Annotated in this window: 42 protein-coding genes and 1 pseudogene; 25 read left to right on the top strand and 18 right to left on the bottom strand. The window is 58.9% G+C overall.

Translation table 11 applies throughout. The features are described from left to right. Positions 1-580: 580 nt before the first annotated feature. Positions 581-997 (top strand): hypothetical protein, encoded by a 417-nt coding sequence (locus F3J24_RS24485; protein ID WP_167011452.1) that lies wholly within the window; start codon positions 581-583, stop codon positions 995-997. Positions 998-1,061: 64 nt separating this feature from the next. Here the strand turns inward: F3J24_RS24485 and F3J24_RS24480 are convergent, their stop codons facing one another. Beyond that, positions 1,062-1,424: a hypothetical protein gene (locus tag F3J24_RS24480; RefSeq protein WP_167011451.1), complete on the bottom strand. Its 363-nt coding sequence runs from the start codon at positions 1,422-1,424 to the stop codon at positions 1,062-1,064. Between the two features lie 991 nt (positions 1,425-2,415). Between F3J24_RS24480 and fdnG the strand changes: the two genes are divergently transcribed. The 4 genes from fdnG to fdhE are packed head-to-tail and all read left to right on the top strand — an operon-like array spanning position 2,416 to position 7,998. After that, positions 2,416-5,466: a formate dehydrogenase-N subunit alpha gene (gene fdnG / locus F3J24_RS24475; protein WP_167011450.1), complete on the top strand. Its 3,051-nt coding sequence runs from the start codon at positions 2,416-2,418 to the stop codon at positions 5,464-5,466. Between the two features lie 11 nt (positions 5,467-5,477). After that, positions 5,478-6,383 carry a formate dehydrogenase subunit beta gene (gene fdxH / locus F3J24_RS24470; RefSeq protein ID WP_167011448.1) on the top strand — a complete coding sequence of 302 codons (906 nt, stop codon included), beginning with the start codon at positions 5,478-5,480 and terminating at the stop codon, positions 6,381-6,383. Next, positions 6,380-7,042, top strand: a complete 663-nt coding sequence (locus F3J24_RS24465; RefSeq protein WP_167011446.1) for a formate dehydrogenase subunit gamma — start codon at positions 6,380-6,382, stop codon at positions 7,040-7,042. The genes fdxH and F3J24_RS24465 overlap by 4 nt, the downstream gene beginning before the upstream one ends. Beyond that, positions 7,039-7,998, top strand: a complete 960-nt coding sequence (gene fdhE, locus F3J24_RS24460) for a formate dehydrogenase accessory protein FdhE (RefSeq protein WP_167011444.1) — start codon at positions 7,039-7,041, stop codon at positions 7,996-7,998. Before F3J24_RS24465 ends, fdhE begins: the two co-directional genes overlap by 4 nt. Positions 7,999-9,960: 1,962 nt before the next feature. On the opposite strand, the gene F3J24_RS24450 is transcribed toward fdhE, so the two are convergent. Beyond that, positions 9,961-10,449, bottom strand: a complete 489-nt coding sequence (locus tag F3J24_RS24450) for a hypothetical protein (protein WP_205244954.1) — start codon at positions 10,447-10,449, stop codon at positions 9,961-9,963. A gap of 266 nt (positions 10,450-10,715) precedes the next feature. Here F3J24_RS24450 and F3J24_RS24445 point away from each other — a divergent pair, with 266 nt between their 5' ends. Genes F3J24_RS24445 through F3J24_RS24430 form a run of 4 tightly spaced genes read left to right on the top strand, consistent with a single transcriptional unit; the run spans position 10,716 to position 19,819 of the window. Continuing rightward, complete coding sequence (locus F3J24_RS24445) at positions 10,716-11,939, top strand: efflux RND transporter periplasmic adaptor subunit (RefSeq protein ID WP_167011440.1); 1,224 nt, start codon at positions 10,716-10,718, stop codon at positions 11,937-11,939. Positions 11,940-11,976: 37 nt separating this feature from the next. Then, positions 11,977-15,105 (top strand): efflux RND transporter permease subunit, encoded by a 3,129-nt coding sequence (locus F3J24_RS24440; protein WP_167011463.1) that lies wholly within the window; start codon positions 11,977-11,979, stop codon positions 15,103-15,105. Continuing rightward, positions 15,102-18,407: an efflux RND transporter permease subunit gene (locus F3J24_RS24435; protein ID WP_167011438.1), complete on the top strand. Its 3,306-nt coding sequence runs from the start codon at positions 15,102-15,104 to the stop codon at positions 18,405-18,407. Before F3J24_RS24440 ends, F3J24_RS24435 begins: the two co-directional genes overlap by 4 nt. Then, complete coding sequence (locus F3J24_RS24430) at positions 18,404-19,819, top strand: efflux transporter outer membrane subunit (protein ID WP_167011436.1); 1,416 nt, start codon at positions 18,404-18,406, stop codon at positions 19,817-19,819. Before F3J24_RS24435 ends, F3J24_RS24430 begins: the two co-directional genes overlap by 4 nt. Before the next feature lie 385 nt (positions 19,820-20,204). On the opposite strand, the gene F3J24_RS24425 is transcribed toward F3J24_RS24430, so the two are convergent. After that, positions 20,205-20,594: a hypothetical protein gene (locus F3J24_RS24425; protein ID WP_167011434.1), complete on the bottom strand. Its 390-nt coding sequence runs from the start codon at positions 20,592-20,594 to the stop codon at positions 20,205-20,207. A 356-nt stretch (positions 20,595-20,950) separates the two neighbouring features. Continuing rightward, entirely contained in the window at positions 20,951-22,387 is a 1,437-nt protein-coding gene (locus tag F3J24_RS24420) for a short-chain fatty acyl-CoA regulator family protein (protein ID WP_167011461.1), read from the bottom strand. A 183-nt stretch (positions 22,388-22,570) separates the two neighbouring features. On the opposite strand from F3J24_RS24420, the gene prpC reads away from it, so the two are divergent. From prpC to F3J24_RS24385, 7 genes are all read left to right on the top strand, one after another. Continuing rightward, entirely contained in the window at positions 22,571-23,755 is a 1,185-nt protein-coding gene (prpC, locus tag F3J24_RS24415; RefSeq protein ID WP_167011432.1) for a 2-methylcitrate synthase, read from the top strand. Between the two features lie 9 nt (positions 23,756-23,764). After that, positions 23,765-24,277 carry a GntR family transcriptional regulator gene (locus F3J24_RS24410; protein ID WP_240154467.1) on the top strand — a complete coding sequence of 171 codons (513 nt, stop codon included), beginning with the start codon at positions 23,765-23,767 and terminating at the stop codon, positions 24,275-24,277. Between the two features lie 49 nt (positions 24,278-24,326). Further along, positions 24,327-25,304, top strand: a complete 978-nt coding sequence (locus tag F3J24_RS24405) for a tripartite tricarboxylate transporter substrate binding protein (protein WP_167011430.1) — start codon at positions 24,327-24,329, stop codon at positions 25,302-25,304. 40 nt (positions 25,305-25,344) lie between these two features. Beyond that, positions 25,345-27,984 (top strand): Fe/S-dependent 2-methylisocitrate dehydratase AcnD, encoded by a 2,640-nt coding sequence (gene acnD, locus F3J24_RS24400; RefSeq protein WP_167011428.1) that lies wholly within the window; start codon positions 25,345-25,347, stop codon positions 27,982-27,984. A 65-nt stretch (positions 27,985-28,049) separates the two neighbouring features. After that, positions 28,050-29,255: a 2-methylaconitate cis-trans isomerase PrpF gene (gene prpF / locus F3J24_RS24395; protein WP_167011426.1), complete on the top strand. Its 1,206-nt coding sequence runs from the start codon at positions 28,050-28,052 to the stop codon at positions 29,253-29,255. Between the two features lie 60 nt (positions 29,256-29,315). Continuing rightward, entirely contained in the window at positions 29,316-30,176 is an 861-nt protein-coding gene (locus F3J24_RS24390) for an oxaloacetate decarboxylase (protein ID WP_167011424.1), read from the top strand. A gap of 11 nt (positions 30,177-30,187) precedes the next feature. Next, positions 30,188-30,610, top strand: coding sequence for an acyl-CoA thioesterase (locus tag F3J24_RS24385; RefSeq protein ID WP_240154466.1), 423 nt, complete (start codon positions 30,188-30,190; stop codon positions 30,608-30,610). 58 nt (positions 30,611-30,668) lie between these two features. On the opposite strand, the gene F3J24_RS24380 is transcribed toward F3J24_RS24385, so the two are convergent. From F3J24_RS24380 to F3J24_RS24370, 3 genes are all read right to left on the bottom strand, one after another. Next, on the bottom strand, positions 30,669-32,114 hold the full coding sequence (locus F3J24_RS24380; RefSeq protein WP_167011422.1) for a methylenetetrahydrofolate reductase C-terminal domain-containing protein: 1,446 nt from the start codon (positions 32,112-32,114) through the stop codon (positions 30,669-30,671). 75 nt (positions 32,115-32,189) lie between these two features. Next, positions 32,190-32,843, bottom strand: a complete 654-nt coding sequence (locus F3J24_RS24375; protein ID WP_087082725.1) for an epoxyqueuosine reductase QueH — start codon at positions 32,841-32,843, stop codon at positions 32,190-32,192. Next, complete coding sequence (locus F3J24_RS24370) at positions 32,840-33,751, bottom strand: LysR family transcriptional regulator (RefSeq protein ID WP_167011420.1); 912 nt, start codon at positions 33,749-33,751, stop codon at positions 32,840-32,842. Before F3J24_RS24370 ends, F3J24_RS24375 begins: the two co-directional genes overlap by 4 nt. A 278-nt stretch (positions 33,752-34,029) precedes the next feature. Here F3J24_RS24370 and F3J24_RS24365 point away from each other — a divergent pair, with 278 nt between their 5' ends. The 4 genes from F3J24_RS24365 (at position 34,030) to F3J24_RS24350 (ending at position 37,007) form a co-directional block, all read left to right on the top strand. Further along, positions 34,030-34,284 carry a hypothetical protein gene (locus tag F3J24_RS24365; RefSeq protein WP_167011418.1) on the top strand — a complete coding sequence of 85 codons (255 nt, stop codon included), beginning with the start codon at positions 34,030-34,032 and terminating at the stop codon, positions 34,282-34,284. Between the two features lie 20 nt (positions 34,285-34,304). After that, on the top strand, positions 34,305-34,886 hold the full coding sequence (gene msuE, locus F3J24_RS24360) for an FMN reductase (protein ID WP_167011416.1): 582 nt from the start codon (positions 34,305-34,307) through the stop codon (positions 34,884-34,886). Positions 34,887-34,931: 45 nt separating this feature from the next. Then, a complete protein-coding gene (locus tag F3J24_RS24355) occupies positions 34,932-35,915 on the top strand; it encodes a DUF1852 domain-containing protein (RefSeq protein WP_167011414.1) in 984 nt (327 codons plus the stop codon). 66 nt (positions 35,916-35,981) lie between these two features. Beyond that, the gene (locus tag F3J24_RS24350; protein WP_167011412.1) at positions 35,982-37,007 is read left to right on the top strand and encodes a methionine synthase; all 1,026 of its coding nucleotides are present in this window, start codon (positions 35,982-35,984) and stop codon (positions 37,005-37,007) included. Positions 37,008-37,432: 425 nt separating this feature from the next. Here the strand turns inward: F3J24_RS24350 and F3J24_RS24345 are convergent, their stop codons facing one another. The 10 genes and pseudogenes from F3J24_RS24345 to F3J24_RS24300 all read right to left on the bottom strand — a co-directional run bounded on the left by F3J24_RS24345 (position 37,433) and on the right by F3J24_RS24300 (position 48,764). Next, complete coding sequence (locus F3J24_RS24345) at positions 37,433-37,600, bottom strand: hypothetical protein (RefSeq protein ID WP_167011410.1); 168 nt, start codon at positions 37,598-37,600, stop codon at positions 37,433-37,435. A gap of 140 nt (positions 37,601-37,740) precedes the next feature. Further along, positions 37,741-38,269 (bottom strand): annotated as a pseudogene (locus F3J24_RS24340) (molybdopterin-dependent oxidoreductase); the annotation flags it as partial. Then, positions 38,266-38,919 carry a cytochrome b/b6 domain-containing protein gene (locus tag F3J24_RS24335; protein ID WP_167011408.1) on the bottom strand — a complete coding sequence of 218 codons (654 nt, stop codon included), beginning with the start codon at positions 38,917-38,919 and terminating at the stop codon, positions 38,266-38,268. The gene F3J24_RS24335 and the pseudogene F3J24_RS24340, both read right to left, overlap by 4 nt. Before the next feature lie 393 nt (positions 38,920-39,312). Continuing rightward, positions 39,313-41,517 carry a TonB-dependent siderophore receptor gene (locus F3J24_RS24330; RefSeq protein ID WP_167011455.1) on the bottom strand — a complete coding sequence of 735 codons (2,205 nt, stop codon included), beginning with the start codon at positions 41,515-41,517 and terminating at the stop codon, positions 39,313-39,315. A 97-nt stretch (positions 41,518-41,614) separates the two neighbouring features. Next, positions 41,615-42,556, bottom strand: coding sequence for a siderophore ABC transporter substrate-binding protein (locus F3J24_RS24325; RefSeq protein WP_167011406.1), 942 nt, complete (start codon positions 42,554-42,556; stop codon positions 41,615-41,617). Continuing rightward, complete coding sequence (locus F3J24_RS24320; RefSeq protein ID WP_167011404.1) at positions 42,553-43,329, bottom strand: ABC transporter ATP-binding protein; 777 nt, start codon at positions 43,327-43,329, stop codon at positions 42,553-42,555. The genes F3J24_RS24325 and F3J24_RS24320 overlap by 4 nt, the downstream gene beginning before the upstream one ends. After that, a complete protein-coding gene (locus F3J24_RS24315) occupies positions 43,326-44,282 on the bottom strand; it encodes an iron chelate uptake ABC transporter family permease subunit (RefSeq protein WP_304515594.1) in 957 nt (318 codons plus the stop codon). The genes F3J24_RS24320 and F3J24_RS24315 overlap by 4 nt, the downstream gene beginning before the upstream one ends. Then, a complete protein-coding gene (locus tag F3J24_RS24310) occupies positions 44,282-45,223 on the bottom strand; it encodes an ABC transporter permease (RefSeq protein ID WP_167011402.1) in 942 nt (313 codons plus the stop codon). The genes F3J24_RS24315 and F3J24_RS24310 overlap by 1 nt, the downstream gene beginning before the upstream one ends. Next, positions 45,223-46,992, bottom strand: a complete 1,770-nt coding sequence (locus F3J24_RS24305; protein WP_167011400.1) for an ABC transporter ATP-binding protein — start codon at positions 46,990-46,992, stop codon at positions 45,223-45,225. Before F3J24_RS24305 ends, F3J24_RS24310 begins: the two co-directional genes overlap by 1 nt. Beyond that, positions 46,986-48,764, bottom strand: a complete 1,779-nt coding sequence (locus tag F3J24_RS24300; RefSeq protein ID WP_167011398.1) for an ABC transporter ATP-binding protein — start codon at positions 48,762-48,764, stop codon at positions 46,986-46,988. The genes F3J24_RS24305 and F3J24_RS24300 overlap by 7 nt, the downstream gene beginning before the upstream one ends. 157 nt (positions 48,765-48,921) lie before the next feature. Here F3J24_RS24300 and F3J24_RS24295 point away from each other — a divergent pair, with 157 nt between their 5' ends. The 4 genes from F3J24_RS24295 to F3J24_RS24280 all read left to right on the top strand — a co-directional run bounded on the left by F3J24_RS24295 (position 48,922) and on the right by F3J24_RS24280 (position 53,772). After that, a complete protein-coding gene (locus F3J24_RS24295; RefSeq protein ID WP_167011396.1) occupies positions 48,922-49,539 on the top strand; it encodes a TetR/AcrR family transcriptional regulator in 618 nt (205 codons plus the stop codon). Between the two features lie 389 nt (positions 49,540-49,928). Further along, the gene (locus F3J24_RS24290; RefSeq protein ID WP_167011394.1) at positions 49,929-51,155 is read left to right on the top strand and encodes a PQQ-dependent sugar dehydrogenase; all 1,227 of its coding nucleotides are present in this window, start codon (positions 49,929-49,931) and stop codon (positions 51,153-51,155) included. A gap of 485 nt (positions 51,156-51,640) precedes the next feature. Continuing rightward, positions 51,641-52,393, top strand: a complete 753-nt coding sequence (locus F3J24_RS24285; protein ID WP_167011392.1) for a response regulator — start codon at positions 51,641-51,643, stop codon at positions 52,391-52,393. Further along, complete coding sequence (locus F3J24_RS24280) at positions 52,390-53,772, top strand: ATP-binding protein (RefSeq protein WP_167011390.1); 1,383 nt, start codon at positions 52,390-52,392, stop codon at positions 53,770-53,772. Before F3J24_RS24285 ends, F3J24_RS24280 begins: the two co-directional genes overlap by 4 nt. Before the next feature lie 243 nt (positions 53,773-54,015). Here F3J24_RS24280 and F3J24_RS24275 read toward each other — a convergent pair whose 3' ends face one another. Then, complete coding sequence (locus tag F3J24_RS24275) at positions 54,016-56,256, bottom strand: TonB-dependent siderophore receptor (RefSeq protein WP_167011388.1); 2,241 nt, start codon at positions 56,254-56,256, stop codon at positions 54,016-54,018. Positions 56,257-56,374: 118 nt separating this feature from the next. Here F3J24_RS24275 and F3J24_RS25245 point away from each other — a divergent pair, with 118 nt between their 5' ends. Next, entirely contained in the window at positions 56,375-56,809 is a 435-nt protein-coding gene (locus tag F3J24_RS25245; protein ID WP_370527775.1) for a transcriptional repressor, read from the top strand. The last annotated feature ends 429 nt before the right edge of the window (positions 56,810-57,238 follow it).

The following is a 57,238-nucleotide window of genomic DNA, read 5'->3' as shown; positions in this document are numbered from 1 at the left end:
ATGCGCGAGACATAAGGTATCTCTGCACTGCAGGTAGTCTTATCCGATCTACGTCTTCAATTTCCTTTTGAGACTGACGGTAGCATAGTTGCAAAAGGATGAGCAGCCAATGGCTGCTCAGGGTCGAGAGCACCAGTTCGGCCCAGGTAAAAGCGGTCACTCCAAACTCATGTCAGTCCAGTGACTGCTTCGAGATTTGGAGCGGACCTTTGTGGAGGCCGCGCTCCAATGACTGCTGTGGACATTAGCAGTCATCAGCATCTTTGAATTGGGCGGCTGCAGACAGCTTAGACCAGCCGTTCACCGCAACGCTTCTGGCCTACTGGCGACGGGCTGTACTCGTTGAATGCCTATCCTAAACCGGACGCTCAAGGCGCTGCCCCGAAGGTCAGCTTTGCTGTACTGTACTCATCCGTAGCTTGGGCCGGTTTCGGCTGTGGATTCAACTGGTCAGATTTTTTGTGCAGCAGATTACTTCAGACTTTCTGCAATCGCCAAGGTTTTTGCTCTTTCAATAAACGGTATAAACGGTATATCCAGTTTTTAAGGGGTACACGTTTTGCCAGTCCGTAAACCGAAATTGACCAAGTCGAAGGCTGCCACGGCAACAGAGGCCACCAGCACAGCAACAGTGCCCAATGCTCCCAAAGTAGAAGCTCCGGCTCCAGCCCCCGTTGCTGTGGAAGCCCCCAAGGTTATCGATGCAAAATCCAAGAAGCCGAAGCTGGTGCGCGATAGCTTCACCATTCCAAAGGATGAATACGAGGGTATCGATGCGCTGAAATTGCGCGCCGCCGCGCAAGGCCATCTGGCCAAGAAGAGTGAGCTGCTGCGGGCAGGTCTCAAGCTCCTGTCTGCTTTGGACGACAAGCAACTGCTTGTGGCTTTGGAGGCTGTGCCGTCGATCAAGACGGGACGTCCCGCCAAGTCAGAAGAGATGGACTCCAGCCCTCGCAAAGTGCCAGCGAAGTCCAAAAAAGCAGCTAAAGCGTCCTGAGTTCTTAGGTGAGAAATGTGGCAGGAAGTCCTGCCACACTGCGAACCATGAACGCCTGCTTTCGTTAATGCAGGTGGTACTGAATCCAGCCGCAAAGCAGGGTTTGGAGTTTAGCCAGTGGCACATCGTGCGATGGGGCAGCGAGGGCCAACTCTTCGAGTTGATGCAAAGCCATTGCGCGATTGATGCGCAGTTGTTTGGGGAGATGTTCCCCTCGATCCAGCAGCCTATTGATCTCGAACTGGTCGTGGTTGCGCAAGGCATGGACTATCTCATCCAGTCGCTGCGCGTACAGGTTGCTCTTCTGCCTGCCATGCAGTGCCATGTCATGGACCGCGCGGCACAATTCCAGCAGCTCAATATGCTGTGCATCGAGCGCAGGATCGCGCACGCTCATGCGGTGCGTCCATTGTGGGATGACCTTCATCGTCACACTCCTTGGTACCCAGCACATCGCCATGGCTCGAAGACCACCTATCTCAATCTATGCGCTGCTTTCCCGGTTTATGTCACACCCGTGTGACGGCTCCGAGAAGTTTTACCGATGCTTTCACTGAACAGTCGGCTCCCCTTACTGTGTCAGGTGACTATCAACGTTGGATTTCCGAAAAGGGTTGATTGCTGGCCGATGCGAACGACTGCTAACTAGTACCTCTGGTTTGTGGCACTGCCCAATAAGGTCTGCCACTCGGCGACAGACCGCTCACAACCTGTATCTGCCGTTCGCAGCCTGGCAACGGACGACAGCCACTGGCCGAAGCTGTGCCTAGCTACTCGTGACAACAAAACCGCAAAGGCGACCTGCGAGGCTGCGCATCGAACGTCCGGTTCAGGATAGGCATTCAACGGGTACAGGCCGTCGCCTGTCGGCCAGTATCAGTCTCTAGAGGTGTTCCCAATGAGTTTGTTTGCAGACATCTGTTCTGTGCATATCAATGACTGCGTAGCAGACCCAGACGTCCTCGCTCGACAAAGCTAACCCCAATACTGAAGTAGCTTTAAGTTGTCTAAAAATTGCTTTGCTGGACGCAATCAATGGATCTAACGTCGGTCATTTCATAACCAACGGCATTGCTTTACTTTGTAATTTCTGTAATGCAAAAGAAAGCCTGTAATGCTAAATTTCCGGCCTTCCGACTCTTATGCAAGAGTCAGGCTAAAAAAGCTTGAGGGCTTTTTCGCATTTCCTCGCTTTGCGAACCAGGCTGTGTCAGCCCAGTTCAATTGCTTGCCGTTGGCATCCCTCAACATTCGACGTGGCCCGTGAGGTCCGGCAATGCGTGAGTAATCGTCAAGGTCGAGGCCCCGAGTCCGGGCTGTTCCCCCGGCTCACGGGTGGCTGCATCTGCCCATGCCGCCGCCTGCAAACCTAACGCCCTCCATGGTCATGGGAGCGCGGTTGAAGAAAACAACACATGATGAATCACGGCAGAAGACGTTTCTTCAAGCTGTGCGGTGCCGGTGTCGCCGGCTCCACTGCTGCATCCCTGGGCTTTGCCCCATCGGTGGCCATGGCCACATTGCCCCGCCAGTACAAGCTGCTGCGCGCCAAGGAAACCCGCAACAACTGTACCTACTGCTCGGTGGGCTGCGGCATGCTGATGTACAGCCTGGGCGACGGTGCCAAGAACGCAAAGTCCAGGATCTTCCACATCGAGGGCGACCCCGACCATCCGGTCAGCCGCGGCTCGCTGTGCCCCAAGGGTGCAGGCGCGCTGGACTACATCCACTCCGACCAGCGCCTGAAATACCCCGAGGTGCGTGAAGCCGGCAGCAACGAGTGGAAGCGCATCAGCTGGGACGAAGCCAACGAGCGCATCGCGCGCCTGCTCAAGGACGACCGCGACGCCAATTTCATCGAAAAGAACGACAAGGGCCAGCGCGTCAACCGCTGGCTCAGCACCGGCATGCTGGCCTCCTCGGCCGCCTCCAACGAAACCGGCATCCTGGACTTCCGCTTCGGCCGCGCGCTGGGCATGGTGGGTTTCGACTGCCAGGCCCGCCTGTGCCACGGCCCCACGGTGTCGGCCCTGGCGCCCTCCTTCGGACGCGGCGCGATGACCAACCACTGGGTGGACATCAAGAACGCCAACGTGATCCTGGTCATGGGCGGCAACCCCGCCGAAGCCCACCCCGTGGGCTTCAAATTGGCCATCGAAGCCAAGATCCACAACAAGGCCCACCTCATGGTGGTGGACCCGCGCTTCAACCGCACCGCGTCGGTGGCCGACTTCTACGCTCCCATCCGTGCGGGCTCGGACGCCGCCTTTCTCATGGGCGTGGTCAACTACCTGCTGCAGCATGACAAGATCCAGCACGAATACGTCAAGGCCTATACCAATGCCAGCCTGATCGTGCGCGAGGACTATGGCTTCGACGAAGGTCTGTTCAGCGGCTACGACGCCGATAAGAAAGCCTACGACAAATCCAGCTGGACCTATGAGCGCAATGCCGAAGGCCATGCGCTGACCGACGAGAGCCTGCAGCACCCGCGCTGCGTGTTGAATCTGCTGAAAAAGCATGTGGAGCGCTATACGCCCGAGATGGTTGAAACCATCACTGGCACCAAGATGGCGGACTTTCTACATGTGTGCGAACAACTGGCCAGCACCTGCGTGCCCGATCGCACCGCCACCTTCCTTTACGCCCTGGGCTGGACCCATCACACAGCCGGCGCGCAGATCATCCGCGGCTCTGCAATGATTCAGCTGCTGCTTGGCAATATCGGCATGGCTGGAGGCGGCGTCAACGCGCTACGCGGCCACTCCAACATCCAGGGCTACACCGATCTGGGCCTGCTCTCGACACGCCTGCCCGGCTACCTGAACCTGCCCGAGGACAGGCAGCAGACCATAGAGCAGTACCTGACGGACGCCACGCCCAAGGCCGACCTGCCCGGCCAGGTCAACTACTGGAAGAACACGCCCAAGTTCTTCGTCAGCCTGATGAAGGACCTGTACGGCGAGCACGCCACGCGCGAGAACAGCTGGGGCTATGACTGGCTGCCCAAGTGGGATCGCAGCTACGACATGCTGGCCTATTTCGATCTGATGTATCGCGGCAAGGTCAACGGCTACATCGCCCAGGGCTTCAACCCCGTGGCCGCCATGCCCGACTCGGGCAAGATCCGCGACGCCCTGTCCAAACTGAAGTTCCTCGTCATCATCGATCCGCTGCAGACCGAGACCTCCACCTTCTGGAAAAACCACGGCGAGTTCAACGATGTGGACCCCGCGAAGATCCAGACCACGGTGTTCCGCCTGCCCTCGTCCTGTTTTGCCGAGGAAAACGGCGCCATCGTCAACTCGGGCCGCTGGCTGCAATGGCACTGGGCCGCGCAGGAGCCGCCCTTCGAAGCGCGTCACGACGGCCGCATCCTGGGCGGCATCTTCATGAAGCTGCGCGAGCTGTACGCCAAGGAAGGCGGCACCTGCCCCGAGCCCTTGATGAATATGCGCTGGGACTACCATGACCCCCACAACCCCCATCCCGAGGAAGTGGCCAAGGAAGCCAACGGCTACGCACTGGCCGATCTGTTCGACGACAATGGCAAGCTGATCGCCAAAAAGGGCGAGCTGCTGTCCGACTTCGGCATGCTGCGCGACGACGGCACGACCTCCAGCTATTGCTGGATCTTTGCCGGCTCGTGGACCGAGGCCGGCAACCAGATGGCCCGCCGCGACAACACCGACACCGGCCTGGGCAACACGCCAGGTTGGGCCTGGGCCTGGCCGGCCAATCGCCGCCTGCTCTACAACCGCGCCTCAGCCGATCCGGCAGGCAGGCCCTGGGACCCCAAGCGCCAGATCCTGCATTGGGATGGCAGGAAATGGGGCGGCTCCGACGTACCGGACTATCCCCTGACCGCCGCACCCAACAGCGGTGTGAGTCCATTCATCATGCAGCCCGAGGGCCTGGGACGCCTGTTCTCTGCCAAGGGCATGAACGACGGCCCCTTCCCCGAACATTACGAGCCCACCGAAAGCCCGATTGCGGCCAATCCGCTACACCCTAAGGTCAGCAAGAGCCCGGTGGCGCGCGTGTTCGCCGACGACGCGGCCCGCATGGGCTCACGCGAGCAGTTCCCCTATGTGGCCACGACCTACTCCATCACCGAGATGTTCCGCCACTGGACCAAGCACTCGCGCCTGAACGCCATCGTGCAGCCCGAGCAGTTCATCGAGCTATCGGAGAAGCTTGCGGACCAGAAAGGCATCAAGGCCGGCGACATGATCCGTGTCTCCAGCAAGCGCGGTCATATCAAGGGCAAAGCTGTGGTGACCAAGCGCGTGATGACGCTGCAGGTCGCAGGTCAGGAAATCGAGCAGATCGGCATCCCCTGCCACTGGGGCTACGAAGGCACGACGCGCAAGGGCTATCTGGCCAATACGCTGAGCCCCGGCATCGGCGATGCCAATGCCCAGACCCCCGAGTTCAAGGCCTTTCTGGTCAACATCGAAAAGGCATAAGGCGAGCACCCATGACCATGCAATCCCAAGATATCGTGCGGCGCTCGGCCACCAACGGGCTCACGCCCGCCGCGCGCGCCCGTGACCACAAGGCAGAGGTCGCCAAACTCATCGACGTCAGCATCTGCATTGGCTGCAAGGCCTGCCAGGTGGCCTGCAGCGAATGGAACGATCTGCGCGACGATGTGGGCGAGAACTTCGGCGTCTACGACAACCCCCGCGATCTCTCGCCCGAGAGCTGGACGCTGATGCGCTTTGACGAGTATGTCAACGAGCAGGGCAAGCTGGAGTGGCTGATCCGCAAGGACGGCTGCATGCACTGCGAAGACCCGGGCTGTCTGAAGGCCTGCCCCCAGCCCGGTGCCATCGTGCAGTACGCCAACGGCATCGTTGACTTCCAGTCCGAGCAATGCATTGGTTGCGGCTACTGCGTGGCCGGCTGCCCTTTCAACATCCCGCGCATCAGCAAGAAGGACAACAAGGCCTACAAGTGCACGCTGTGCTCGGACCGCGTTGCCGTGGGCCAGGAGCCGGCCTGCGTCAAGACCTGCCCCACGGGCGCCATCGCATTCGGCAGCAAGGACGACATGCTGGTCAAGGCCGAAGGCCGCGTCCAGGAGATGAAGACCCGCGGCTTTCACCAGGCCGGCATCTACGACCCACAAGGCGTGGGCGGCACCCATGTGATGTATGTGCTGCACCATGCCGACCAGCCCGAGCTCTATCACAAGCTGCCCAAGGACCCCAAGATCAGCGCCGTGGTCGAGGGCTGGAAGGGCTGGTTCAAGCCGCTGGCGGCCCTGGGCTTCGTGGCCACGCTGGCCGGAGCCGCAGCCCACTACATGGCCGCCGGCCCCAACGAAGTCGAGGAAGACGATGCCGGTGAAGACCCCGCCAGGAAAGGAGAAACGTCATGAACAAAGACCGCATGATCTTGCGCACCCCGCTGCCCGATCGCCTCTGCCACTGGGCCATGGTGGTGTGTTTCTTTCTGGTCGCCATGTCGGGCCTGTCCTGGGTGTTTCCCAGCCTGAACTGGCTCAACAGCGTCTTCGGCACACCGCAGCTGGCGCGGCTGCTGCACCCCTTCTTCGGCCTCGTGGTGTTCGTGGCCCTGGTCTATCTGTTCGTGCGCTTTGTGAAATACAACCTGTTCGTCAAGGAAGACCGCATCTGGGTGGAGAACGTGAAGTCGGTGGTCGCGGGAGACCACAGCCGGCGGCTGCGCATTGGCAAGTACAACGCGGGCCAGAAGCTGCTGTTCTGGGGCATCATGAGCCTGATCTGCGTGCTGCTGCTCACTGGCCTGGTGATCTGGCGCGCCTACTTCGCGCACCTTTTCCCGATTCCCGTGCTGCGCGTCGCGCTCGCGCTACATGCGCTGGCAGGCGTGGGCCTGATCCTGCTGATCCTGGGTCATATCTATCTGGCCTTCTGGGTCAAGGGATCGATACGCGGCATGGTCACCGGCTATGTCAGCCATGCCTGGGCCCACGCCCATCACGACCGCTGGCATGAGGAGATCAGCGCCAAACCTGCGGCAACAGGCAAAGCCAAGTCAGGGAGCAAACGATGAGCATCCATCTGGTTCCTGAGTCCGAACGCTCGCCGGGTGTGGGCCATATCGCTCCCGTTCAATTGCCCGCCGCCAGACCGCCCTATGCGGCTCGCGCCAGCCGCCTGCAGCATCTGGCCCAGGGCCATGCCATGGCCGAGTATCTGCTGTGGGCCGCCGAGCTGGCCGGTGCCCAGCAGGCCACGGCCGAGGCCCTGCCCCTACCCGAGCAGGAAGCAGCCGGCCTAGGGGCGGCCCTGCAACAGCGCATGCAAACGCCTTTGCATTCGGCCCAATGGCCTCGCTCGGCCCACTGGCTGGCCCTGCTCGACGAGCTGCTGAACCGCATGACACAGCAGCCTGGCATGCAGACTGCCGCCATCCGCCAGGCATTGGCACGCTTGCAACAGGCCGATGCCACGCAGCGCCAGACCTGGGCCGACGCCCTGCTGACGGCCCTGCGCAGCGAGGCACTGCCCGACGACGCGGTACTGCCCGAAGCGGGCGTGGCCCAACTGCTGTGGAGCGCGCTGTCGATGTACTGGCGCCAGCTGGCCAGCCAGTTGCCCGCAGCCGGCCGGGCCGAGCCAGGCGAGCAGCGTCATCTTTGCCCCGTCTGCGGCCATGTGCCCACGGGCAGCCTGGTGCTCGGCGGCGCCCAGGCCGGCGTGCGCTATCTGCAATGCAGTCTGTGCGAATGCCAGTGGCATGTGGTGCGCAGCAAATGCAGCAACTGCGACAGCACCCATGCACTGGACTATTGGTGTTTGGAAGACGAAGAGGCACCCATCAAGGCCGAAAGCTGCAACGAATGCCAGACTTACCTCAAGGCCTTCTATCAGCAGGCGGACCACCAGCTCGAACTCGTGGCTGATGACCTGGCCAGCCTGGCACTGGACGCCGAGATGGAGGCAAAAGAGCTTGCGCGCAGCGGCATCAACCCGCTGATGCTTCCCCTACTATCAGCATGTCCCTGATAAATGCGTTTCGAGTTGAAGTCCCTCGCGTGAGGAGCGAGAGCGCTAGGTATGACTCAGTTGATTAGGCCGCGCACACCTGATCAATCGATGAAATAACCCATCTTCACAGCGCGAGAGCTCTGTTAGTTCCTGACCCCTGCCATCAGGGTGCCCACGCAAAGCGGTGAATCAGTACGCTAGGTTGCAAGGAAGCTGCACATCAAATCCGCTGATTATTTGCATACACAAGCTAGCCCCTAAGCTGCCGGTCAAACCGGCAGAACAAGAGCAGCGTTATCGAGTGCAGGATTTCTACCAGTGGCTAGCGAGGACACAACAGGACGCAGCTCAGTCCTAATCATCAACCGCGGCATGGCTATTTAATACGTAAGTCCTCCACGCCTCGATGTAATCATCTTGCGCCGCCAAATTGCAAGACCTTTGGTGTACCAGAGCGTGTATCCCGCAAACAGTCCCAACGCACCAAGTGTAAGAGGGCTACTAAAAAATTCGCCTGCGCCGCTATGCACCTCGGGTGCTATCCAAAAAATTTCGATAAGTCGATAAACCAGCCGAGCTAGGAAGAGTGTTGCAAGACTTAGCGCGATAGGTTTGTATGGCGTGTATTTGAGGGAGCCAGGTTGGGCCTCAAAAAAAGTTCTACGCAGTGCGACTGTGGCTAGCGCTGCTCCTATTGTCATGAAGCCAAGAAGCTCGGCAATTAATCCAAGCCGAGGAAATAGTGACCAAATGACCGCTAGGAGGAGAGGTCCATACAAGGAGAACGTGATAGGTGCACGATAGCGTGAGAGCCTTTGCGGGCCTATCGCGTGCTTAAAGCGAGCCAACACACGCCAAATAATGAGTAAAGCGAGCGCTGTGTAGCCTAAAAATTGCGATGAGGGTGCAGTCACGATTTTGCAACCTAATACTTAAAGCGACGCGATCAGTTTAACAAGTGCAGGGAGCAGAGGTGTAGGTTTGCACCTTTTTGCGCAATCAAGGATTCATGTCATGGACTACCGACCGGCACGCTGGACTCGTGCCATGGCGTATTGCAGTGCGGTACTGTTGGGTAGTAGCCTTGCGGGTTGTCGCAGTAGTACGAGAAGGTAGATTGCGGTACTTGGTCGGTCAAACCTGTCGTGTACGCAGGGTCGTAGATCGGTGCCCCATAGGTAATAGGTGACACAACCAAAGGGTACGGATACACAGGTGTGGCATAGAAGTACAAAAGGCCTCCAGTAGCCCACCACCAACCGCAGCGCCCGCCCCAGCAGGTCTGATCCCAGCGGCCGCCGCTCCAGCGAGCCAAGTCTGGCCTGCTGAATCCGTGTACGTCGTAGCCTGGGCGATATGCCCAGCGGCCCGAGTCCATGCGATAGGCACCTCCGCCATGAGATGGTCCACCTTCCCAATGATTACCTAATGCGATGCCACCATTAATATAGCCACCATGACTACCATGTTGAGCTAGTGCAGCGCCGGAGCCGACCAGGAGGAGTGCCCCTGCGAGCAGCCAGCGTATCGTGTGAGATGAAGAACTTGCAGACATGTTCATACTCCTCGTCCATCGAATCGTGCTCTTCACATGTAAAGAAGAGCATTTCTTCGATACCTTAGACGATGCGCTTGCACTGTAAAGAACGGATTGCCACTGAGTAAATTTGCTCGTTCGACTGTGTGTTCATTAGTCGCTTTGATTCCCACTGGTGTACCCCCGCTCCAGACGTTGGGCGAAAAATTAGAGTTGTACCCCACAAAAATCGGGCACATGAAAGTCTTCAAAGAAAAAGCCCGCTCGGTGGCAGGCAAGTGATTTGAATCTATTAAATCCCAACAACCAATCAAAATGGAGTCATTAATGGTCGTAAGGATGAAAACAATTGAAGGTCTGATCAGTAACCAGAACTCGCAGTTGCTAGATTGACATCCTGCCCAAGGCACACTTGCATTCTGAGAGTATTCTTTGCAGTCAGATCAATGGATGCGAGCGCGCCGCCTTTTGGTTCGCGATGCATCGAGGCGGACACGCTTTGTCGCTTTGTGTTGCTGGGCTTGCTGCTTACCCGTGTGGTAACGATTAGTAGAGGACAGACGTGCCGCTTGATGTGCGTCGAAGCGTTCTTCCTTGGTCTTAAGGTAGTGCATGAGGACATGTGACGCCATATTGAGCCCTATGGTGCCGAAAGCCGCAGGGAAGATATAGAGCGCGATGGAGATTGCCGACGAGAACGCGACATCATCCGCCAGAGACGGTGTGGACTGAGCCATGGTCGCCAGTATGCGTAGCAGGTAGATGTCTACGCCTGCCAGCAGAATCAGCAGCAAGCCGAAGCAAAGTATGGTCACCTTCGAGAACTCGCGCCGGACGAAGAGAGTGACGAAGATCGCGATGGGAAGCACCAGCGAGCAGAGCACTAACGCCCAGAATTGCACCTCCGTGAATATCGTTGCGTTCAACTTCATGAGTGCGGCAAAGCATTGCGTGATTGGTCGGAAAAGTCCTCGGGCAGGAGGCCTGCGGACCGAGGATGCATTGAGCCACGGCAGTCTGGGTTCAAGTTGTCTGCAAGGTAAACATTGGGTAAAGGCACCCACAATTGGCTCTGATTCGCTCGCAGATTTTTTCTATTCAAATCCTCTAGAGTCGATCATAAAAAAATGGTGCCGGCCTACAGAGGCTCATAAGGAACTGCGCTTTTATGCTTGCATAACGCTTTGTGCGAGGACTTATGCAAGAAACCGCACCCCAGGTCAATCCCCCAAAGATTCGCCGCTTTATCCGCTGGCTCAGCGCGATCATTCTTATCGCTCTTGGCGTAGCGGTCTGGATGCACACACGACATTCAGGAACGACAAAGCACAGTCCATCTGCTCAGGCCGTGGGCGTGGCCATGGCGACCAATGGCGACATGCCCGAGATCCTGAAAGCACTGGGAACCGTCATTCCGGTGAATACGGTCACGGTGTTACCGCAGCTTAGCGGCTATCTCACAGAAGTCGGGTATCGGGAAGGCCAGATGGTCGAGAAGGGCCAGTTCCTCGCACAGATCGATGCCCGACAGTATGAAATCACACTCCAGCAGGCACATGCACAGTTGGCTAAGGATCAGGCGGCTTTGGCACAAGCCGAGGCAGACCTGCAGCGCTATGCGCTGCTCAACGAGCGCAAATCCATTGCGCCTCAGACATTTGCAGATCAACAGTTTCTTGTGAAGCAGCAGCAGGCCTCCATCAAAGCTGACCAGGCTGCGATCGCTCAGGCGAAGCTCAACATTAGCCTATGCCACATCACGGCGCCGGTCTCCGGGCGTGTCGGCCTTCGCCTCGTTGACCCAGGTAACTATGTCACGGCCTCTAGTCAGCCCGGCATTGTAGTGATCACCAGCATCAAGCCAACAACAGTTGAGTTCAATGTTCCGCAGGCTTCGCTGTCGCGTGTGATGCAACGCTTCAACGCCGGAAATCCGCTTTCTGTCGCAGCCTTCAACGGCGAAAATAGCAAACAGTTGGCCAGTGGGGTTCTCTATGCCATTGGGAACCAAATGGCGACGAGCACCGGCACCATCACGCTGCGAGCGCGTTTTGCAAACGATGATGAAGCGCTGTTTCCGAACGATTTCGTTAATGTGCAGCTGCATGTGGACACGCTCAGGAATGTGCTGCTCGTGCCTACAGCTGCCGTGCAAAGCGGCGCTCCGGGCAATTTCGTGTTCCTGGTGAACGCAGGCAGAAATGCCGTATCTGTTCGCACAGTCACGACCGGTCCGGCAGACGGCATAAGTACCGTGATCACCCAAGGCCTTGCCGCCGGTGACATGGTGGTCGTGGATGGTGTGGACCGCTTGAGTGAAGGCGCCTCGGTGAAACTGCAGGACAAAGCTTCAGGCCCCGTAACAGAGCAGGCTCCGAAAGACACAAAGCGCGCAGATATGGCTGCAGCTCCTTCCCGCTGAAGACAAGGCTCAGCCGAACAGCGAGAAGCATGCGATGCTGAACATCTCCCGCCCTTTCATACTCCGTCCGGTTGCGACCACGCTGCTCATGCTGGCTCTGGTGATCGTCGGCCTGGTGGCCATGCGCTTTCTGCCGGTTTCATCGTTGCCCAGCGTGGACTACCCAACGATTCAGGTGCAGACCTTCTATCCGGGAGCCAGCCCGGACGTGATGTCCACCACTGTGACCGCTCCGCTTGAGGTGCAGCTGGGTCAGATTCCTGGCCTGCAGCAGATGACCTCATACAGCTCGGCGGGTGCTTCCGTGATCACACTGCAGTTCGAGCTGACGCAGAGCCTCGATGTTGCACAGCAGAACGTGCAGCAGTCCATCAATGCGGCCAATAGCTTCCTGCCATCGGGTCTGCCCGCACCGCCCACCTATGCCAAGGTCAATCCGGCCGACCAGCCCATACTCACGCTGGCAGTAACGTCCAAGTCCATGTCGCTCACGCAATTGCAGGATGTGGCCAACAACCGGCTTGCAGCGAAGATCTCTGAGGTTGCTGGCGTAGGCCTTGTTATCACCGCTGGCGGCAACGTGCCAGCCATCCGGGTCGAGGCCGATCCGCAAAAGCTTGCGGCCTACGGCCTCAATCTTGACGATCTGCGCACCTTGCTCGCCAATGTGAACGTGAGCCAGCCCAAAGGCAACTTCGATGGCGAAACGCTGGACTATACGATCAACTCCAATGACCAGATCAGCGATCCCCAGCAGTATCTGGATACGGTCGTGGCCTATCAGAACGGCGCGCCTGTGCATCTGAGGGACGTGGCCCGTGTGAGCCAGGCTGCGCAGGATGTGGAGCGCGGTGCTTGGTACAACGGTACACCGGCCATCGTTCTCAATGTCCAGCGCCAACCGGGAGCCAACGTGATCAAGACGGTAGACCAGATCACTGCCCTGCTCCCCAGCCTGCGTACGACACTTCCTGCCAGCATGGAAGTGACCGTGGTGCAGGACTCCACCAACGTGATCCGGTCATCCGTCAACGATGCTGCGTTCGAGCTTGTGTTGGCGGTGGTGCTGGTGGTCGCGGTGATTTTCGTGTTCCTGCGCAATCTGCCAGCGACTGCCATCCCCAGCATCTCGGTACCCGTCTCGCTGATCGGCACCATGGCCTTGATGTACCAGCTAGGTTTTTCCATCGACAACCTGTCGCTGATGGCCTTGATCATTGCCACAGGCTTCGTGGTGGACGACTCGATCGTGATGATAGAGAACGTGGTGCGCTACCTGGAGGAAGGCGCCTCCCCGCTGGAAGCGGCGCTCAAGGGCGCGGGCCAGATCGGCTTCACGATTCTTTCCCTAACCATTTCACTGATTGCCGTCCTGATTCCGCTGCTGTTCATGGGCGGCGTGATCGGGCGGCTATTCAGCGAATTTGCGGTGACGCTGGCCCTGACCATCGCACTGTCGGCCGTGGTATCGCTCACCGTCGTTCCCATGCTTTGCGCCCGCATTCTGCGTGCCCGGCCGGAACGTCGACCCAGCCGTTTCGAAAAGGCCAGCGAAGCCCTGTTCAACAAGACACTGGCGGCCTACGAGCGCGGGCTGAGTTGGGTGCTCGAACATCAGGGCTTGACCCTCATCGTTGCAGCAATCACGGTGATCGTCACGGTCATGCTCTACATCGTCATACCCAAGGGCCTGTTCCCGGTACAGGACGTAGGTGTGATCCAGGGGATCAGCATGGCCGACAACTCGGTTTCCTATAAAGCCATGGAACAGCGCCAGGCGGCGCTCGCCACGGCAATCCTCAAGGACCCCGACGTCAGCGGCCTGACCTCCTATGTGGGCATTGACGGCACTAACACGACGTTGAGCAACGGACGTTTTCTCATCTACCTGAACGACCGTGATCGGCGCAGCAGCTCCGCCGCCGATGTCGCACGCAGGCTGCAGCAATCCGTGGCGGATGTCGCAGGAATCCACCTTTATCTGCAGCCCGAACAGGACCTGACACTGGACACGACGGTCTCACCCAACCAGTACAGCTTTGTGCTGCGCGGGCCAAACCGGCAAACGTTGCAGCAATACGCGCCGCAACTGGTGGAGCAGCTCAGGAAGATCTCCTCGATCAGCGACGTCAGCAGCGACCTCGACAACCTGGGTCTGGCTGTCAATGTGGAGCTCAACCGCGAACTCGCGGCACGCTACGGCATTACAGCCGCCACCGTGGACAATGCCTTGTACGACGCACTGGGCCAGCGCATCGTCTCCACCATCTTCCAGCAGGCCGCTCAATACCGCGTCATTCTGGTGGCCAGGTCCGAAACCTTGCCCACAGTGCAATCGCTGGGCGATCTCTATCTACCCAGCCAGACCGGCGCTGGCCAGGTTCCGCTGCGAGCCATCGCCAAGTTGCAGATCACGCGTGTCCCGCTGGCCGTCTCCCATCTGGCACAGTTTCCGGCGGCAACGATCTCGTTCAACCTGAAGCCCGATGCATCGCTCAGTACTGCGGTGCGCGACATTCATCAGGCCATTGCTGCCGCACAGCTGCCCGGCTCCATCACGACCGCCTTTCAGGGCGCGGCAGCCGCCTTCGAGGATTCACTATCCAGTGAGGTCTACCTGCTCATCGCGGCTCTGGCAGCTGTCTATGTGGTGCTTGGCGTGCTCTACGAGAGCTACATCCATCCTGTCACCATCCTCTCGACCTTGCCCTCGGCTGGCATAGGTGCGCTGCTGTCGCTCATGATCGCAGGCAAGGACCTCGATGTGATCGGCATCATAGGCATCGTGCTGCTCATAGGCATCGTCAAGAAGAATGCCATCATGATCGTGGACTTTGCGCTGGAGGCCGAGCGCGAACAGAACAAGCAACCGCGCGAGGCCATCTTCGAAGCTTCGCTGCTGCGCTTTCGCCCCATTCTCATGACCACTTTCGCCGCCATGCTGGGCGCACTGCCCATGCTGCTGGGCACAGGCACGGGGTCGGAGCTGCGCCACCCACTGGGCCTAGCCATCATCGGCGGCCTGGCGTTCAGCCAGGTGCTCACGCTGTTCACCACTCCAGTGATCTACCTGTTCTTCGACCGGATGGCCCGCCGCTTCGGGCGCAAAGACCGCTCAGAGCAGTCCACTCCACCCCGGCGCCCCCCTCCTGAGCCAACGCCATGAATATCAGCGCCCCGTTCATTCAGAGACCGGTGGCGACCAGCCTGCTGGCTCTTGCACTTTTGATATCAGGGGCCCTGGCCTACCTGCGCTTGCCGGTTGCACCCTTGCCCAATGTGACCTTTCCGGTCATCGTGGTGCAAGCAAGCATGGCGGGGGCCAGCCCCGAGACCATGGCCTCCACGGTGGCTGCACCGCTGGAACGGCGGCTGGGAACCATTGCCGACGTCACTCAGCTCACCTCGGTCAGCAGCGTGGGCTCCAGCATGATCGTGGTGCAACTCGGCTTGTCCCGCGATATCAACGGCGCGGCGCGCGACGTGCAGGCCGCCATCCAAGCCTCACGCGGCGACCTTCCCAGCACGCTGCGCAGCAATCCCACCTACCGGGAATTCAATCCTGCCGACTCGCCCGTCGCCGTCCTGGCCCTGACTTCCGACACCATGACCAAGGCCCAGCTCTATGACTCCGCCAGTTCGGTCATTCAGCAGCAGTTGTCGCAACTTGATGGCGTGGGGCAAATCACGCTGGGCGGCGGCGCACTACCTTCGGTGCGGGTTGAGCTGGAGCCGGGCAAACTCAACAGCTACGGCATCGGCCTTGAAGACGTGCGCGCAGCCATCAGCGCGGCCAATGCCAACAGCGCCAAAGGCCATCTTGATGAGGGAGATCAGCGCTTCCAGGTGCTGTCCAACGATCAGATCTCCAAGGCAGCTCCTTACCGCGACCTGGTGATCGCCTACCGCAACAATGCGGCCGTACACCTGTCGGATGTCGCTGCCGTGCAGGACTCCAATGAGAACCTTCGCAATGCAGGCCTGTACAACGGCAAGTCTGCGGTGCTGGTCATCGTCTACCCCATGCCAGGCAGCAACATCGTCAAAACGGCGGCCCAGATACACAAGGTGCTGCCTGTGGTGCAGGCCAGCCTTCCGGGGGACATCCGCATCAACATGGTGGTGGACCGCTCGGAGTCGGTGAACGCCTCGGTCTCGGATACCGAGCGTACGCTGTTCATTGCGGTATTGCTGGTGGTGGGCGTGGTCTTCGTCTTCCTGCGTTCGCCACGCGCGGTGCTGATTCCTGCGGTGGCGCTGCCGCTGTCCATAGTGGGCAGCTTCGGCCCCATGTACCTGCTGGGCTACAGCATAGACAACCTTTCACTCATGGCCCTGACCATAGGCACAGGCTTTGTCGTGGATGACGCGGTGGTCGTGCTGGAGAACATCGTACGGCACATGGAAGACGGGATGCCCCCCAAGGAAGCGGCGCTGCGCGGCAGCTCCGAAGTGGGTTTCACCGTAATGTCCATGAGCCTCTCGCTGATCGCGGTATTCCTGCCCATCTTGCTGATGCCCGGCATTGTGGGCCTGCTGTTTCATGAGTTGGCGATGACCCTCTCCATTGCCATCCTGTTGTCCCTCGTAGTCTCGCTCACCGTTACGCCCACGATGTGCGCCTATCTGCTGACACGCCAGACGCTGGACAAGCCACCCGCCCGCCTGCGCCGCAGCATCGAGGCTGGCTTTGAACGCTTCAAGCAGCGCTATAGCCGCTCGCTGGATGCCGTGCTCGACCACGCACTGCTCACCGGCCTTGTACTGGTGGCATTGGTCATCGGCAACATAGGCTTGCTGCGCTATCTGCCAGGCACCTTCTTTCCAGAGCAGGACACAGGCATCCTGATCGGGCAGATCATTGCAGACCAAAGCATCTCCTATCCCGCCATGGAAAAGAAGCTCGAACAACTGCAGCAGATCGTTCAGAATGATCCGTCCGTTCAGGCCGTAGCCGGCTTCACTGGCGGACGGGCCTTGAACTCGGCCAATGTCTTTGTCCAGCTCAAACCCCTGTCCGAGCGGCACCTTTCCGCCAGCCAGGTCGTCGATCGGCTCAGGCCTCGGCTCAATGCCGTTTCCGGGGCTCGGCTGTTCTTGCAGGCTCAGCAGGATTTACGCATTGGCGGACGGCAGTCTGCCGCCGAGTACCAGTACACATTGACCAGCGATGATGCGCAGACCCTCAACACCTGGGTACCCAGGCTGTTGGAGCAGTTGGGCAAGCAGCCGGGCCGGCTGCTCGACCTGAACTCGGACCTGCAACAGCATGGGCTACAGACCTTTGTGACCGTGGACCGCGCGATGGCTGCACGCTATGGCTTCCAGCCCAACCAGATAGACAACATACTCTACGACGCATTTGGCCAGCGCACGGTCTCCACCATCTACAACCCGCTGAACCAGTATTTCGTGGTCATGGAATACGCGCCACGCTATTGGCAATCTCCCGAAGCGCTGGACCAGATCTACCTGAGCACAGCCACTACCAACCCAGGCGGTACGCAGCAGACACAAATGTCGGGCCGGCTGATATCAGGCATCACCGTCTACCACGCCACGACCCCATCTTCAGCAGCAACCAGTGCCAACAGCGGCAACAACGCACAAGCCAACCTGCTCAACAATGCCATCTCCAATAGCCGTGGCGGCAGCTCCAGCGGCAGCGCCGTCGCCACCACGGCGGAGGCCATGGTGCCGCTGTCAGCGATGGCAACATGGAGCAGCAGCCACACTGCCACCCAGGTGAATCACCAGAGCGGCACGGTCGCCGCCACCATCTCGTTCAACCTGCCGCCCGGCGGATCACTAAGCCAGGCGCAGGAGGCCGTTGATGAGGCGATGGCTCAGATCCAGATGCCGGCGACTGTGCATGGCTCGTTTGCAGGAGCGGCGCAGGCCTATTCGCAATCCGTCAGCACGGTGCCGCTGCTGATCATTGCTGCGCTTGCCACCGTGTATCTGGTGCTGGGTGTGCTGTATGAAAGTGCCATCCATCCGATTACGATTCTCTCGACCTTGCCATCGGCTGGCATAGGTGCAACGCTGGCATTGCTGATCTTCGGCACTCCCTTTTCGGTGATAGCCATGATCGGCGTGATCCTGCTGATAGGTATCGTGAAAAAAAACGGCATCATGATGGTGGATGTCGCCATACAGGAGCAGCGCCAGAGCGGCAAAAGCGCACGGGAGGCTATCCATGAGGCCGCTGTGCTGCGCCTGAGGCCCATCATGATGACTACAGCAGCGGCGGTGCTGGGTGCCGTGCCACTGGCTATCGGCATCGGGCAAGGCGCTTCACTTCGCCAGCCTCTTGGCATTACGGTGATGGGGGGACTCATCCTGAGCCAGATCTTCACGCTCTACACCACGCCAGTGATCTACCTCTTTCTGGACCGGCTGCGCGCACGCCTGGCGAACTCGGCCCGGCACCTGCCATGGAACCGGACAGCGGAGGCTTCGTCATGAAAAACCACCACCTCACTCCTACTGTTGCTATGCTGTGCGCCATGGCTCTGGCCGGCTGCGCCGGCGGTCCCGCTTACAAAAAGCCGGCCATGGACATGCCAACGGCCTATAGCGAATTACCGGGCTGGACCCAGGCTAGTCCTGATCCAGCCAGCCCCAAGGGCGATTGGTGGCGGGATTTTCATGACTCGTTGCTCGACGAGCTTTTGCCCCAGGTGGCCGTATCCAATCAGAATGTGCGTGCCGCCCATGCCAATTATCAGAAAGCCACGGCTGCGATACAGGCGGCACGAGCGGCTCTTTTTCCCACGCTGGGTATCGACGCATCCGCCTCGCGCCAGAGGGCATCCGTAGGAGGCACAAGTGCCGGGCCTACTACCAGCAAATCCGTGGAAGCCGCGGTGAGCTGGTCACCCGATCTATGGGGGCAAGTACAGGATAGCGTGCGAGAAAGTCAGGCTCTGGCTCAGGTCAGCGAGGCTACATTGGCCAACGCCACACTCTCCGCACAGGTTGCGCTGGCCACAGCAGTGATCGAGCTGCGCGTCTCTGATGAGAGTGCCAGACTGCTGCAAAGCGCCGTAAACACCTATCGAGAAAGCCTGCGTGTCGTGACGGACCAGAACGAGGCCGGAACCATCCCCCCGTCCAATCTCTATGCAGCACGCACGCAGCTAGAAACAGCGCAAGCCAATCTCGTCGCTGTCGGTATCGCACGTGCGCAATATGCGCATGCCATCGCCGTGCTGGTGGGCAGGCCTCCGGAGCAGCTGCAAATCGCCCCTGCAGACATCATGCCAAGCCTGCCCAACGTCCCTGTGGGCTTGCCGTCCACGCTCTTGCAGCGGCGCCCGGACATCGCTGCGGCCGAGCGCCAGATGGCGGCAGACAATGCGGCCATCGGTGTTGCACATGCGGCTTTTTTCCCCTCGGTCACGCTGTCTGCCGCTGGCGGCTTTGCAGGAGCACTGAGCGCTAGCAATCTGATCTGGTCACTCGGCTCATCGCTTGCAGCTAGCATCTTTGACGGCGGTGCACGAAGTGCACAGCTTAAAGAGGCATATGCACAATACGAATCGTCGGTTGCAACTTACCGAAGCACCGTGCTTACTGCGCTACAGGGTGTTGAAAACGATCTATCAGCACTTCGCATTCTTGAGGAACAGCACCAGGCCCTCGATGCTGCCGTCTCGGATGCCACGCAGAGCGCGCAAATCGCTTTGAACGAATACCAGGCAGGTACGGTAGACTACACCACGCTAGCCACCGCACAGGCAACCCAAATTAGCAACCAACAATCGCAACTCAATGTGCGCTTACAGCAACTGGTGAGCACGGTCACATTAATTGGAGACTTGGGTGGAGAATTCAGTACCGGTCAATTAAACGAATCTGATGACAAGGTCAATTGAGCCAAGTCAATCAACTTACAGCCATCAAAATTAGGTACCTATATGTGGTTCGATGGTGCTCACGAGAAGTGAAAGATAGAGGTCTCTTAACCATCTGTGCGAGCAAGCAGTGGCGAAAGCAATCATTGATGAACAGTAATCGCGCAGCGATTTTTCACCTGAAGTCGTCACTTGAAAGGGCACTTGCAATGACAGCTTATGGCCGAAGCCTAGCCTAAATGCTGGTGAGTACAGGACCGCAAAGCGAATAGTCGAGGCTGTGCCTTGAGCGTCCGGTGATAGGCATTCAACTGGTGCAGGCCGTCGCCAATCGGCCAGGAGTTGCCAGTGACAGAAATGACAAGCAGCCGCTCAACGTGGAAGGTGGCCTTAATGGGTCGACCTGTTAGGTGCGCTGCTTGAAGTAGTTCCCATAGAAGTCTAGGGCGTCTTCCCAGCCGTCTTCAAAGGCATCAAGGATGTGGCCGATCGGGTTGATGATCCGCCAATCGTTCTTAGATACCGCATCGTGGCTCAATGCCTCAAACGCCAGTTTGACTTCGGGCCAGCGCAGCACATGCATCGCGAATTCGATAAGGGAAACTTCGTTCCGCGCTTCGTCGAAGAACATGCGAATAAATGCACGTGCGAACTGTTCTCGCAACTCCGGATGCGACTGGCACAAGGCGACTAAGCGAGCGCCATAGGGGATCAGATCGGGCTGATCGTATGTAGCCTCAAGCTTCTCGCGCGCTTCGGCGAAGATTGCCTCGAACTCTGTAATCTCTGCGGACACCTGAGCACCTTTTCGTTTCAAATACTATAGCTTGTGCTCGGAGTTGGGCCATGCCATGAGTACTGTGAATCATCAAATGACGGCTTTGTGGATCTTGTCTGAAGGGCCGTTTAGGGTCGATTGCTGGCCTACGCGAACGACCGCTAACGGGTATCTCAGGTTTGTGGCGCTGCCCCATCAAGTCTGCACTCACAGCCTGAAGCTGTTGCCTGGGAGACAGCCCCCAAGGACTGATTATGGCGAGCAGGCGACTCTCTCAGTTTGAATTTTGGGCTGTAGCCGACCTGAGACCTTCTCTGATCAATCGTTAGCATCTAACCAAACTAATACCGCGAACCCTTCATGCTGTGGCTAGGTTAGCCATAAGGCACAAAACCACTCTCGTTCTCGTTCACCCGCAGAGGCTTGCCCACAAACGGGAACGCCCGTTGTGGGCAGGCACTACGCTCGCAGACCTTGCACCCCATTCCGATAGGTGTGGCTGCATCAGTATTGCGCAGGTCCAGTCCTCTGGAATACACCAGTCGCGCAGCGTGCTGCAAGTCGCAACCCAGTCCGATGGAAAAAGTCTTTCCCGGGCTGCCCCAACCGGAGCCTGCGTGGCTAATGGTGCGCGCTATCCATAGATACACGCGTCCGTCAGGCATGGACGCCAACTGCGGCACGATCCGACCAGGTTGCGTAAAGGCTTCATATACAACCCATAGGGGGCAGGTTCCACCTGTCTTGGAAAAGTGAAAATGCGTGGCCGACTGGCGTTTGCTAATGTTGCCGGCCCGGTCCACGCGAATGAAGAAAAACGGCACACCCGGCGCATCTGCACGCTGCAACGTGGACAGACGGTGGCATACGGTCTCAAACCCGACTCCAAAGCGCCGAGCTAGCAGGTCTATGTCGTACTGCAAGCTCTCCGCCGCTTGGAGGAATTCCCGGTAAGGCAGGACAAACGCGCCCGCCACGTAGTTGGCCAAACCTGTGCGCGCCAAGCGTTGAGTGGCGTCGTCCTGCCATTGCGTGGAATGAAGCGCTTCGTCAATCAGCGACTCGAACTCCAGCAGTGCCAGTTGAGTCGCCAACTGAAATGCCTGCTGTGCGGGGCTGAGTTGAGGTGCGACATAGAGAGTGCGTGTGTCTTTGTCAAAACGGCGATGGCTCGTGTCCTGCCCACTGGATCCGCGCAATACCAAGACATTGTGCCGTGCTTGCAGACGGTACTGCAGCCATTCCTGCAGGCTGCTGCCCTGCTCTTTGGCCTGCTTGGCCAAGGTCTCTGCCGCACGGTCCAGCAGGTCAAAGTAGTTGCGGTGTGCAAAGAAAAAGTCTCGTACTGCCTCAAAGGGCATCTGCCTTGCTTGCTCGCCCAGCAAGACGCTGCCTCCTTCGAGGTCGGATCGTCCGTCGCCCAGGCGGCTGCTCAGTGCTTCCAGCCTTTCGGCGTCAGCCAGATGGCGCTGATGCATGGCCAGCAAAGCCCGGGCCAGTTGCGGCAGCTTGGAGGCGACCTCGCGCAACTCGGGCAGCGGCACAGTCCCATCGGCCTGCGGCATGGCTGCCAGCGCATCCCGCAGCTGAGCCAGCAAGCGGGCTTCTTCGTCCTCGGAGAACTGCTGGATATCGACACCCAGCACTTTGTGAATCTTCAGCAGTACCGGCACGGTGAGCGGGCGCTGGTCTTGCTCGATCTGGTTTAGATAGCTTGGCGACAGCTCCAGCGCCTGGGCCAGCGCTGCTTGCGTCATACCACGCTCGGCCCTAAGGCTGCGCAGACGAACACCCATGAAAGTTTTGGCCAATTCATCGCTCCTCGTTCTTGTTGTCGGGTCTGAATAATTTGCAATATTTGCAATATTTGCAAATATGCAGATTTTCCTTTGCAAATATTCGCCAATTTAGCTCTGTACGGAGAAAAAGCAAATGCGTAGATTGCGAAGTATCGCAGACACAACTGCTATCTCAATCACATCAAGGAGACCCGCATGAGCATCGTGGCCGAACCTCGCACTGCCACCCCCAACCCCGCTGCAGGCGCATTCAAGCCCAAAAAGTCAGTCGCCCTTTCTGGCGTGACTGCCGGCAATACGGCCCTGTGTACCGTGGGCAAGACTGGCAACGATTTGCACTACCGGGGCTACGACATCCTGGACATTGCCGAGGTATGCGAGTTTGAAGAGATTGCCCATCTGCTAGTTCACGGAAAGTTGCCCACCCACTCCGAGCTCAAGGCGTACAAGAGCAAGCTCAAGGCTTTACGCGGCTTGCCTGCTGCTGTGAAGATTGCCCTGGAACAATTGCCAGCCGCCAGCCATCCCATGGACGTGATGCGCACCAGCGTCTCTGCCCTGGGTTGTTCTCTGCCCGAGAAAGACGACCACAATCTGCCCGGTGCCCGCGATATTGCCGACCGCCTGATGGCCAGCCTGGGCTCCATGCTGCTGTACTGGTATCACTTCAGCAACTCGGGCCGCCGTATCGAAGTTGAAACAGACGACGACTCGATTGGCGGGCACTTTCTACATCTGCTGCATGGCGCCAAGCCGTCCGAAAGCTGGATACGTGCCATGCATACCTCGCTCAATCTGTATGCCGAGCATGAGTTCAATGCCTCGACCTTCACGGCCCGCGTGGTGGCCGGAACGGGCAGTGACATGTATTCAGCGATTACCGGCGCGATCGGTGCGCTGCGCGGACCCAAGCATGGCGGCGCTAACGAAGTGGCGTTCGAGATCCAGAAGCGCTATGACAACCCGGCCGAAGCCGAGGCCGACATCCGCCGCCGCGTAGATGCCAAGGAGGTCGTGATCGGCTTCGGCCACCCGGTCTATACCGTTAGCGACCCCCGCAATGTGGTCATCAAGGGCGTGGCCAAGAAGCTGTCGGACGAAGCTGGCAGCACCAAGATGTACGACATTGCCGCGCGTCTGGAGTCGGTGATGTGGGAGGTCAAGAACATGTTCCCCAACCTCGACTGGTTCAGCGCCGTCAGCTACCACATGATGGGCGTGCCCACTGCCATGTTCACGCCGCTATTCGTGATTGCGCGCACCAGCGGCTGGGCAGCGCACATCATCGAGCAGCGCCAGGACAACAAGATCATCCGCCCCAGCGCCAACTACACAGGCCCGGATGATTTGAAGTTCGTTCCTATCGACGAACGCCAGTAAAGCTGAGCATTGAACACCAACCTGTGTATGACTTTCTTTCCTGCCATTTCTTCAAAGAGCGCCCAAGCCATGCGACCTCATTCGCTGTGCATTGCCATCGCCGACAAGCTGCGTGAACGAATACTCGCCCACCAGATGCCGCCCGGCAGCGATGTGAACGACGGTGCTCTGGCTCAGGAATTTGGCGTCAGTCGTACACCGGTTCGTGAGGCAATGAAGCTGCTATGCCACGAAGGCTTGCTCACAGCCCATGCCCGACGTGGCATGACCGTGACTGAGCTAAGCCCACAACAAGTGGATGAAGCAAGGCAGCTATGCAGCCTGCTGGCAACTAGGTTGCAGCAGCTTGAGCTTGAAGCACCGGATAGCTGCCGAGAGCTCACGCACGCCATGTACCGACTGGCCCAGGCTCGCCTACAGCTGTCATTGGGCCCAGGTTTCACGACGGCAGTCCTCGATCGAAGGGACCAGGATGTTGCGACCGAAAACCTAACCCGTTTGGAAGTGGACGCTCCTCACTGAGGCACCAACAATCAGAGTCAGAACATCAGCATCATCCAAGGAGACAAGCTTGACTTCCATTTCACGCAGACAGTTTCAAAGCTGCATAGCTACCTTGGGTGTGGCCTGGCAAAGTCTTGCCAGTGCGGACTCCCCATTTCCCACCAAGCCACTGAAGATCGTCTGTCCTTTTGCGCCAGGCGGTGGATCGGACTTTATTGCTCGTGTGGCTGCCAATGTACTGAGCGAGCGCCTGGGTCAGCCTGCGTATGTGGAAAACCGTCCAGGCGCGGGCGGCACTCTGGGTACGGAATACGCGTTGCGCTCGCCTGCAGATGGGTACACCCTGCTGCTGATTGCAGGCAGCTACACGGTCAATCCCGCACTCTATAAGCTGCGCTTCGACCCGGTGGCCGACATGACGCCAGTGATCCAGCTGTCCAAGGGCGCTTATGTGGTGTGCGTTAACCCAAAGCTGCCTGTGAAGAGCTTGCAAGAGCTGTTTTCCTATGCCCGCCAGCAGCCCGGCAGGCTCACGTTCGCCTCCGCCGGCAACGGCAGTCACCTGCACATCGCCACTGAATACATGCTTGGTATGGCCAGGGTGAAGGCCACCCATGTTCCCTATAAAGGCACCGGCCCGGCCATCACTGATTTATTGGCCGGCAATGTGGACATGTTTGTGGCAGGCACAGAAGGCCTGATGCCGCATGTCAATTCCGGCAAGTTGCGCGCTCTGGCCGTTACCACCGCCCAGCGTCTTGCTGCCTATCCAGATATTCCTTCGGTGGCCGAAAGCGGACTACCCGACTATGACGTGGTGGCTTGGCACGGCTTGATCGCCTCGAAGAATCTGCCGGCCTCCGTCTTGTCCACCTTGAACAAAGCCCTGGACTCAGGGCTGCAATCGAAGGAGTTGATTGCCCAGTTGGAGCCCACCGGGGTTTCTCCAGCAGGAGGCAGTCCCCAGCAATTCGGCCAGCTTATCAAGACCGAGATTCCACGGTACAGCAAGGTGGTGCAAGACAACGCCATCTCCGGCCAGTAACCCTTACCTGCCCTATTTTTTCTCAACGGCCACAACAACCATGACCTCGCCCCAGAGCACGAACGCCAACCACGCCTACCGTAAGCCGTTGCCAGGCTCGGACCTGCATTTCTTTGACGCGCAAGCCGCTGTAGAAGCCATCCGTCCTGGCAGCTGGATCACACTACCCTATACCAGCCGCGTCCATGCCGAGAACCTGGTGCGCCGCAGCGATCCGGTCCACCTGACCGAGTACCTCACGCAAATCATTGAACGCAAGCGCGAACGCGACTTTCCCTGGTTCCCGGCCCGCGTGGTCTGCCATGACATCCTGGGACAGACTGCGTTGGTCGACCTGGCCGGCCTGCGCGATGCGATTGCAGAGCAAGGTGGCGATCCGGCCGCCGTCAACCCCGTAGTGCCTGTGCAACTGATCGTGGACCATTCGCTGGCCGTGGAGTGTGGTGGCTACGATCCACAGGCCTTTGAGAAAAACCGCGCCATCGAAGACCGACGCAATGAGGACCGCTTTCATTTCATCGACTGGTGCAAGCGAGCCTTCAAGAATGTGGAGGTAATTCCACCAGGCAATGGAATCATGCATCAGATCAATCTGGAGCGCATGAGCCCGGTGATCCATGCTATCAATGGTGAAGCATATCCCGACACCCTGGTGGGCACTGACAGCCACACGCCGCACGTAGACGCACTGGGCGTGATCGCCGTGGGCGTGGGCGGTCTGGAGGCAGAAAACGTGATGCTGGGCCGCGCATCTTGGATGCGTCTGCCCGAAATCGTGGGCGTGCAGCTCACTGGCAAGCGGCAGTCGGGCATCACTGCCACCGATATCGTGCTGGCTCTGACCCAGTTCCTGCGCCAACAGAAAGTGGTGGGCGGCTATCTGGAATTCTTCGGCGAAGGCGCACGCAGCCTGACCATTGGTGACCGTGCCACCATCTCGAACATGGCACCCGAATACGGCGCCACGGCTGCCATGTTTGCCATCGACGAGCAGACAATCGATTACCTCAAGCTCACTGGCCGCGAGCCCGCCCAGGTGCAACTGGTCGAGACCTATGCCAAGCAGGCCGGTCTGTGGGCCGACAGCCTGGAACACGCCGAGTACGAGCGCACGCTGAGCTTCGACCTGTCCAGCGTGGTGCGCAATATGGCCGGCCCATCCAACCCACACGCGCGTCTGGCCACCAGCGATCTGGCCGCCAAAGGTATTGCCGGTGAGTGGACCGAGCAAGAAGGCCAGATGCCCGATGGGGCAGTCATCATTGCAGCCATTACCAGTTGCACCAATACCAGCAACCCGCGCAATGTGATCGCAGCCGGCCTGCTGGCACGCAATGCGCGCAATCTGGGTCTGGAGCGAAAGCCGTGGGTCAAGACCTCGCTGGCCCCCGGCTCCAAGACCGTTCCGCTGTATCTGCAGCAAGCTGGTTTGCTGCATGACCTGGAGGCGCTGGGCTTTGGCGTGGTGGCCTTTGCCTGCACCACCTGCAACGGCATGAGCGGCGCGCTGGACCCCGTGATTCAACAAGAGATCATCGACCGCGACCTCTACACTACGGCCGTGCTCTCCGGCAATCGCAACTTCGATGGCCGCATCCACCCATACGCCAAGCAGGCCTTCCTAGCTTCTCCCCCGCTGGTGGTGGCCTATGCCATCGCAGGAACCATCCGTTTCGACATTGAAAACGATGTGCTGGGAACCTTCCAAGGGCGCGACATTCGCCTCAAGGACATCTGGCCCAGCGACGTGGAAATCGACACTGTGGCCAAGGCTGCCGTCCAACCCGAGCAGTTCCGCAAGGTGTACGAGCCCATGTTCGCCATCCACGCCGACAACGGCGAGCAAGAGGAAGCGCTTTACGACTGGCGCCCGCAAAGCACCTATATCCGTCGCCCCCCATACTGGGAAGGCGCACTGGCGGGCGAGCGCACGCTGCGCGGCATGCGCCCGCTGGCCATACTGCCCGACAACATCACCACCGACCACCTCTCGCCGTCCAATGCCATCCTGATGGACTCGGCCGCAGGCGAGTATCTGCACAAAATGGGTCTGCCCGAGGAGGACTTCAACTCCTATGCAACGCATCGCGGCGACCACCTGACAGCCCAGCGCGCTACCTTTGCCAACCCCAAGCTATTCAACGAGATGGTGGTCAACGACAAGGGTGAAACCCGCCAGGGCTCGCTGGCACGCGTGGAGCCCGAAGGCCAGGTCATGCGCATGTGGGAAGCGATCGAAACCTATATGGACCGCAAGCAGCCGCTGATCATCATCGCGGGTGCCGACTACGGTCAGGGTTCCAGCCGTGACTGGGCCGCCAAGGGCGTGCGCCTGGCCGGCGTGGAGGCCATCGTAGCCGAGGGCTTCGAGCGCATTCACCGCACCAACCTGATCGGCATGGGCGTGCTGCCGCTGGAGTTCTTGCCTGGCACCACACGCCACACACTAGGTCTGGATGGCTCCGAGACCTTTGATGTCATCGGCAAGCGCAAGCCCCGCGCCGAACTAACGCTGCATATCTACCGCACCACCGGTGCCCGCACCGAAGTGCCTGTGCTCTGCCGTCTGGACACCGCCGAAGAAGTCAGCATCTACGAAGCCGGTGGCGTGTTGCAGCGATTTGCGCAGGATTTTCTGGCGGAGAGCTCCAGCCGCACGGAACTGACTGCTGAGGCTTAAGTACTACGGCAGCCGATCACAACTCGACGCTGCCATTTTCAGAACTCAACACAGATAGAGACAAAATGAGTGATCACCAACGGTTTGCACCGCAAATCAAGATCCCTGCCACTTACCTGCGTGGCGGCACCAGCAAAGGGGTTTTCTTCAAACTGAAGGAGCTGCCGGAAACTGCCCAACAGCCTGGCCCCGTGCGTGACGCGATTTTTCTACGCGCTCTGGGCAGTCCCGATCCGTACGGCAAGCAGATAGACGGCATGGGCAATGCCTCGTCCTCTACCAGCAAAGGCGTGATTCTGAGTGAAAGCAGCCGTGCCGATCATGATGTTGACTATCTGTTCGGTCAGGTAGCTATCGACAAGCCGTTTGTGGATTGGAGCGGGAACTGCGGCAACCTCAGCGCCGCCGTCGGACCCTGCGCCATTCACATGGGTCTGATTCCCGCCGAGCGCATTCCGCGCAACGGAACAGCCACCATTCATATCTGGCAGGTCAACATCGGCAAGACCATCGTGGCTCATGTGCAGATCACTGACGGGCAGGTGCAGGAAACCGGGGACTTCGAACTGGATGGCGTGACCTTTGCAGCGGCAGAGATACCGCTGGAGTTTCTCGATCCTGCCGATGATGAAGATGGCGGTGCCATGTTCCCCACCGGCAACTTGGTCGATCGTCTAGACGTTCCCGGCATCGGCAGTTTTGCCTGCACCCTGATCAATGCAGGCATTCCGACTATCTTTCTAAACGCCAATGACCTGGGCTACACGGGCTGCGAGCTGCAGGATGCCATCAACAATGACGCAGCAGCGCTTGCGAGATTCGAGTCAATTCGGGCACACGGTGCCATGCGCATGGGATTGATCAAGGACTTGAGCGAAGCCACGACCCGCCAGCACACCCCAAAAATTGCATTTGTGGCACCTGCGCAAAGCTATATGGCCTCAAGCGGCAAAGCCATTGAAGCCCCGGACATTGATTTGGTAGTACGGGCACTGTCCATGGGCAAGCTACACCACGCAATGATGGGAACAGCAGCGGTAGCCATTGGCACGGCAGCGGCGATTCCGGGCACCCTGGTCAATCTGGCTGCTGGTGGCGGTGAGCGCCATGCAGTGCGTTTCGGACATCCCAGCGGCACGCTGCGAGTCGGAGCAGAAGCGGCATTGATTAGCGGTGAGTGGCAAGTCAGCAAGGCTCTGATGAGCCGTAGCGCCCGCATTCTGATGGAAGGCTGGATTCGTGTACCCGGAGAAGTCCTGGACGCGCAATAGGCAACGCACAACACAACGGCACGGAAGAAAAGTGCCGCCCCATTCAAACAGAGAGACAACATGAACCCCAAGCAAAAACTCAAGGCCTTGGCCGATGCCCGCCGCGGTGTCATTGTTCCCGGAGCCTTCAACGCCATGTCGGCGCGGCTGATCGCCGACCTGGGCTTTGAAGCCATCTATGTAACCGGTGCCGGCGTGACCAATATGTGGTTCGGCATGCCCGACCAGGGCTTTATGGGTCTCAGCGATATCGCCGACCATACGGCCCGCATCCGCGACGCCGTGGAGGTGCCGCTGCTGGTCGATGCCGACACCGGCTTCGGCAACGCCGTCAATACCTACCATGCCGTGCGCACGCTGGAGCGTGCCGGTGCCGACTGCATTCAGCTCGAAGACCAGGTCAGCCCCAAGCGCTGCGGCCACTTCAATGGCAAGGCCGTGATCGAAACCAGCGAAATGCTGGGCAAGATCAAGGCCGCCGTCGATGCGCGCCGCGATAGCGGCACCCTCATCATGGCCCGTACCGACGCTGCAGCCGTCCACGGCTTCGAGGCCGCCATCGAGCGCGCCCAGCGGTTTCAAGAAGCCGGTGCCGACATCCTGTTTGTCGAAGCCGTCACCCAGGCCGAAGAAGTGCGCGCCCTGCCGCTGCGTCTGCAAGCCCCACAGCTCATGAATATGGTCATCGGCGGCAAGACCCCCATCTTCAACGCCGACGAACTGGGCGAGCTGGGCTATGGCTTTGTGCTCTACGCCAATGCAGCCCTCCAAGGGGCCGTGGCCGGGATGCAAAAGTGCCTGACGCTGCTGCGCGACGATCACAAGGTTGATGAGGACCCTGCCATCGTCGCTCCCTTCCTTGAACGCCAGCGGCTGGTGAACAAGGACTTCTGGGATGGGCTGGAGCAGAAGTACAAGTAGGTGCTCCACTCATGACTGCCAACATGGCCGCTACTGGGCCGGCGTCCTATGGAGCCATCGAACTTCGCGAGCTGGTGTTGCCGGTACTCGCCAATCATCACGGAACGCTGTTTGCAGGACAGGGGTTGCAGATGATGGCGAAGGCGGCCTTTCTTGTAGCGCGCGAACTGGCTCAACAAGAGGTCGTCATGGCATCTGTCGCTGGAGCCGAATTTCTGGCTCCTGTTCCGGTAGGTGCTCAGCTTACGCTTCGGGCCTGGGTCAGTCGGGTTGGCAAATCTTCCATGTCGGTGAATGTCACTGGGCAGGCAACCCGTCTGAGCGAGCCGCCTCAAGTCGTCCTGCAAGGAGCTTTCGAAATGGTCGCGGTGGACATGGCGGGGGCTCCCGTGATCATTGACAGAGGATGTCTGCCGCAGCCCAGCACTTGCTAGGCGTCAGGCTGGTTCGTATGCGCGATCTAAAGGACAGGTTCGCATCTGAGTACCGAGTTCATATGGCATCGTCTGGGCGAAACCAGCGAGGCCAAGAACTTTGATGCCGTGTCTGCTCAGGCACGATGGGAATCAGCACCTCACGCAACACCTGTGATTGTTGGGCACTGACTGAAATTCTGTACTTGACGCTGTGAATGCACTCCCGGTCCCCGAACTCACAGCGATTGAGGTGAGTGCCGCCACAAGGGCCGTTGGCCAGCCCTTTGGGGCAGGTTTCGGGACAGACATACAAGGTTTGCTCCAGCCGACAATGGCCGCAGGTATCGCAACCAAGCACAGGTCGCTTGATACCTCGCTCCACGCGATGCAGGATTCGCGCGGCGATTGGCGATTGCCACAAGTGCCAGCGCATCATCGAACCCAAGGCTCTGCCCAAGACCGAATGCTCACTGAAGAACAGGTGATGAAGGGCTTGCAACCGGTGAAAGCGTCTCAGCTCACCAACGCTAGCCTGCACGCGCTCCAGGCCAGGTGCCCAGTCACTTTCATCAGGGGCAAAGTTCACTTTGCCGGTACCTGGGTATTGCCATAGGCTCGCCCAGGCCTCACTCCATTGCCCCCGAGTTTCAATATTGCCACGCAAGCGCTCAAGTGCATTCTCCAGTTCACTGAACTGTGTTTGCCCATGTATGCCGGAGAGGTGTACGCCTGCGTAGCCTTTGAGCTGCAAGCCGAGAATCTGCAAGGCGAGCCGCTCTATGCTGCGCTGTCGGGACCAATCTGCACCTTGCTGCTCTTCGGCAGCCAGCAGATCCATCATGCTACGTGTGATGACTACCCCAGGCACATGGCGTAAAAACTGCGCACGTGTGTGTGTCAAGGCCATCACGCAAGCCATCAAGGGCTTCGGCGAGACTTGCTTAAGCATCCACTGCCATGCTTCGTCGTATTTGGCGACATCAAAGCCCAGTTGCACGGTCAGAAAGTCGGCGCCCGCAATCAGTTTCTTGTGTGCCTTGTAGTATTGGGCAATGCCTTCCTCTTCCAGATACTTGAAAGGATTGAGTGCTGCGCCAAGTGACGCCCCAGGTAGCTGATGGCGCGCTTGCTGCAATGCTGGAACGGACTCCAAATAGCGCACGCTGCGCTGACCAGGCGTATGAGTTGGATCGCGGTCACCGCTGAGCAGCAATAAATCGTGAAGACCGAATTTTTGCATTTGCTCCAGCTGCGCCTGCAACTGCTGCGGAGCGCGATCCTTACCCGAAAAATGCAGCAAAGTCGGAAACGGCCCTCGATGTCGCTCGAAGCTGGCCAAAGAGCTGAGCTGCGCGCTTTGCCCGACACGGTCGGCCAATGCAGCCACCAGTGGCATTCCAGCCAGATGCTGGTGCTTCATCAACTGGTGCAGACTCGCCGCAGACGCTTTGTTGTCGCGGGGCGTCCATTCAAGCACACAAACAAACTGCTGCGCATCCAGCGCTTTCTTCAGGAAACTCATTGCAATAGCTGTACGCTCAGACTAGGCATAAGTACATCGCGCCACAGAGCGGGCCGGTCAAAGCACTCATCGACTTCACTCGTTTTTGTAGAACAACTCTCCGAGCCTGATGCGCTCCCGACCATTCGCAACGCGGTGAGCATTGGTGTCGCGCAATGAGTACACACAGCCGCAATACTCTTGCTGATAAAACTCCTCACGCTTGCTGATCTCGATCATGCGGGCAGAGCCGCCGCCTTTGCGCCAGTTGTAGTCCCAATACATGAGGTCGGGGTAGTGCTCTACGGCACGCATGCCACAGTCGTTAATCTGCTGCATATTTTTCCAACGCGAGATTCCCAACGAACTGGTCATCACTGGAAAGCCGTTCTCATGCGCATACAACGCGGTGCGTTCAAAACGCATATCAAAGCACATGGTGCAGCGAACCCCACGCTCGGGCTCATGTTCCATGCCTTTTGCGCGTTCAAACCAATTGTCGCGGTCATAGTCCGCATCAACAAAGGGAATTCCGAACTGCTCGGCAAAGCGGATGTTCTCGTTCTTACGCAGTTCGTATTCGTGCAATGGATGGATGTTGGGGTTGTAGAAGAAGATGGTGAAGTCAATGCCGGAGGCCTGCATGGCCTCCATCACCTCGCCTGAACAAGGCGCACAGCAGGAGTGCAGCAATACCTTGTCATGACCACCGGGCAATGGAAGGGGTTTACGTTCTACGGCGGTGTTCATGAGCTGGCTCCTTGGTTGCCGGTGGTGACAGGCTGGCGAGCCAGTTCGATGAAAGCTTGCATGTAATCGATGGCGGTCTCCGATTCGCGCACGCCCAAAAAGATCTGCTTGGCGATTCCGCGTACGCCGAGTCGCACAGGCACTACGTCCATTTTCACCGCGTACTCATCGACCAGCCAGCGCGGCAGGGCTGCGACTCCACGTCCGCTAGCGACCATCTGCAGCATGATGTCCGTGGTCTCGATGGCTTTGTGGCGCTTGGGCGTAACTCCGGCAGGCAACAGGAACTGGTTGTAGATGTCCAGGCGCTCTATCTCCACGGGATAGCTGATGAGCACTTCCTGGGTCAGTTGGCGGGGCTTCACGTATGGCACTGATGCCAGGGCATGGCCCTTGGCCACAACAAGCACCTGCTCATAGTCAAAAACGGGCTCGAACTTCAGACCCGGCTTGTACAGCGGATCCGGCGTGACCAGCAGATCGATCTCATACCCGAATAGCGCACCGATTCCTCCGAACTGGAATTTCTGTTTGACGTCCACATCAACGTCGGGCCATGCAGCCAGATAGGGGGCAACCACCTTGAGCATCCACTGGTAGCAAGGGTGACACTCCATACCAATGCGCAACGCTCCGCGCTCGCCCTGAGCAAACTGACCTAATCGCTCTTCGGCCAGGTTCAATTGCGGCAACACACGGTTAGCCACTGCCAGCAGGTACTGGCCCGCCTGCGTCAGCCGCAGGCTTCGGCCCTCGCGCAACCAAATATCCGTGCCCAGTTGCTGCTCCAGCTTCTTCATGCTGTGGCTTAGAGCCGACTGGGTCAGGTTCAGAACACTTGCGGCAGCTGTCAACGACCCTTGTTTCTCGACCTGCTTCACGATATTGAGGTGGATGCGCTCAAGCACTCAGATGACTCACATTCATGGATTTATGAAATAAAACCATTTTACTTCATTGACTGCCATCAATACCATCTGCACCCATTGCTGTTTTAGGTTTCCGGAGCGCTCATGAGCATGCTTAACAACAAATATCACAGGCGCTTGGTAAGCGTCTCTTCGATGAGCGCAGTCTTTCGATCAAGCCCTGCTGTCAAGGACGGGTACTCCGGGTGAGCCATGCACAGAAGATTCGAGCAGCTGCGCTAGATCGCAAAGCCGATCTCGTTCTACAGATCTACGGCATGGTCGAGCTGCGAAATGCACCGGCCTTGGATCAAGGCTGGATAGATGCGGCTCAGGCAGTGCTTGAGCTAGCTCTGCGCATGAGACTGCCTTACGGACGGCATGGCGCATGGTCCAAGCACCTGCAATTGCTGCAGATCACCTGCACCATCCTTGAAAACTGGATGGCAGTGAATGACTCGCAGTACACCGACCGTGATGCCGAAAGACTGTTGCTGCGTGCACGCAAATTGCTGGGCATCCCCGCCGTCTAAATCTATCTTGGAAATTACAAATGACAAAAACACTTCGTGTAGTCGCGGTCTCCGGTGGCCTGCAAAGCCCCTCCAAATCTGCTTCCCTGGCTGAGCACCTGTTGGACCTGATTGCGGAAAGCGTTCCATGCGAGCGACGTTTGGTCGATCTGGGCCAGATCGCACCGCAGTTGGCAGGCTCGGTTTGGCGCTCCCATCTGCCCGAGACCGTGGAGCGGGCTCTTGCCTTGGTAGAGCAAGCCGACATCCTGGTGGTGGCCACGCCCGTGTATCGAGGCTCCTTCACCGGACTGTTCAAGCACTTTTTCGACTTCATTCATCAGGACGCCCTGATCGACAAGCCTGTACTGCTGGCCGCTACTGGCGGCAGCGAGCGCCATGCCTTGGTGATTGACCATCAGTTGCGTCCGCTGTTCAGCTTCTTCCAGGCGCGCACCTTGCCTCTGGGGGTCTATGCGACCGACAAGGACTTTGCCAACTATCGCTTGCAGGACGAGGCCTTGATTGAGCGAGCCAGGCTGGCGGTCCAGCGGGCCTTGCCATTCCTGGAGCTAGCGGGCCATGCCCTAGTCACTGAGGTCGATGAAGCGGTTGCGGCCTGAACAAAACACCAGTCTTTCACTTGAATATTGAATTACCAGATTGCCATGAACGAACAACTTACCTTTAGTCTCAAGAGCATTTGTTTCGATGAAAACTATCTCCCATCGGACAGCACGCGCATTACCACCAACTTTGCCAACTTGGCCCGCGGCACTAGTCGGCAGCAGAACCTGCGCAACACGCTAAGGATGATTGACCGCCGCTTCAATGATCTGGCGCATTGGGATAACCCGACAGCAGATCGTTACTCGGTGGAGCTGGAGATCATCTCTGTGGAAATGAACATTGCGGCTCAAGGCAGCAGCGATGTATTTCCGTTGATTGAGATTCTGAAAACCAGCTTTCTCGACAGGAAGGAAAACAAGCGCATCGACGGCATTGTGGGAAACAATTTCTCCTCCTACGTGCGTGACTACGACTTCAGTGTGCTGCTGCCCGACTACAACGTAAACCGTCCGCAATTCGGCGTACCTAACGATTTTGGCGACCTGCATGGAAAGCTGTTTCAGCATTTTGCGAGCTCCAGCACTTACACGCAGCACTTCACCAAGCAACCAGTCATCTGCATCAGCGTCTCGACCAGCAAGACCTATCATCGTACTGAGAATCACCACCCCGTGCTGGGCGTTGAGTATCTACAGAATGAACTGTCATCCACAGACCAATACTTCGCAAAAATGGGCTTGCAGGTTCGCTTTTTCATGCCCCCAAACGGCGTCGCGCCATTGGCTTTCTACTTCCACGGCGACTTGCTGAGCGACTACTCAAATCTCGAGCTGATCGGGACCATCAGCACCATGGAGACCTTTCAGAAGATCTATCGCCCCGAAATCTATAACGCCAATTCTGCGGCCGGAAAGCTTTATCAACCGAGTCTGAAAAACCAAGATTACTCAGTAACGCAGATTGTCTATGACCGGGACGAGCGCAGCCAGTTGGCCGTCAAGCAGGGGAAGTTTGCCGAGGAGCATTTCATCAAGCCCTATAAGGGCGTGCTGGAACAATGGGCCCGCAATTTCTCTCATTAACCTGCTTAAATGCAGCACTACCTAAAGCCTGTTCATTCCACATCATTCCTAGAAAGAAATCCTAAGATGTTCGAAACCTCCATCGCCGGCAGCCTGCCCAAACCCGCCTGGCTGGCTGAAACCAACAAGCTCTGGCCTCAGTGGATGGCCGAAGGCGATGCACTGCTGCAGGCCAAGGCCGACGCAACCCTGCTGTGGATCAAGGCCCAGGAAGACGCGGGCCTGGACATCGTGTGCGACGGCGAGCAATCGCGCCAGCACTTCGTGCACGGTTTTCTGGAGCAGGTCGAAGGCATTGACTTCGACAACAAGGTCAAGATGGGCATACGCGACAATCGTTATGACGCGATGGTCCCCCAGGTGGTGCAGGCTTTGCGTTTGAAAGGTCGCGTGCATGCCTTCGAAGCAAGGTTGGCCCGCGCGCATACCCAAAAGAAGCTGAAGTTCACCTTGCCTGGTCCGATGACCATCGTTGACACGGTGGCAGATCGCTTCTACGGCGACAAGGTCAAAATGGCTTTCGCCTTTGCCGAGCTGCTCAACCAGGAGGCCCTGGCATTGCAGGCCGATGGCGTGGATATCATTCAATTCGATGAGCCAGCCTTCAACGTCTACATGAAAGATGCCGCTGATTGGGGCGTTAAGGCGCTCGAGCGCGCTGCGCAGGGCCTGACTTGCACGACAGCGGTGCATATCTGCTACGGCTACGGCATCAAGGCCAATACCGACTGGAAAAGCACTCTGGGCGACGAATGGCGCCAGTATGAGACGGTGTTCCCCGCCCTGGCTAGCAGCAGCATTGATCAGGTCAGCCTGGAATGCATCCATTCCCATGTGCCGCCTGACCTGATGAAGTTGCTGGTCGGCAAGGACGTTATGGTTGGTGTGATCGATGTGGCCAGCGACGTGGTCGAAACTCCCGAGGAAGTCGCTGACACCATTGGTCGCGCTTTGGAGTTTGTGCCCAAGGAGCGACTCTTCCCCTGTACCAATTGCGGCTTGGCACCGATGGGCCGCGATGTGGCCTGGCGCAAGCTGAAGGCTCTGGCAGCAGGCACCAAGCTGGCCAAGGAGCGGCTCGCCGCAGCGTAACTCTGTCCAGGCGTCGTGCAGGCGGTGGCTCGACACGTCATGCGCGCACGACCATCTTTTCAAATTGGGCGGAATTTCAAAGACGGTCGAGCTCTACAAAACAGCGTCATTTGAAAATGACTGGCCTATAGCGATTTCTGCATGACAGGCTGCGGACGTTGCACAGTTGGCCTCGACACGACGCCTGTCGGAGCACGCAGAAGCGGCCCTTCGAGTCAGTGGTAGCAATCCGCACAGTTGAGCGGCGGGTCTTGAGGGTGAAGCGACCGTTCAGGACAGGCTGCGTTCAACGGTTCGCGTTGGCCTTTGCTGCCGTTCATGCACACGACGAGGAATGACTCTGATCAGCCTAGACCTGCCGTTCACGGCTACCTACCGGACGACAGCTTCTGGCCGAACTCAGTCAGTCACAACCAGCAGCCTAGTCAGCCACAATCGGCGCAGGCGGTCAGTTCGACCGGAATACGCAGCGGAGGCGCTATATGCCCGAAGCGCGCCGACATCAGGTGAGCCAGCTCCGCCTCGCAAACGATCACGTCTTTGATGGGCATATCCTCTAATGACGGCGTACGGTTGATAAAATTGGTGAACATGTTGTCATAACTGATGTTGTTACCTCTGGTGTCGTAGCAGTCCAAGTCAGCCTGGGTTTTTGTGGGGAAAAACTTGCTCGGCAGAGAAAAATCTCATTATTTATCAACCACTTACATAAATATTCGGTATCCGCGCATTAGAAGCCCACATAGCGGGCTCCGAGGTCTGCACCGACGGCAGGTAAAAAGTCACCAAAGCGTGGACCACCCCATTTGCCGATGGCGCTCCAGCCTTCCACACAGATATGGCGCGTAACCTGCGTGTACTGCGGCAGTGCATGCAATTCATGAAGCGTCCAGCGATGCTTGTCGGCCACAAGCCCTGTCACCTCCAGAAGAAGGCTCGCTTCGTCCACTTCTGGCACCTTGCTTTCGTCGTAGAAAGCGTTGAATGGAAATGGGCGGGTGATCATCGAGTCTGGGTAAGTGGGGGCGAGGCGTGAAGAGTCAAAAAGCCAGCCCTGTACCCGATCATTGAACTGCGAGATCCGCGTCAGCGCGGCTTCGGCAGTTGCGTTGTCGTCAATGCTGCATCCTGCAAGCAGCCCCAGGCCGCCCGCGCGCAAGAAACTTCCGGCGCGATGCCTGTGGCAACTGTCTGCCCAGCAAGTTCCGGGCCTCGGCGACCACGGCTTCGGCGTTTTCCCGATGCCAGATGGAAGTGTTCATGATGTGGATTCCTTGTTGACCGAGCGCAAGGTGGAGCGACCGAGCAGCATGACCAGCAGCGACCTCGGAACCAACACGACCATAAGAAGGTGAACGGCGACTAAGCAGACAATGGCTGCCATGCAATAGAAATGAATACGACGGGCCATGTCGTATCCATCCAAAAGCTCACGCAGCAGCGGAAACTGCACCGATTTCCAGATCACGAGACCACTGAGCACCAGCAATATCAAATCCACCGCAGCAAAGAGATAGGCTGCACGCTGCACCTGGTTGTAGTGACTCAGGTCTGCATGCGACAAGCGAGCCGTCAGCGCAAGCCAAGTATCACGCACGATGCCGCGCGCTGAAACGGGGAACATTCGCTGCCCAAACCTGCCAGTGATCAGATTCAGCAGCAAATAAGCAACCCCGTTCAGCACAAACAGCCACATACCGGCAAAGTGCCATTGCAGTACGCCCCCCAACCAGCCACCAAGCGTGATGTTGTTTGGAAAGGCAGAGTCAAAAATAGGTGATGCGTTATAGATACGCCAGCCGCTCATCACCATGATCAGCACGGCTAGAGCATTCACCCAGTGAGTGATGCGCAGCCACAGCGGCTGCACGAAGACACTGCGTTTCGGCGGTTGACGTGTGAGGGAGGACATGGGTGCATTGCTCGGCGCACCTGGTCTCGAAGTCCTCACCAAGAGTTCAATAAATCGTGATATTTGGGCTGCAGATATTGGAGGTTAGATCAATCAACTGTTCAGAGAACAGCTTGAAAGCGGACTGCCCCAATCCAGTAGACATTTCCCAGCCCCAAGCCCGGGCGCGCTCAAGCCCCTCTGGGTTGATGCCCCCTAGATGCTCACCCGCCGGTCAGAACCAGTCCTCACCTTGCGCATTAAAGGGACAGCAACTAAGACATCAAGTTGCCACCCCCTAACTGCGCAGTGACTTGTCGGTAGGCGGTGCCTGCAGTCCGATCGTACCAAGGCCCTTGTGACTCGGCGCATGCTGAAGGGCAGTGGCAGTGCCGAGTCCGGGCTCCAATCCGGTCAGAAATCCATCGTTGCCGACAGCGCAAACGTGCGTGGAGCCCCCAGTGCCAGGCTGGAAAGCAGAGGCATCCCCCAATAGGCCTTGTTGGATGCGTTCAGCACCGCCGCTCGAAAAGTAACAGGCTTGCCGTCGATCTTCGTCGCATAGCGCGCACCGAGATCGTAGGTCACACGACCTGCCGCCCACAGGCTGTTGTCAGCACTGATGTATTGCTTGGAAACCGCCGTTGCATTCGCTGTCACGGTCAGCCCGGCAATAGCCGGCACATCCCATTCCGTCCCCAGTTTTCCTTGCAGCTTGGGTACCCCCGTGGCGACCTTGCCCTGATTGAGGCCTGCGGCGGTCTGCGTCAGCTTGGGTGTGGTGTATGCAATCCCGCCCATCAGGCGTATGCCACCCAGCGGTGAACCCCAGAAGCCCCACTCGATGCCGCGATTGCGCTGCTCACCGCCAAACGAGAAGATATTCGTAACCGGGTCCGTATAGCTGCTAGGACGCGTGATCTCGAACAGACTGACCGTGTGCGCGAACTCGCCAAGATCGAGCTTCACACCGACTTCCTTCTGCTTGGTTTTGTAAGGAGCAAACACTTCACCCGCATTTGCGGCGGTCATTGGTGCGGTTGCACCCTGGCTCAGGCCTTCAATGTAGTTGGCGTAAGCCGACACATGTTCTGTCGCCTTGAACAACAAAGCTGCGGCAGGTGATGTGGCGCTTTGGTCATATCGTGAAGTGCGCGCCCCCGTGGTGATGTTGAAGGCATCGCTGACCACTTGCTGGCGACGCACTCCCAGAGTGAGTTGCACGCGATCTTCGGCAAATGAGATGGTGTCCGCCAAGCCAACGCTCGCCAGACGTACCTCTGTGTGCGAGATATGCGGTGCAATGAACGGCGCTTCCGGTCCCCAGACCGGGTTGTAGATGTTGGTGGTCCAGTCTGCGCCCGGTACGCTGCGACGGCCATAGTCGTCCTGCTTATGGGCATAGTGCGTAGCATTGATCGCCCATTGATGCTTGATGGCTCCGGCTTTCAGCCTGCCCTTCAGACCAATTTCTGCCGAGCGCTTTTTCTGCTCAAACGCCAGTTGCCCCATGGCGGTCTTGAAATCACCCGCAGCATTGAGTACCTGAGCCGTCATCGCCCCGTTGTATTCATAATCGGTTCGGCTGACGCCGAATGCTGCGTAGGCCATGACCTGATCCGATAAATCGAATTCAGCACGCACCATCGCAGCCCTGTCCTTGTTGTGCACATGCGACCAGTCGGGGTTCAGTAAGGTCTCAGGCTTCGGCGCTCTGGGAACGGCCACACCGGGGGCCAGACTGATGCCGCGCGTCACGCCGTTCACACGGTCATCGCTGGTGTAGAAGTCGGCGGAAATACGGGTACGGTCGCCGCGCCAGTCCAGACCCAGCGATGCAAGCCTTGATTTCTTGTCCTGCTGGTTGACCGATCCTTCGCCGCCGCGGTAGACGCCATTGAAGCGAATACCGAATTGCTTGGCTGCCCCGAACCTGCGCCCCAGATCAACATGGCCGCCAAACTGCGAATCCGACATATAGGTGGTGGTCAACCGCGTGATGGGATCGCTGGTGGCGCGTTTGGGAACCAGGTTGACCGAGCCTCCCACGGATCCTCCAGGAGGCATGCCATTGAGCAATGCCGACGGTCCTTTGAGGACTTCGATGCGCTCGAACATCTCTGGTGTGGTGCGGTAGTACGGCGCCATGCCGTAGAGACCGCCCAGCGTCATGTCGGAGCTGCTCGAAGAGAAGCCGCGAATCGAATAATTCTCGCTCCATGAGGCCGCAACACCATTACTGAACACCGTAGGGTCGGTGGCAGAGATCACATCGGTAATGGTCTGCGCCTGACGATCCTGCGTGAACTTATCGGTATAGCTGATGGTGTTGAAGGGTGTCTCCATGAAGTCCTTGTCACCCAGCAAGCCAACACGACCACCGGAATTGACTTGGCCGCCTGCGTAGGGAGCGGTCACTGTAGCCATTTTTTCCTGCACAGTGATCTGCGGCAACGTGGCCTCCGCCTCACCGACTTGCGTCTGGGCCTGTGCTGTACCGGCCAGAAGGCCGCCCATCGCCAATCCCAACAGCACATGAGGACACACCACATTGCGTCGGCGTGCAAATGGGGGATTCTTTAGAGAATTCGATGAAATGAGACCTGGGTTCTTTGGCATACCCGATACCTGTAGATAAATGCATGGCGCTTGAGTTGCGCATGCGAGGAGAACTGCTGGCTGAGGATGAACCTGGCTACGAGAAAGAGAAAGGCAATCAGTGCGAATAGCCCTTGAGAACATCACGCATCAAAATCTTCAATGCTGTGGGGCTGGCGCCAGTGATGTACCAGGCGTCTGCATCGACAAACACCACGCGTCCGTTCTTCCAGGCCTTGGTCTGGCGCAGCAACGGATTGGCAATGCCATCGGCATTGATGACGGGGCGGCGCTCCATCACGGCGGTACGATCCACCACATACAGGATCTCCGGATCGGCCTGCTGGATGAATTCGCTGGAGATGGGCTGCCCGTGCAGACTGGTTTCCAGCGCGGAGCTTGCGGGCTTCACGCCCAGCGCGCTGAACACAAAGCCGTAGCGCGATTGCTGACCGAAGGAACTGAAGCTTCCGTTGTTGTGCAGCACGACAAGGGCCTTATCTGACCGACCTTGGGTGATGCGCCGCACCTGTTGGACTTCGGCATCCAGCTCGGCAGCTCTGGCTCTGGCAAGGCCTTCCTTGTTGAAGATGCGGCCCAGGGTCAGCAAATGATTCTTGACAACCTCGATATGGCCTTTCTCGCTGTTCTTGAAGTCCACTTCGTAGTACAGCGCGGGCGCTATTTCCGTCAATTCCTCGTAGCTGGCGGCCTGCAGCGATGTCATCAGGATAAGGTCCGGCCGCAATGCATGCACACGCTCCAGATTGGGCTGCACGATGGCACCGAGGTCCTGCACCTTGGTATCGGCCTTGTACTTGGCGAGAAAATGCGGAACGTAGTCCTTCACCATGCCTGCCACGGGTACACCGAGCTGGTCGAGAAAGTCCACCTCATTCATCTCCAGCGCCGCCACACGCTGCGGCAGACGCTTGATCAGCGTGCTGCCCAGTTTGTGCCGGATGGAGATAGGTTCATAGGCATGAGCCATGGAAGCCATGGAGGACAAAGCCGCCATACCGGTAGCAGAGAGCAGGATTTGCCTGCGCGATGAGTTCATGAGTGATCTTCCATGGAGGTGAAGTAATTGCAGAAACAGCCACGCTGGTTGTGCGTGATCTCGAAATCCAGCCCGTACAGATCGGCCATGCGGGACTCGGTCACCACCTCCCGCGCTGGACCACTGAAGCACAGTGCTCCGCTCTTGAGGGCAACGATGTGATCCGAATAGTTCGCCGCAAAATTGATGTCGTGAATCACCAGAATCACGGTACGGCCCTGTTCGTCACAGAGACGACGCAGCGCACGCATGATCTGTACGGCGTGCCTCATGTCGAGGTTGTTGAGCGGCTCGTCAAGCAGCAGCACATCCGTCTGCTGCGCAATCGTCATCGCGAGAAACGCCATCTGACGCTGGCCTCCACTGATCTCGTCGATGAACGCGTGTCGCAGCGGCTCCAAGGATAGAAAGGCGATTGCCTCATCTATGACACGGTGGTCCTGGACAGTCAGCGCACCACGGCTATGCGGGAAACGTCCAAAAGCGACCAGCTCTTGCACCGTCAGACGCATGTTGAAGCCTGGTGCCTGGCGTAGTGTGGCGACATGCCTCGCATATTCGGCAATCGGAATCCGGCTGGCGTCACGCGCTTGCCAGTGAACAGCCCCGCTGCTGGGCTCCAGCAAGCGCGCCATCATCATGAGCAGCGTGGATTTGCCCGCGCCGTTGGGCCCGATCAACGATGTGACACAGCGTTCGGGAAACTCCACGCTCACGTCTGACAGCACAGCCCTGCCGCCATATTGCTTCGAGAGACGGTTGACACCCATCATGCTGCACCCCGCTTGCGCACAATCAGTGCCAGGAAATACACACCGCACACCAGATTCACCAGAATGCTCACGGTGGTCTTGTAGTTGAAGACATGCTCAACCAACAGTTGGGCAACAAGAAAAATGACAACGGAAACCGCACACCCCAGCGGCAGTGTGACGCGGTGGCGTGCATGCGGCACCAGGGCATAGACGATGTTGGCCACAAAGATGCCCATGAAGGCCGTGGGCCCCACGAGACTGGTGGACAGCGCCACCAAAATGGCGGTCAGCGCGAGATAGAGCTGCAGGTAGCGTTCATGCGGTACGCCCAGGGAAATGGCCTGATCACGTCCCAGGGCCAGCACATCCAGTACTGCCAGCGTTCTTTTTACTGCTGCGCAGGCGATCACCACGACGATGGCAGCGTAGAACAGCGTCTCGGGCTTGGCGCGATTAAAAGAGGTGTAGCTCACCCCCTGAAACACGGCAAACTCGCCAGGGCTGATGCGTAGCTGCACAAATTGCGTGAACGTGCCTATCACCATGGTCAGCACCAGGCCGAGCAGAAGCAGCACATACACATCATTGCGGCCACGGCGCAGCAGCCACCACTGCAACGCCCATGAATAGGCCAGCATCAGCAGCACTGACACGAGAAAATTCCCTCGCGCACCCAGCATGGCCAGCCCTTGCGCGCCCAGCAGCAACAGCAGCAGGGCTTGCCACAGCAGATACACAGCCTCGTAGCCCATGATGGCTGGCGTCAGAATACGGTTGTTCACCAGCGTCTGAAACACGATGGCCGACACTGCCACGCAGATGCCGCCAATCGCAATCGATGCAAGACGCACAAGCCGCTTGGGTATCACGTAATCCGTATCCAGGCCGGATCCCACCAGCACAAACACAAGTGCCAGGGCAACCATCACCAGAGCGACGATCCAGCAGGTCCTGGTCAACGACATGCGCATCACCGAAGCCCCCGCACGATCAGACACAGGAACATCACGCCGCCTGCCGCGCCTGCGGTAAGGCCGATGGGCACCTCGAAGGGATACATCACCAACCGCCCGGCGATGTCGCAGGCCAGCAGCAAGCAAGAGCCTCCCCAAGCCACCAAGGGCAGCGTACGCCGCAGGTTCTCGCCACAGCGCAAGGCAACCAATTGCGGCACCACAAGGCCCACAAAAGGTATCGCCCCCACGGCAATCACGGTGGCCGATACCGTCAATGCCACCAGCACCAAGCCGACGACAGCGGTGGACGCATAACCAAGGCCCAGACTTGTGGCCATGTCTTCACCCATGCCCAGCACCGTGAAGCGCTGCGCGTACAGATAGGCCAGTATCACCACCGGGAAAATGATGTAGAGAATCTCGTAGTGCCCCTGCACCACGCGCGAAAAGTCACCTAGCAACCAGCCCTGCATGCTTTGCAAAATGTTGTGGCTGTAGGCGTAGAACTCGGCGAAGGAAGCAAGCACGCTGCCGTACATCAACCCGACAACTGGCACCAGCACCAGATTGCGAAACCGGATGCGGCGGATCACTGCAATGAACACTATGCTTGCCAGCAAGCTGAACACCAGCGCAAACAGCATTCGGCTCATGGTTCCCGCAGCGGGCATCAAGGTGAGCGCCACCAGAATGCCGAGCTTGGCTGCATCCAGGCCGCCTGTAGTTCCCGGCTCCACAAACTTGTTGCGCACAATCTGCTGCAGAATCACTCCGCACACCGACAGGCCCGCGCCCGTCAACACCAGCGCTGCCAAACGCGGCAATCGACTTGCAGTCAGGGTGAGCCAGGTGTCGCCTGACAATGAAAGCAGGTCTGACCACACCATCTGCCGCGCCCCCAGCAGCACGGACACCACGCACAATGCAGCAAAAACCAGCACCCAACGCCCACGCATCAAACCGCATCCCCGCACATTTGCGCAGCAGCCGTGCGCCAGCCTTTGGCCGCACGATGCCGTGCGAGGGACTGGGCATAGCGGCCTTGCCTTGCCTGTAGTTGTGCAGGCGCTCCGCGCTCCACCACAACGCCGTCCTCGAGCACCACAATCTGATCAGCCATGGCAATGGTGGAGAGCTGATGGGCGATCACGATCAGCGTGCGTTTCCCCTTCAGCCTGGCCAGGGCTCTCGCGATGATGAACTGGTTCTCTGCGTCCAGCGCGGCGGTGGCCTCATCCACCAACAGGATGGGGGACTCCTTGATCAACGCCCGCGCAATCGCAACACGCTGACGCTCTCCACCGGAAAGGCGTGCGCCGTTTTCACCCACCAGGGTCAACAGCCCTTGTGGCAGACGCGCAATGACTTCGTCCAACCCGGCCTGCTGGGCTGCTTGCAGCACCTGCGCATCACTGGCATCAGGTCGGCCAAGGCGAATGTTGTCGGCGATGCTGCCGCAGAGCAGATGGCTGTCCTGGAAGATCTGGCTGATCTGTCCAGCCAATTGTGCATCCCCCATGTCACGCACATCCACACCGCCGATCAACACCGCTCCCTGCGTGGTATCGAAGAAGCGGGCAATCAAGCGCATCACCGTGGACTTGCCGGAGCCGGAAACTCCTATCAGCGCCGTCATGCTGAGCGGCTCTGCACGCAGACTCACGCCGCGCAGCACTTCATCGGGGGATTCGGGGTACTGGAACCGCACATCGTGCAACTCCACGCTGGGATCTCCCGCAGGAATCACCTTCCCGGGCTGCAGCAGCGGCTGCGCAGCAAATAGATCCCGCACCGCTTCCAACTGCGCTCCAGCACTCCGAAGCACTTCGGCATAACCGGCAATTTCCTGCAAGGGCTCCAGCCAGCGCACCAGCAGCAGCAAAGAAACCGTGAAGCTAATGACCTCCGCATTGGACAAAGCATCACCTGCCGCCGCATTCAAGCCAGAGATGGCAACCAACAGCAGCGCGGCAAAGACCAGTTGCACAGCCCAGATGCAAAGCACGGAAGACAGCGATGACAACACCATCAGCCGCAGCCCGGATTGCCGCTGCGCAGTGATGGCCTGCTCCAGAAAGCGGGTGCCGTTGCCATCGCCGCTGAACGCACGCAGCACCGATTGGGCCTGTGCGAACTCGACCATACGTTGGCTGGCCCCGGCAAAATCACGCTGGAAAGCAGCATTGGCGCGTGCCGACATGGAGGATGCCCACGCGAAAGCGCCCGCGAGCAATGGCAACGCGACCAGCGCAACGAGCCCCAACAGCGGACTCCACACAAAAAGCGCCAGCAACACGATCAGGGCTGTTGCCGCTCCACTGATGAGTGGCGTAAAAACATGCGCTGGCAGTTGCGCAATACCCATCATCCCCTGTGTTATTACATGGCCGATGCGTGCGGTATTGCCTGGCGTATACCAGCCAATAGGCAGACTTGCCATGTGATGGCCCAGCCGGTGACGTCCACTTTGCAGAACCGCCACGCCCACACGGACACCAGCCTGCTCCACTGCCCGACGGAGCATCCAGGACAGAAACACACCGAGCAGCAGCGCCACCAGCCACCCGATGGCTGGGCGCCAGTCAGCGCGCAACCCATGCTCCAGCATCGGAGCCAACGCCGCCATAGCCAGACCACACAGCACGCCATAGGTCACAGCCAACCACAGGTAGCGGCGCAGCAGGCGAACATCATTACCCAGCAGTTGCAGGAAGGTCTTCAGCATGCCAGCTCCTTCTTCTGCACAGGGCTGGCATAAGCACCAAGCCGCCATAACCGCGCATAGAGTCCGTCCTCAGCGAGTAACTGTGCATGGCTGCCTTGCTCCGCAATCTCACCCTCGCGTAGTACCAGAATGCGATCCGCATGCATGATGGTGTCCAGCCGATGCGCAATCACCAGCAAGGTGCGTCCGCGGGCAAAGCGCGAAAGCGCATCCTGAATGGCGGCTTCGCTTTCCGCATCGGCAGAAGCTGTGGCTTCATCCAGCACGAGAATGGGTGGGTTCAGCAGCACGGCCCGGGCAATGCTCAGGCGCTGGCGCTCGCCACCGGAGAGCTGCGCATCCTCCCCCACCACGGAGTCGTAACCGCGCGGCAATGCCAGAATGCGATCGTGGATATTGGCCGCTCGCGCCGCTGCCTCAATCTCCTGCATGGAGGCCGACGGGCGGGCCAGAGCAATGTTCTCGCGCACACTGGCGTGAATCAGCTGCACCTCCTGCAGCACGAAGCCAATGCGTTGATACAAGCTTGCGCTGGAAATCTGCCGCAGATCGGCTCCGCCCAGAGTGATAGAGCCTTGCACCGGATCAAAGAACCGTAACAGCAAACGTGCCAACGTGGATTTACCGGAACCCGAGGGACCGACCACCGCCGTGACAGTGCCGGGCTGCAATTCAAAGCTGACGCCGGACAGCACCTGCGGCCCTGCCTCATAGGCATAGGCCACTTGCTCGAAACGCACGACACTGCCTTCAGGAAACGATTGCTGCCCGGCGACCGGCTGCGGCAGTACCGGAGTATCCAGCAACGCAAGCACCCGCTGGGCGGCAGCCGTTGCACCCTGCAGGTCATGCAGCAAGGTATGTAAGAGCAACAGCGGAGCGCATATGCCTGGCGCTACCAATGCGAAAGGCAGTACATCCAAAGGCTGCATCCATCCCATGACGACAAATGCCGTGCCGGCGACCACCACCACACCGAGCACAGTCACGGGCGCAATCAATGCATGCGCACGAGCCATGGAGATCACCAAAGGACGGGTGAAATCCGCAAAGACCCTGGCGAATCCATCAACTGCATCTCTGTAGCCCGCATGCACCGGATTCGGGCCACCAAAGGCCTTCACAACCGGAATCGCACCCGCGAACTCCACCGTAGCACTGTTGATTCGTCCCAACTGCGCCACGAACTCCTGCATGTGGGCACTACCGGCCTTCATCGCGCGTTTGAGAAACACGAAGAACCCAGGGAAAGGAAGCAGTGCAAATATCGCCATGCGCCAATCCAGCGCAAACAGATAAATCACCGCGATCGTGATCGCTCCGACGGCCCGGCCCACTGCGGTGTAGAAGTGGGCTGTCAGGCTGTGCAGCGTCGAGATATCGTCCTGCAGCGCCTGCTTGACCTCACCCGAGGCTCGTGCAGTGAACCAGCCCAAAGGCACCTGCGACAGACGTCTGATCACTGCAATGCGTAGATCGTAGGTGAGCCGGTTATCTGCCAGATGCGCGATCAGCTCCCCGACGACCACCAAAGCCATGCCCGCGAGCATGCACAGCACAGCGACAGTGACTTGGCCCCCTATGCCACCCAAGTCTTCAGACATGGCCTGCCTGGCGATGGACGCAATAACCGCCAGTGGCACCAGCGTGAGCATGGTGCCTGCCGCGGCGCTCAGGCCCGCCAGCGCCAGGCGCCCGCGAATAGGCGCAAATATCCGAGCAATCGGTTGGGGAGGGCTGGCGGATTCGGCCAGCGATTCGGAGGTAGACATTCGAAATCAGAAAAGCCGGCGCTCACGCAGATGCGAACGGAAAGCTCAACAATAATTAGTTGCATGATAATAAACTAATTCAAGATGATTCCAGCAATAGCTCCACGAAGGATGAGTCCATCCCCGACAATCTGGTTCACAGACCGAGAAAAAGCGTATGACCCACACACCCAAGCCATCGAATCGTGGAAGACCACGCTCCATCACCAGAGAAAAAATTGCAGACGTCGGAATTTCCATTGGCCTTCCGGACATCACTTTCGTTGGCGTTGCCGCTGCATTGGGTGTCAGCCACATGGCGCTCTACAAGCACGTGCCGAGCCTGGAAGCACTGAAACACCTGATTGCCGAGGAGATCTTCAGACGCTGGGAACTGCCGCAGGCAAGCAGCCCTCAAAAGATCGGGCTAGAGGAATACCTTGTCGGATTCACGGCATCCACACGGCAATTCGTGAAAGCCCACCCAGGTGTGACACCCTTTGTGATTCGTCGCCTGGCGGCCACGCCAGCCATGCTGGAGAAGATCAGCACCCATCAAGCGCATATTGCGCAGGCCTACGGCATCACCAATGAGCAGTCACGCTGGTTGCTCGCGACCGTGACTTTCTTTTGCATCTCCGCCGCCGACACGGTGTACTCTGCAGCTCGGCTGGAGCCACTTGACGGGGCAGACGGGCAGCTTGAGGAGGCAGAGATGGAGACTGAACTAGTCGAGGGAACCCGGGCTTTGATAGTGGGATCACTGGGGCTACTCAACAGCAGGCCACATCCCTGAAGCAGCGCAGGCATCGGCAGAAATCGAGAGCCTGGATTGTCGCAAAGCTCCGGCAAAGATGAGCAAAGCGGTCTGCGGGAACGCCGCCGCCCCCCCCCGAACTGTCATTGCGCGCGAAAATCTCATTCGCTCGGCAGCCCCGCGCCGGCTCAACGCCGGCTGGCATTACATGCATCAGGCTGCTTGTCCTGAACATTTTCTTCGCGGCTTCGCATTGGAACATGGCCTGCGCACCAGACCGCTTGAACTCCAGCCTCTCAATGCCTCCATAGCATGAGTTCTGCTACCCACCTCACTCGACATGGCAGGTAGCCACTTGGTGAACTGATGAGACCTGGCCTTAAGATCATCGCCTGCTATTCTCGGGACTATCCAGTGAGGAGCGATGCATGCAATTCCCAAAGTTCGGACTCATTCCTTGGTTGTTTCTCGGTGCAATGCCTGCGATTGCACAGATCAACGCTGGCCCCCTGCCCCCCACTGCATCGCCTCCATTCAAGCTCACCAAGATCGCGCAGTTCAATCTGCCCTGGCGTATAGCCTTTCTGTCGGATGGGCGCATGCTGATCACGGAGAAAACCGGCAAGCTCTTCCTTGCCAGCCAATCCGGGCAGAAGCTTGAAGTCACCGGCGTCCCGCCTGTGTTGCACGAGAATCAGAACGGCCTGCTCGGCGTCTACCTGGCCCCATCCTATTCGAGCGACGCTGCCATCTATCTGACCTATTCGGAGCCCGGACAGCTACCGGGCACTTCGAGCCTGGCGCTGGCCCGCGCGACGCTCAAAATCGGCACCAGCATGGCTTCGTTGGAGGATCTGAAGGTCATATGGCGTGACCCGATCAAAGGCAAGGGAGGTCAGGCCGGCGCGGCGGTAGCCTTCTCTCCAGACCAGAAATTTCTTTTCCTCACGGTCGGCGATCGGCAGCGCATGACACCCGCTCAGGATCCGAATCAACCCGCGGGCAAGATTCTACGACTGACCCTGGATGGCAAGCCCGCGCCAGGCAACCCCATGGAGGGCAAGACCGGCGCACGGTCTGTCCCGGTGATTGATCCGCCAAAAGACACGGAAGCCGCCAAGACCGCGCCGGTCCTGCGCACCCATGTGTTTGACGGACCCAATCTGACCCCATCGGAGACATGGACCTCCGGACATCGCACCCCTTACGGGCTTGCGTTCGCGCCGGATGGCCGACTCTGGGAGCTGGAGCATGGGCCGCGCGGTGGCGATGAACTGAACCTGATCGAGCCAGGCAAGAACTACGGCTGGCCGCTGGTTTCCTATGCGGAGAACTACGACGGCGTGCCAATTGCAAGTCCTGATACTCGCCCCGACCTTGCCAAGCCAGTGATCTACTGGACGCCTGTTTTCGCACCCGGCAACCTGATGTTCTACAGCGGCGCGATGTTTCCGAAGTGGAAAGGCTCAGCGTTCGCCTCCGGTCTCGGCAGTCAGGCCCTGCACCGAATCGAGGTGCGCGGTGCGACCGCCACACCGGCCGAGCATTGGAAGGTCGGGTTCCGCGTCCGTAGCGTGGAGCAGGCGCCTGACGGAGCACTGTGGCTGATCGAGGACGACAATCAGGGCGGTTTGTATCGCCTCACACCCAAATAATCTCATCGACGTTCGATGTGTAGATCGGCATCATCGGACTCGACTCGGCTCTGCATTGACAGCCAGCCATGATCGACATCGCATGGCTGGATCGTCTCGCCCGGTCTTGGCAGGCTTCAAGAAACTTACAGCAGCCAAAGCCTGCTAACGATGGCGCATGTCCTGCACTACCTGCGTCGCGATACGGCAATCTCGGCTCGCTCGCACCCAGAGGCGTGCCGAAGCTGGGAGCATGCTCTAGCCTCTGGCGACCTGTACTTCCGCACAGCCCTCGGAGCCAGGCGCAAGAAATATCCATGACCGGGACCCCGTTCGCGACCGGTTGTCTGGTCGCGCTCCCTGAGAAGGCTTGACGGTTCGGCGGGTGGATCGTCGATGAAGGCATTGCTTGATCGCCAGACCCCGAGCAAAGCCATTGGGTTTCAGAGGAAGCGGCACCTCTCTTCAGCCTTAAAATAAATAAAAATCAATATCATTCTGTTTGCATGAACTCCCAGAGCAACATCCTGATCGTTGACGATCACGCGAACATTCGGGAGCCCCTATCGACCTTCCTGCGCCGCTACGACTTCGAGGTAGAGACAGCTGAAGATGGCAATGCCATGCGCAGCTGCCTGCAGAAAAGTGACTTCGACCTTATCGTTCTCGACGTCATGCTGCCGGGCGAAGACGGCTTCTCGTTGTGCCGCTACATTTCGGAGCACGTTGGTACGCCAGTCATCCTGCTTACAGCCATGAGCGATGAAGCGGACCGTATTGCTGGACTGGAAATCGGTGCAGACGATTATGTGGTCAAGCCTTTCAATCCTCGGGAACTGGTGGCCCGGATACGCAGCGTGCTGCGACGCAAGTTACGGACAGAGAAGGACGCAGCCCAGCGGCTGAATGCGCCCGCGCCGTCTCAGCAGCACGAATACCGGTTTATCTTCAGCGGCTGGTCCCTGGACACGCGCACCCGCGAGTTGCGCGACCCTGGCGATCAGAGCATCGCGCTGAGCACCGCCGAGTTCCATCTGCTGCGTGTACTGGTCGAGAATGCCGGTCGTGTACTCAGCCGCAGCCAGTTGCTGGACCACACGCAGCGCGCTGACGCGGTGAGCTTCGACCGTAGCATAGACAGCCAGATCAGCCGACTGCGCAAGAAGCTGGAGCCCGATTCGCGCCGTCCCCATTTGCTCAAGACGGTGCGCGGAGACGGCTATATGTTTGCCGCCAAGGTGGACGCAGAGTGGGCATGAGGTGGCTTCCACGCAGCATTTCAGGGCAGCTGCTGGCACTGTGGATCGTGGCCATCCTGGTGGCCCACCTGATTGCGGTGCTGGCCCTGTCCTGGTGGCGTTCCGACAATATTGCAATTCATCCGCTCTCAGCACGCACAATAGAGACCCGTATCCTGGCCGCCTACAAGGCAGCAAGCCACGACCAGCCCGTCAATCAGTTGCTGGAAGACATCAGCCTGCCCGAATCCGAATTCCGTCTTTTCACTGCACCGCGCGTCAAAGGTGAAGACAGCCGCTGGAGCCGGCAGGAACTTGCCTTGGAGCAAGCCATTCGCGCCCGACTGGAACTGGCTCCCGAAACGCCGCTTCATGTGCGCCTGCTGAATGTCCTGCCCGGCGTCTCGGGCCAGGTGGACAGGCGCAACTGGATTGAGAAGGCCTTTAGAAGCCGCCACGCGCTGGCCATGGACGTCGAGGTGCTCTTGCCCGGGGGCCAATGGCTCTATAGCAGACACTGGCCAACGCCCGTGCCTGCGCACTGGAGCCGCGTGCTGAGTTTTTCGCTGCTGGTGGGCACTATTCCCGCAGCCATCATCGCTCTGCTGTTTGGCCGCCAGATCATGCGCCCGCTTGCCGAGCTGACCGAGGCCTCCCGGCGCGTGAGCCGAGGCGAGCGCGTGGTCCTGCCCCAGCCCGGCGGACTCAGTGGCGTGCGCGACATCGTCCAGGCCTTCAACGACATGCAGGACAGCCTGGTGCGCTTCGTCAACGGGCGCACCCAGATGCTGGCCGCCATGGGCCACGACCTGCGCACGCCGCTGACGTCGCTGCGCATTCGCGCGGAATTCATCGAGGGCGAGGCCTTGCGCAATGCCATGATCGCCACGCTCGACGACATGAGCGCCATGGTCTCGGAGACTCTGCGCTTTGCACGCGACGAAGCTCATCAGGAGCCGACCCAGGAGGTGGCCATGGACGCGCTCATACAGCAAGTCATCGATGCCCAGTCAAACAGCGGAAAATCCGTGCGCCCTACCCTGAGGCTCGATGCCGGCCTGCATTACCGCTGCCGACCGGTAAACCTCAAGCGCGCGCTGCACAACATCATCGACAACGCCGCGCGCTATGGCGAGGTGCGCGTGGCCGCCATGCTGGACGACTCCCGCCGGGTGCTGCGCATCGCCGTAGACGACGACGGCCCAGGCATTCCCCCCGCGCAGCTGGAGCATGTGTTCGAGCCCTTCACCCGCCTGGATGCGGCGCGCAGCACACACAGCGGCGGCGTCGGCCTCGGGCTGGCGATTGCGCGTTCGTCCATACGCGCCCATGGCGGCGATGTCACTTTGCACAACCGGGTCGAAGGCGGCCTGCGTGCTCTCATCGAAATGCCGGTATAAAAATATGAGCTGCTAACGCTTACTATTACTAAATTTCAGATTAAAAAGTATCTGAAATACATATATATCAAGCGATAGCAGCTATTTTTTTATTAGTTTCAAATGAAGTAGATGAGAAAAGCCCCGCTGGCAGGATTTGCCGACGGGGCTGCTTCGGGTCTTCACCACGCGTTGTCCACCTTTCGCCATTCAGCAACCGCGCCAGCGCGGGCGCGGATGCCTTCAGGGATGGTGTGGCGGGGCTCAGTAGGTGAACTTGAGCGAGGCCACGGCCGAGCGGCCGGCCGCAATGGTTGCATAGTGCGGCGAGCGGATGCCGCTGTAGTAGACCTTGTCGCCTAGGTTGTACACGTTGAGCTGCAGCGTCAGATTCTTGTCGATCTGGTACGCGGCCATGGCATCGAAGCGCGTATAGCCGCCAGCACCCTTGGTGACGATGCCGCCGTCCACGGTGGAACGCGCATAGCCCTGGTTCACATCGCTCTGAGCGTAGATGCCCAGGCCCAGCGTCAGCTTGGCCATGGGCTTGTAGCTGGTCCACAGACTGAAGCTGTGCTTGGGGGTGTTGGCAAAGGGCAGGCCGTTGGCGATATTGCCCGCGCCCATATTCTTTTGCTCGCTGTCCATATAGGTGTAGCCGCCAAAGATATTCAGGTTCGGCAGCACAGTGCCGTTGAAGCCCAGTTCAACGCCATTCACGACCTTGTTGCCACCCATGTAGGTGATGCCGTTCTCGGTGATGCGGACATTGGTCACATCGTTGCGGAACAGCGCCGCAGACAGGGCCAGGCGCTTGTTCAGCAGATCCCACTTGGTGCCCAGCTCCATCGACCGCGTCTTCTCGGGCTTGAGGTTGGCCAGGGCATCGGTGTTGATCGCCTGGTCTTCATTGCCACTGCCCAGCGATGAGCCGCCAGGACGCGAGGAAGTGCCGATGCTGGCGTAGATGCTGCCGTTGTCTGCCGGCTTGTAGACCAGACCCAACTGGTAGTTGAACAAGGTGTCGCTGCGGCTGATGTCATACGCTGGCGCGGGGCTGCGTCCGGTGGTGGCCGGGCCGGCCGAGTTCACCTTGTAGTGATCCACTCGCAGGCCGGCATTGAGCAGCCATTGGTCGTTGAACTTGATGGTGTCGAAACCGTACAGGGCCGTGGTGTCGATCTTGTTGCGCGTGGCCTCCGCTGGCAAAGACCAGGCGAAATTCCAGGCATCGGAGCTGTTGGGATTGTCCAGAGAGGCACACCACGGCGCCAGGACACTGGAGCAGACACCGCCGCTCTGGATGGCAGTGGAGCGCACATCGGACTTCTCGCGCGAAAGCTCAAGGCCCAGGGCAAAACTATGACCAACCGAGCCCGTCTGCGCCTTGCCGGTGAACTCGGTCACGTTCTGCAGCGTGGTCACCTCCGCCAGGCGCGCATTGCCGCGGCGCCACACATAGCCGTTGATGGCATTGCCCTTGCTGTCATCGGGCTGGGTCCATACATAGTCCTGCCGGGTCTTGCTGTAGCGCAGGCTGTTGCGCAGCTTGTTGGTGTCGGTGAACTTGTGCTCCACCGAAGCGGTGAACAGATCGCTCTTTTCCTTTTCGTAGTCGCGCGCGCTCAAGCCGTACCAGTTCTCACGGTTGTTGCCATAGGTCGGCCCGACCCGGGTTCCGCCAGGCAGATTGGCCATGGCCGCGTTGGTGTAGAGATAGGGCACGCCGCCATCTGGAATGTTGTCAGTCTGCAGGTGCTGCCACGACAGCGTCACCTCCGTGGGCGTGCCCATGCCGAAGGTCACTGTGGGTGCAATGCCCCATCGTTTGTTCTCTGGACCGTTACGACCCGGAACATCGGCCCCGTGGGCCATGGCATTCAGACGAAAGCCCGTCGTGTCGTTGATCTTGCGATTCAGATCCAGGGTGCCGCGTTTGTAGTTGTCGGTGCCCAGGCCGACGTCGCCGGAGATGAAGTTCTCATTCTTGGCTTTCTTGGTGACCAGGTTGATAGAGCCGCCAGCACCGCCACGACCGGCGTAGGCCGAGTCCGCGCCTTTGACCACTTCCACCGCCTCGATGTTGAAGATCTCGCGGGTGCCCGCCGAGATGTCGCGCATGCCGTCGACAAAGGTGCTGGACTGAGAATCCATGCCCCGGATGAACGGCTGGTCGCCCGAGGGGTTGCCGCCCTCGCCGTTGCCGAAGGTGATGCCGGGCGTGGAACGCAGCGCGTCCTGCAGGCTGGTGGCGCCGGTCTGCTTGAGCACTTCCTCGCTGATGACCTGGACGGTCTTGGGCGTGTCCAGCAGCGGGGCCGTGAACTTGGCCGAAGGCGCGACATCCGTCTTGAGCGAGGGCGCAGCGGACTCGGTCACGGTCACCGCATCCAGGGTGACTTCCTGGGCCATGGACGACGCGCTGACCAAGCACAGGCAGGCGGCCAGGGCGATCTGGGTCACCTCCGCAGGAGGGTGGAGTCGCGGGTTGATGTTCTTGCGCATGCAATTTTCCTTGGTTTGTAAACTCAACAAAAAATCACTCCGGCGGAGTGATTCAGGTGTGTGTCTGGAACTGGTTGTTGAGAATCATTACCAATGAATATTGCGCAGCTATGCCGCAATGTGGCGAAATGTGGCAGCGCATCGGACCACAGGCCTGTCATTCGAAAAACCGCCTGACTGGCGCAACAAACGGCCATGGAACGGCAAAGACAGGCAACAAATCCAGATGAGCATGTGGCGGATGATCGACATCCAGCAGAAGCCAGCGTCTCCACCCTCCGCATCGGCAGACGCCTCCACTCTGTTCAGGCGCAGGCACAAGTTCCGAATGCGTCCCACCCAGCCTCGTCTACTGGTTCTGAAAGCGATAGAGAGCCTCGGTCAGGACGGCGGAAAATACCCGGATATACGTCGACAACTGGAGAGTGCCGGAACTCCGCTTGCGGAGCAGACGATCTACCGCGTCGCGCGGGAGATGGCGGACGCGGGCCTTCTGACACGCTGCCATGCAATAGACGGACGCATCGTCTACCGCCTCAAATTGGCAGGCTGATGCAGTGAACGCGGACTCACAACTCTTATGGTCCCGCATACGGCAGGAGTGTCATCGTAGGTGTTCGGGCACAGAGATCTGCCTCGGCGCTGCTCTTGCCAACGTACTTTGCACCAGAGTTATGGCGCGCTGCCCAAGCACAGCGTCCTCGCGTCCAGATCCGCTGCTGGCTGCATCCATCGATGATGAGCGGCAACGCATTGGCGCCGCACCAATCAACAAGGGCGGGATGAATCCCGCCCTTGTTAGGTGAGTTGCCGTCAGCACCTAGAAGTGCTTCCGTCCTGCTGCGTCTTTGAGCCGCCTACTCGCTTGTAGGCACGAAAAACAGGTACTCACCTGGCCCCATCTGCGGGGTGATCACATAGCCCTCGCACTGCCTGTCCTTGCACTTCACAGGGATGGCGCGGGGCCAGATGGTGGCTGCAG

Origin of the sequence: Comamonas sp. Tr-654 (assembly GCF_011752915.1) — a bacterium.
In the GTDB taxonomy this organism is placed as follows: Bacteria; Pseudomonadota; Gammaproteobacteria; order Burkholderiales; family Burkholderiaceae_C; genus Comamonas.
This window is presented reverse-complemented; position numbering and strand designations above follow the sequence as displayed.

What these genes read in the sequence shown, in the direction of transcription:
- F3J24_RS24480 (WP_167011451.1), bottom strand. Translation starts at nt 1,424, where the DNA reads ATGAAGGTCATCCCACAATGGACGCACCGCATGAGCGTGCGCGATCCT.
- fdnG (WP_167011450.1), top strand. Translation starts at nt 2,416, where the DNA reads ATGAATCACGGCAGAAGACGTTTCTTCAAGCTGTGCGGTGCCGGTGTC.
- fdxH (WP_167011448.1), top strand. Translation starts at nt 5,478, where the DNA reads ATGACCATGCAATCCCAAGATATCGTGCGGCGCTCGGCCACCAACGGG.
- F3J24_RS24465 (WP_167011446.1), top strand. Translation starts at nt 6,380, where the DNA reads ATGAACAAAGACCGCATGATCTTGCGCACCCCGCTGCCCGATCGCCTC.
- fdhE (WP_167011444.1), top strand. Translation starts at nt 7,039, where the DNA reads ATGAGCATCCATCTGGTTCCTGAGTCCGAACGCTCGCCGGGTGTGGGC.
- F3J24_RS24450 (WP_205244954.1), bottom strand. Translation starts at nt 10,449, where the DNA reads ATGAAGTTGAACGCAACGATATTCACGGAGGTGCAATTCTGGGCGTTA.
- F3J24_RS24445 (WP_167011440.1), top strand. Translation starts at nt 10,716, where the DNA reads ATGCAAGAAACCGCACCCCAGGTCAATCCCCCAAAGATTCGCCGCTTT.
- F3J24_RS24435 (WP_167011438.1), top strand. Translation starts at nt 15,102, where the DNA reads ATGAATATCAGCGCCCCGTTCATTCAGAGACCGGTGGCGACCAGCCTG.
- F3J24_RS24430 (WP_167011436.1), top strand. Translation starts at nt 18,404, where the DNA reads ATGAAAAACCACCACCTCACTCCTACTGTTGCTATGCTGTGCGCCATG.
- prpC (WP_167011432.1), top strand. Translation starts at nt 22,571, where the DNA reads ATGAGCATCGTGGCCGAACCTCGCACTGCCACCCCCAACCCCGCTGCA.
- acnD (WP_167011428.1), top strand. Translation starts at nt 25,345, where the DNA reads ATGACCTCGCCCCAGAGCACGAACGCCAACCACGCCTACCGTAAGCCG.
- prpF (WP_167011426.1), top strand. Translation starts at nt 28,050, where the DNA reads ATGAGTGATCACCAACGGTTTGCACCGCAAATCAAGATCCCTGCCACT.
- F3J24_RS24390 (WP_167011424.1), top strand. Translation starts at nt 29,316, where the DNA reads ATGAACCCCAAGCAAAAACTCAAGGCCTTGGCCGATGCCCGCCGCGGT.
- F3J24_RS24385 (WP_240154466.1), top strand. Translation starts at nt 30,188, where the DNA reads ATGACTGCCAACATGGCCGCTACTGGGCCGGCGTCCTATGGAGCCATC.
- F3J24_RS24380 (WP_167011422.1), bottom strand. Translation starts at nt 32,114, where the DNA reads ATGAGTTTCCTGAAGAAAGCGCTGGATGCGCAGCAGTTTGTTTGTGTG.
- F3J24_RS24375 (WP_087082725.1), bottom strand. Translation starts at nt 32,843, where the DNA reads ATGAACACCGCCGTAGAACGTAAACCCCTTCCATTGCCCGGTGGTCAT.
- F3J24_RS24365 (WP_167011418.1), top strand. Translation starts at nt 34,030, where the DNA reads ATGGTCGAGCTGCGAAATGCACCGGCCTTGGATCAAGGCTGGATAGAT.
- msuE (WP_167011416.1), top strand. Translation starts at nt 34,305, where the DNA reads ATGACAAAAACACTTCGTGTAGTCGCGGTCTCCGGTGGCCTGCAAAGC.
- F3J24_RS24355 (WP_167011414.1), top strand. Translation starts at nt 34,932, where the DNA reads ATGAACGAACAACTTACCTTTAGTCTCAAGAGCATTTGTTTCGATGAA.
- F3J24_RS24350 (WP_167011412.1), top strand. Translation starts at nt 35,982, where the DNA reads ATGTTCGAAACCTCCATCGCCGGCAGCCTGCCCAAACCCGCCTGGCTG.
- F3J24_RS24345 (WP_167011410.1), bottom strand. Translation starts at nt 37,600, where the DNA reads ATGTTCACCAATTTTATCAACCGTACGCCGTCATTAGAGGATATGCCC.
- F3J24_RS24335 (WP_167011408.1), bottom strand. Translation starts at nt 38,919, where the DNA reads ATGTCCTCCCTCACACGTCAACCGCCGAAACGCAGTGTCTTCGTGCAG.
- F3J24_RS24330 (WP_167011455.1), bottom strand. Translation starts at nt 41,517, where the DNA reads ATGCCAAAGAACCCAGGTCTCATTTCATCGAATTCTCTAAAGAATCCC.
- F3J24_RS24325 (WP_167011406.1), bottom strand. Translation starts at nt 42,556, where the DNA reads ATGAACTCATCGCGCAGGCAAATCCTGCTCTCTGCTACCGGTATGGCG.
- F3J24_RS24320 (WP_167011404.1), bottom strand. Translation starts at nt 43,329, where the DNA reads ATGATGGGTGTCAACCGTCTCTCGAAGCAATATGGCGGCAGGGCTGTG.
- F3J24_RS24315 (WP_304515594.1), bottom strand. Translation starts at nt 44,282, where the DNA reads ATGCGCATGTCGTTGACCAGGACCTGCTGGATCGTCGCTCTGGTGATG.
- F3J24_RS24310 (WP_167011402.1), bottom strand. Translation starts at nt 45,223, where the DNA reads ATGCGTGGGCGTTGGGTGCTGGTTTTTGCTGCATTGTGCGTGGTGTCC.
- F3J24_RS24305 (WP_167011400.1), bottom strand. Translation starts at nt 46,992, where the DNA reads ATGCTGAAGACCTTCCTGCAACTGCTGGGTAATGATGTTCGCCTGCTG.
- F3J24_RS24300 (WP_167011398.1), bottom strand. Translation starts at nt 48,764, where the DNA reads ATGTCTACCTCCGAATCGCTGGCCGAATCCGCCAGCCCTCCCCAACCG.
- F3J24_RS24295 (WP_167011396.1), top strand. Translation starts at nt 48,922, where the DNA reads ATGACCCACACACCCAAGCCATCGAATCGTGGAAGACCACGCTCCATC.
- F3J24_RS24290 (WP_167011394.1), top strand. Translation starts at nt 49,929, where the DNA reads ATGCAATTCCCAAAGTTCGGACTCATTCCTTGGTTGTTTCTCGGTGCA.
- F3J24_RS24285 (WP_167011392.1), top strand. Translation starts at nt 51,641, where the DNA reads ATGAACTCCCAGAGCAACATCCTGATCGTTGACGATCACGCGAACATT.
- F3J24_RS24280 (WP_167011390.1), top strand. Translation starts at nt 52,390, where the DNA reads ATGAGGTGGCTTCCACGCAGCATTTCAGGGCAGCTGCTGGCACTGTGG.
- F3J24_RS24275 (WP_167011388.1), bottom strand. Translation starts at nt 56,256, where the DNA reads ATGCGCAAGAACATCAACCCGCGACTCCACCCTCCTGCGGAGGTGACC.
- F3J24_RS25245 (WP_370527775.1), top strand. Translation starts at nt 56,375, where the DNA reads ATGTGGCGAAATGTGGCAGCGCATCGGACCACAGGCCTGTCATTCGAA.